The 55,897-nt window shown below is 66.7% G+C and carries 56 protein-coding genes, 1 pseudogene and 1 riboswitch (2 of these 58 cut by a window edge); of the genes and pseudogenes, 27 read left to right on the top strand and 30 right to left on the bottom strand.

All coding sequences use genetic code 11. The features are described from left to right. Window positions 1-1,023, top strand: partial view of an MDR family MFS transporter gene (locus RU01_RS10740; RefSeq protein WP_042574565.1) — the 3' portion only. The gene continues 417 nt to the left of window position 1, outside the view; 1,023 of the gene's 1,440 nt are visible here — the last part of the coding sequence; its start codon lies beyond the left edge, outside the window; the stop codon is at window positions 1,021-1,023. Here the strand turns inward: RU01_RS10740 and RU01_RS10735 are convergent. Further along, window positions 981-1,895 carry a siderophore-interacting protein gene (locus RU01_RS10735; protein WP_042574496.1) on the bottom strand — a complete coding sequence of 305 codons (915 nt, stop codon included), beginning with the start codon at window positions 1,893-1,895 and terminating at the stop codon, window positions 981-983. The two genes, RU01_RS10740 and RU01_RS10735, sit on opposite strands and share 43 nt — an antisense overlap. A gap of 371 nt (window positions 1,896-2,266) precedes the next feature. On the opposite strand from RU01_RS10735, the gene RU01_RS10730 reads away from it, so the two are divergent. Together RU01_RS10730 and RU01_RS22470 are read left to right on the top strand one after the other, a co-directional pair. Beyond that, on the top strand, window positions 2,267-3,331 hold the full coding sequence (locus RU01_RS10730; protein ID WP_197074736.1) for a polysaccharide pyruvyl transferase family protein: 1,065 nt from the start codon (window positions 2,267-2,269) through the stop codon (window positions 3,329-3,331). Between the two features lie 303 nt (window positions 3,332-3,634). Next, the gene (locus RU01_RS22470; protein WP_042574494.1) at window positions 3,635-4,585 is read left to right on the top strand and encodes a glycosyltransferase; all 951 of its coding nucleotides are present in this window, start codon (window positions 3,635-3,637) and stop codon (window positions 4,583-4,585) included. On the opposite strand, the gene RU01_RS10720 is transcribed toward RU01_RS22470, so the two are convergent. The 9 genes from RU01_RS10720 to purD form a co-directional block, all read right to left on the bottom strand. Next, window positions 4,586-6,079, bottom strand: a complete 1,494-nt coding sequence (locus tag RU01_RS10720; RefSeq protein WP_042574493.1) for a lipopolysaccharide biosynthesis protein — start codon at window positions 6,077-6,079, stop codon at window positions 4,586-4,588. Continuing rightward, the gene (locus RU01_RS10715; RefSeq protein ID WP_042574492.1) at window positions 6,076-7,395 is read right to left on the bottom strand and encodes an O-antigen ligase family protein; all 1,320 of its coding nucleotides are present in this window, start codon (window positions 7,393-7,395) and stop codon (window positions 6,076-6,078) included. Before RU01_RS10715 ends, RU01_RS10720 begins: the two co-directional genes overlap by 4 nt. Next, a complete protein-coding gene (locus tag RU01_RS22115; RefSeq protein WP_197074735.1) occupies window positions 7,392-9,245 on the bottom strand; it encodes a glycosyltransferase in 1,854 nt (617 codons plus the stop codon). Before RU01_RS22115 ends, RU01_RS10715 begins: the two co-directional genes overlap by 4 nt. A 380-nt stretch (window positions 9,246-9,625) precedes the next feature. Beyond that, complete coding sequence (locus tag RU01_RS10705) at window positions 9,626-11,362, bottom strand: DUF4012 domain-containing protein (RefSeq protein WP_052493226.1); 1,737 nt, start codon at window positions 11,360-11,362, stop codon at window positions 9,626-9,628. 151 nt (window positions 11,363-11,513) lie between these two features. After that, complete coding sequence (locus tag RU01_RS10700) at window positions 11,514-12,836, bottom strand: UDP-glucose dehydrogenase family protein (protein WP_082043025.1); 1,323 nt, start codon at window positions 12,834-12,836, stop codon at window positions 11,514-11,516. 67 nt (window positions 12,837-12,903) lie between these two features. Beyond that, a complete protein-coding gene (purB, locus tag RU01_RS10695) occupies window positions 12,904-14,325 on the bottom strand; it encodes an adenylosuccinate lyase (protein WP_042574489.1) in 1,422 nt (473 codons plus the stop codon). Window positions 14,326-14,336: 11 nt separating this feature from the next. Continuing rightward, window positions 14,337-14,963, bottom strand: a complete 627-nt coding sequence (locus RU01_RS10690; RefSeq protein WP_042574488.1) for a TetR/AcrR family transcriptional regulator — start codon at window positions 14,961-14,963, stop codon at window positions 14,337-14,339. A 57-nt stretch (window positions 14,964-15,020) separates the two neighbouring features. Further along, complete coding sequence (locus tag RU01_RS10685; RefSeq protein ID WP_042574487.1) at window positions 15,021-16,178, bottom strand: pyridoxal phosphate-dependent aminotransferase; 1,158 nt, start codon at window positions 16,176-16,178, stop codon at window positions 15,021-15,023. Window position 16,179: 1 nt separating this feature from the next. Continuing rightward, window positions 16,180-17,439, bottom strand: a complete 1,260-nt coding sequence (gene purD, locus RU01_RS10680) for a phosphoribosylamine--glycine ligase (protein ID WP_042574563.1) — start codon at window positions 17,437-17,439, stop codon at window positions 16,180-16,182. 107 nt (window positions 17,440-17,546) lie between these two features. Here purD and RU01_RS23365 point away from each other — a divergent pair, with 107 nt between their 5' ends. Beyond that, entirely contained in the window at window positions 17,547-18,638 is a 1,092-nt protein-coding gene (locus tag RU01_RS23365) for a serine hydrolase (protein ID WP_042574486.1), read from the top strand. Then, entirely contained in the window at window positions 18,635-19,102 is a 468-nt protein-coding gene (locus RU01_RS23360) for an ArsR/SmtB family transcription factor (RefSeq protein WP_042574485.1), read from the top strand. Before RU01_RS23365 ends, RU01_RS23360 begins: the two co-directional genes overlap by 4 nt. Before the next feature lie 61 nt (window positions 19,103-19,163). Here RU01_RS23360 and RU01_RS10665 read toward each other — a convergent pair whose 3' ends face one another. Together RU01_RS10665 and RU01_RS10660 are read right to left on the bottom strand one after the other, a co-directional pair. Continuing rightward, window positions 19,164-21,170 (bottom strand): glycosyltransferase family 39 protein, encoded by a 2,007-nt coding sequence (locus RU01_RS10665; protein ID WP_042574484.1) that lies wholly within the window; start codon window positions 21,168-21,170, stop codon window positions 19,164-19,166. Beyond that, entirely contained in the window at window positions 21,167-22,426 is a 1,260-nt protein-coding gene (locus RU01_RS10660; RefSeq protein ID WP_042574483.1) for a bifunctional glycosyltransferase family 2/GtrA family protein, read from the bottom strand. The genes RU01_RS10665 and RU01_RS10660 overlap by 4 nt, the downstream gene beginning before the upstream one ends. 109 nt (window positions 22,427-22,535) lie before the next feature. Between RU01_RS10660 and RU01_RS10655 the strand changes: the two genes are divergently transcribed. Next, a complete protein-coding gene (locus tag RU01_RS10655) occupies window positions 22,536-22,964 on the top strand; it encodes an HIT family protein (protein WP_042574482.1) in 429 nt (142 codons plus the stop codon). Here RU01_RS10655 and RU01_RS10650 read toward each other — a convergent pair. After that, window positions 22,924-23,820 (bottom strand): LysR family transcriptional regulator ArgP, encoded by an 897-nt coding sequence (locus tag RU01_RS10650; protein ID WP_042574481.1) that lies wholly within the window; start codon window positions 23,818-23,820, stop codon window positions 22,924-22,926. The two genes, RU01_RS10655 and RU01_RS10650, sit on opposite strands and share 41 nt — an antisense overlap. Before the next feature lie 33 nt (window positions 23,821-23,853). Here RU01_RS10650 and RU01_RS22465 point away from each other — a divergent pair. Continuing rightward, window positions 23,854-24,429: pseudogene (locus RU01_RS22465) on the top strand (LysE/ArgO family amino acid transporter); the annotation flags it as partial. Here RU01_RS22465 and RU01_RS10640 read toward each other — a convergent pair. Then, the gene (locus RU01_RS10640; protein ID WP_269430120.1) at window positions 24,319-25,926 is read right to left on the bottom strand and encodes a sensor histidine kinase; all 1,608 of its coding nucleotides are present in this window, start codon (window positions 25,924-25,926) and stop codon (window positions 24,319-24,321) included. The pseudogene RU01_RS22465 and the gene RU01_RS10640 overlap by 111 nt on opposite strands. Next, window positions 25,923-26,639, bottom strand: coding sequence for a response regulator transcription factor (locus RU01_RS10635; RefSeq protein ID WP_042574561.1), 717 nt, complete (start codon window positions 26,637-26,639; stop codon window positions 25,923-25,925). Before RU01_RS10635 ends, RU01_RS10640 begins: the two co-directional genes overlap by 4 nt. 107 nt (window positions 26,640-26,746) lie before the next feature. Beyond that, window positions 26,747-26,809, top strand: a riboswitch (guanidine-III (ykkC-III) riboswitch). A 15-nt stretch (window positions 26,810-26,824) separates the two neighbouring features. Between RU01_RS10635 and RU01_RS10630 the strand changes: the two genes are divergently transcribed. Both RU01_RS10630 and RU01_RS10625 read left to right on the top strand, forming a co-directional pair. Next, window positions 26,825-27,139: a DMT family transporter gene (locus RU01_RS10630; RefSeq protein WP_042574479.1), complete on the top strand. Its 315-nt coding sequence runs from the start codon at window positions 26,825-26,827 to the stop codon at window positions 27,137-27,139. Window positions 27,140-27,173: 34 nt separating this feature from the next. Further along, window positions 27,174-28,046 carry an ABC transporter gene (locus RU01_RS10625; RefSeq protein WP_231568671.1) on the top strand — a complete coding sequence of 291 codons (873 nt, stop codon included), beginning with the start codon at window positions 27,174-27,176 and terminating at the stop codon, window positions 28,044-28,046. Here RU01_RS10625 and RU01_RS10620 read toward each other — a convergent pair. Continuing rightward, complete coding sequence (locus tag RU01_RS10620; protein ID WP_042574478.1) at window positions 28,043-28,744, bottom strand: dienelactone hydrolase family protein; 702 nt, start codon at window positions 28,742-28,744, stop codon at window positions 28,043-28,045. The genes RU01_RS10625 and RU01_RS10620 overlap by 4 nt on opposite strands. A gap of 11 nt (window positions 28,745-28,755) precedes the next feature. After that, the gene (ald, locus tag RU01_RS10615) at window positions 28,756-29,841 is read right to left on the bottom strand and encodes an alanine dehydrogenase (RefSeq protein WP_042574559.1); all 1,086 of its coding nucleotides are present in this window, start codon (window positions 29,839-29,841) and stop codon (window positions 28,756-28,758) included. Window positions 29,842-29,935: 94 nt separating this feature from the next. Here ald and RU01_RS10610 point away from each other — a divergent pair, with 94 nt between their 5' ends. Continuing rightward, window positions 29,936-30,457 carry an Lrp/AsnC family transcriptional regulator gene (locus RU01_RS10610; protein WP_042574477.1) on the top strand — a complete coding sequence of 174 codons (522 nt, stop codon included), beginning with the start codon at window positions 29,936-29,938 and terminating at the stop codon, window positions 30,455-30,457. Between the two features lie 183 nt (window positions 30,458-30,640). Further along, on the top strand, window positions 30,641-31,339 hold the full coding sequence (locus tag RU01_RS10605; RefSeq protein WP_042574558.1) for an anti-sigma factor: 699 nt from the start codon (window positions 30,641-30,643) through the stop codon (window positions 31,337-31,339). Window positions 31,340-31,683: 344 nt separating this feature from the next. Here the strand turns inward: RU01_RS10605 and RU01_RS10600 are convergent, their stop codons facing one another. Both RU01_RS10600 and pruA read right to left on the bottom strand, forming a co-directional pair. Beyond that, window positions 31,684-32,631: a proline dehydrogenase family protein gene (locus RU01_RS10600; RefSeq protein ID WP_042574476.1), complete on the bottom strand. Its 948-nt coding sequence runs from the start codon at window positions 32,629-32,631 to the stop codon at window positions 31,684-31,686. A gap of 2 nt (window positions 32,632-32,633) precedes the next feature. Further along, a complete protein-coding gene (gene pruA, locus RU01_RS10595) occupies window positions 32,634-34,271 on the bottom strand; it encodes an L-glutamate gamma-semialdehyde dehydrogenase (RefSeq protein WP_042574475.1) in 1,638 nt (545 codons plus the stop codon). A 137-nt stretch (window positions 34,272-34,408) separates the two neighbouring features. Between pruA and RU01_RS10590 the strand changes: the two genes are divergently transcribed. After that, window positions 34,409-36,055 carry a PucR family transcriptional regulator gene (locus RU01_RS10590; protein WP_082043022.1) on the top strand — a complete coding sequence of 549 codons (1,647 nt, stop codon included), beginning with the start codon at window positions 34,409-34,411 and terminating at the stop codon, window positions 36,053-36,055. Here RU01_RS10590 and RU01_RS10585 read toward each other — a convergent pair. Both RU01_RS10585 and RU01_RS10580 read right to left on the bottom strand, forming a co-directional pair. After that, a complete protein-coding gene (locus RU01_RS10585) occupies window positions 36,040-36,672 on the bottom strand; it encodes a DUF2461 domain-containing protein (RefSeq protein WP_042574474.1) in 633 nt (210 codons plus the stop codon). The genes RU01_RS10590 and RU01_RS10585 overlap by 16 nt on opposite strands. A gap of 9 nt (window positions 36,673-36,681) precedes the next feature. Next, window positions 36,682-37,821 carry an acyl-CoA dehydrogenase family protein gene (locus RU01_RS10580; protein ID WP_042574473.1) on the bottom strand — a complete coding sequence of 380 codons (1,140 nt, stop codon included), beginning with the start codon at window positions 37,819-37,821 and terminating at the stop codon, window positions 36,682-36,684. Between the two features lie 105 nt (window positions 37,822-37,926). Here RU01_RS10580 and RU01_RS10575 point away from each other — a divergent pair, with 105 nt between their 5' ends. The 8 genes from RU01_RS10575 to RU01_RS10540 all read left to right on the top strand — a co-directional run bounded on the left by RU01_RS10575 (window position 37,927) and on the right by RU01_RS10540 (window position 43,446). Next, window positions 37,927-38,499 carry a TetR/AcrR family transcriptional regulator gene (locus RU01_RS10575; RefSeq protein ID WP_042574472.1) on the top strand — a complete coding sequence of 191 codons (573 nt, stop codon included), beginning with the start codon at window positions 37,927-37,929 and terminating at the stop codon, window positions 38,497-38,499. 62 nt (window positions 38,500-38,561) lie between these two features. Continuing rightward, window positions 38,562-39,038, top strand: coding sequence for a VOC family protein (locus RU01_RS10570; RefSeq protein ID WP_042574471.1), 477 nt, complete (start codon window positions 38,562-38,564; stop codon window positions 39,036-39,038). Window positions 39,039-39,084: 46 nt separating this feature from the next. After that, window positions 39,085-39,771: a hypothetical protein gene (locus RU01_RS10565; protein WP_052493224.1), complete on the top strand. Its 687-nt coding sequence runs from the start codon at window positions 39,085-39,087 to the stop codon at window positions 39,769-39,771. A 101-nt stretch (window positions 39,772-39,872) separates the two neighbouring features. After that, window positions 39,873-40,496, top strand: coding sequence for an FAS1-like dehydratase domain-containing protein (locus RU01_RS10560; RefSeq protein ID WP_231568670.1), 624 nt, complete (start codon window positions 39,873-39,875; stop codon window positions 40,494-40,496). Window positions 40,497-40,506: 10 nt separating this feature from the next. Beyond that, window positions 40,507-41,118 carry a pentapeptide repeat-containing protein gene (locus RU01_RS10555; protein ID WP_042574470.1) on the top strand — a complete coding sequence of 204 codons (612 nt, stop codon included), beginning with the start codon at window positions 40,507-40,509 and terminating at the stop codon, window positions 41,116-41,118. Window positions 41,119-41,415: 297 nt separating this feature from the next. Continuing rightward, window positions 41,416-41,625, top strand: coding sequence for a dodecin (locus RU01_RS10550; RefSeq protein ID WP_042574554.1), 210 nt, complete (start codon window positions 41,416-41,418; stop codon window positions 41,623-41,625). Window positions 41,626-41,725: 100 nt separating this feature from the next. Continuing rightward, window positions 41,726-42,874: a zinc-dependent alcohol dehydrogenase gene (locus RU01_RS10545; protein ID WP_042574469.1), complete on the top strand. Its 1,149-nt coding sequence runs from the start codon at window positions 41,726-41,728 to the stop codon at window positions 42,872-42,874. An 11-nt stretch (window positions 42,875-42,885) separates the two neighbouring features. Next, the gene (locus RU01_RS10540; RefSeq protein WP_042574468.1) at window positions 42,886-43,446 is read left to right on the top strand and encodes a hypothetical protein; all 561 of its coding nucleotides are present in this window, start codon (window positions 42,886-42,888) and stop codon (window positions 43,444-43,446) included. Window positions 43,447-43,548: 102 nt separating this feature from the next. On the opposite strand, the gene RU01_RS10535 is transcribed toward RU01_RS10540, so the two are convergent. Beyond that, window positions 43,549-43,992, bottom strand: a complete 444-nt coding sequence (locus RU01_RS10535; RefSeq protein WP_042574467.1) for a 6,7-dimethyl-8-ribityllumazine synthase — start codon at window positions 43,990-43,992, stop codon at window positions 43,549-43,551. Window positions 43,993-44,067: 75 nt separating this feature from the next. Here RU01_RS10535 and RU01_RS10530 point away from each other — a divergent pair, with 75 nt between their 5' ends. From RU01_RS10530 to RU01_RS10520, 3 genes are all read left to right on the top strand, one after another. Then, a complete protein-coding gene (locus RU01_RS10530) occupies window positions 44,068-44,421 on the top strand; it encodes a TetR family transcriptional regulator (protein WP_042574466.1) in 354 nt (117 codons plus the stop codon). Then, window positions 44,418-44,771 carry a hypothetical protein gene (locus RU01_RS10525; RefSeq protein ID WP_042574465.1) on the top strand — a complete coding sequence of 118 codons (354 nt, stop codon included), beginning with the start codon at window positions 44,418-44,420 and terminating at the stop codon, window positions 44,769-44,771. Before RU01_RS10530 ends, RU01_RS10525 begins: the two co-directional genes overlap by 4 nt. 73 nt (window positions 44,772-44,844) lie before the next feature. Continuing rightward, window positions 44,845-45,399, top strand: coding sequence for a hypothetical protein (locus tag RU01_RS10520; RefSeq protein ID WP_042574464.1), 555 nt, complete (start codon window positions 44,845-44,847; stop codon window positions 45,397-45,399). A 13-nt stretch (window positions 45,400-45,412) separates the two neighbouring features. Here the strand turns inward: RU01_RS10520 and RU01_RS10515 are convergent, their stop codons facing one another. The 3 genes from RU01_RS10515 to RU01_RS10505 all read right to left on the bottom strand — a co-directional run bounded on the left by RU01_RS10515 (window position 45,413) and on the right by RU01_RS10505 (window position 47,458). Beyond that, window positions 45,413-46,627: an alanine racemase gene (locus tag RU01_RS10515; RefSeq protein WP_231568669.1), complete on the bottom strand. Its 1,215-nt coding sequence runs from the start codon at window positions 46,625-46,627 to the stop codon at window positions 45,413-45,415. Between the two features lie 59 nt (window positions 46,628-46,686). Then, the gene (locus RU01_RS10510; RefSeq protein ID WP_042574463.1) at window positions 46,687-46,995 is read right to left on the bottom strand and encodes a chorismate mutase; all 309 of its coding nucleotides are present in this window, start codon (window positions 46,993-46,995) and stop codon (window positions 46,687-46,689) included. A 154-nt stretch (window positions 46,996-47,149) separates the two neighbouring features. Further along, the gene (locus tag RU01_RS10505; RefSeq protein ID WP_042574462.1) at window positions 47,150-47,458 is read right to left on the bottom strand and encodes a chorismate mutase; all 309 of its coding nucleotides are present in this window, start codon (window positions 47,456-47,458) and stop codon (window positions 47,150-47,152) included. Between the two features lie 313 nt (window positions 47,459-47,771). On the opposite strand from RU01_RS10505, the gene RU01_RS10500 reads away from it, so the two are divergent. Continuing rightward, the gene (locus RU01_RS10500) at window positions 47,772-48,320 is read left to right on the top strand and encodes a hypothetical protein (protein ID WP_042574461.1); all 549 of its coding nucleotides are present in this window, start codon (window positions 47,772-47,774) and stop codon (window positions 48,318-48,320) included. 48 nt (window positions 48,321-48,368) lie between these two features. Here RU01_RS10500 and RU01_RS22110 read toward each other — a convergent pair whose 3' ends face one another. Further along, complete coding sequence (locus RU01_RS22110; RefSeq protein WP_052493223.1) at window positions 48,369-48,815, bottom strand: Rieske (2Fe-2S) protein; 447 nt, start codon at window positions 48,813-48,815, stop codon at window positions 48,369-48,371. A gap of 106 nt (window positions 48,816-48,921) precedes the next feature. Here RU01_RS22110 and RU01_RS10490 point away from each other — a divergent pair, with 106 nt between their 5' ends. The 3 genes from RU01_RS10490 (at window position 48,922) to RU01_RS10480 (ending at window position 52,290) form a co-directional block, all read left to right on the top strand. Beyond that, window positions 48,922-50,142 (top strand): low temperature requirement protein A, encoded by a 1,221-nt coding sequence (locus tag RU01_RS10490; protein WP_042574460.1) that lies wholly within the window; start codon window positions 48,922-48,924, stop codon window positions 50,140-50,142. Window positions 50,143-50,236: 94 nt separating this feature from the next. After that, window positions 50,237-51,022 (top strand): GAF and ANTAR domain-containing protein, encoded by a 786-nt coding sequence (locus tag RU01_RS10485; RefSeq protein ID WP_052493222.1) that lies wholly within the window; start codon window positions 50,237-50,239, stop codon window positions 51,020-51,022. Window positions 51,023-51,069: 47 nt separating this feature from the next. After that, window positions 51,070-52,290, top strand: a complete 1,221-nt coding sequence (locus RU01_RS10480) for an AGE family epimerase/isomerase (RefSeq protein ID WP_042574550.1) — start codon at window positions 51,070-51,072, stop codon at window positions 52,288-52,290. A gap of 31 nt (window positions 52,291-52,321) precedes the next feature. Here RU01_RS10480 and RU01_RS10475 read toward each other — a convergent pair whose 3' ends face one another. The 4 genes in view from RU01_RS10475 to RU01_RS10460 are tightly spaced (each overlapping or abutting the next) and all read right to left on the bottom strand, a layout consistent with a single transcriptional unit that may run on beyond the window. Continuing rightward, complete coding sequence (locus RU01_RS10475; RefSeq protein ID WP_042574459.1) at window positions 52,322-53,182, bottom strand: ABC transporter ATP-binding protein; 861 nt, start codon at window positions 53,180-53,182, stop codon at window positions 52,322-52,324. Further along, window positions 53,179-54,210: a FecCD family ABC transporter permease gene (locus RU01_RS10470; RefSeq protein ID WP_042574458.1), complete on the bottom strand. Its 1,032-nt coding sequence runs from the start codon at window positions 54,208-54,210 to the stop codon at window positions 53,179-53,181. Before RU01_RS10470 ends, RU01_RS10475 begins: the two co-directional genes overlap by 4 nt. Next, window positions 54,207-55,232 carry a FecCD family ABC transporter permease gene (locus RU01_RS23355; protein ID WP_042574457.1) on the bottom strand — a complete coding sequence of 342 codons (1,026 nt, stop codon included), beginning with the start codon at window positions 55,230-55,232 and terminating at the stop codon, window positions 54,207-54,209. The genes RU01_RS10470 and RU01_RS23355 overlap by 4 nt, the downstream gene beginning before the upstream one ends. Beyond that, window positions 55,229-55,897: the 3' portion of an iron-siderophore ABC transporter substrate-binding protein gene (locus tag RU01_RS10460; RefSeq protein WP_042574456.1), read on the bottom strand. 360 nt of this gene lie beyond the right edge of the window; only the last 669 of its 1,029 coding nucleotides appear in the window; its start codon lies off the right edge, out of view; its stop codon occupies window positions 55,229-55,231. The genes RU01_RS23355 and RU01_RS10460 overlap by 4 nt, the downstream gene beginning before the upstream one ends.

The raw sequence follows: 55,897 nt of genomic DNA, 5'->3' as shown, positions 1-55,897 counted from the left end.
AAGGCCCAGGGCTATCTCGCCAGCGTGTGGGCGATGTCGTCCATCGTCGGCCCGACGCTCGGCGGACTGTTCTCCGAGTACCTGTCGTGGCGGTGGATCTTCTTCGTCAACATCCCGCTGTGCGCCGTCGCGGCCGTGATGTTGATGCGCAAGTTCGACGAGAAGCCCGCGGAGGCGCGCACACGAGGAGGCATCGACTACACGGGTGCGGCTCTACTGACGGTCGGCGCCGGCGCCGTGATCCTGGGGTTGCTCGAGGGCGGCCAGTCGTGGGCGTGGAACTCCCCGACGTCCGTGGCGGTGTTCGCCCTCGGTGCCGCCTGCCTCGGGGTATTCGTCCTGGTGGAACGCCGCGTCGAGACACCGATCCTGCCCCTGTGGGTCCTGACGCGCCGCGTCCTGGTCGCCACCAGCGCGGTCGGTGCGGTGATCGGTTCCATCGTCCTGACCCTGACCACGTACGTTCCGACGTTCGTCCAGGGCGTCCTGGGCTTCGGAGCGTTGGCCGGTGGTTTCACGCTGGCGCCGCTGCTGTTGTCCTGGCCGTTGATGTCGTCGCAGTCCGGCCGGCTCTACCTGCGGATCGGTTTCCGTCGCACCGCCGTGATCGGTGCGTGCATCGTCGTTGTGGGAGCGTTCCTGACACTGGGCTGGACCGAGACGTCGCCCATCTGGCAGATCTGCCTCGGCGCATTGGTGATCGGAGCCGGGATGGGCCTGGTGGCCAGCCCCGCGCTGATCGCGGCGCAGTCGAGCGTCGACTGGTCCGACAGGGGCGTCGTCACCTCGACCAACACGTTCGCGCGGTCGATCGGGAGCGCTGTCGGAATCGCGGTGTGCGGCGCCATCGTGAATGCCAACGTGGGTGCAGATCCGTCACCGGCCGATCTTGCCGACGCGATCCACCTGGTCTTCTACACCGTCGTCGCGGGCGCCGTCCTGATGCTGGTGGCCGCGTTCGCGATGCCGCCGATGTCCGGTCAGAGTCCGACGCGCTCGAGCAGTGCTTCGAATTCTTCCTGAGCCTGCGCCTCGGTCTTGCCCTCGCGGAGCGCTCGGCGGTACCCGGCTAGAGCCATCGCCTCGTAGCGGCGGTAGGAGGCCAACCATTCCTCGGCCTTCTCCCGCCAGTAACCGATGACCGAACACTGACGAGTGGTGAAGCCCCACTGTTTGCGAACGTGAGAGCGCACCAAGCGGGACGAACGTGCCTCGCCCGCGAACCACAGGTATCCGACGCCGTCGGGACGATCGAAGGACGCCACCGCGTCGGGCAGAACGCTGGGGGTCAGCCCGTTGCCGGTACCGATCCGCCACTCGACCGTGACGTCGCTGTCGACGGCGAGTTCCTGGACGTCGGCTCCGTCCAGAACTTCGAGGATCACGTGAGTACGCAGCCCCGGCCGACGGGTCTCGAGCGCACGCGCGACGGCGGGCAGCCCTGTCTGGTCGGCGACGAGCACCTGCCAGTCGGTGTTCTCGGGGCAGCAATACCAGCTCCGCGGACGCGAGAGCACCACGCTGTGACCCGGCTGCACCGACCGTGCCCAGGACGAGGCCACGCCGGTCTCGTGCAACACGAAGTCCACGGTCACAGTGGAGTCGTCGCGGGTACGCACCGTGTAGTTGCGGCACTCGGGACGCGTCGCCACGTCGTGGTAGCCCCAGGTCCCGCCGACCAGGGTCATCGGAGGCAGTGTCGCCTCGACCGAGGAGGGGAAGTGGATGGTCACGCATTCGTCCGGTGCGTCCAGGCCGGCGTAGTAGCGCAGAGAAGACCCGCCGAACACCACGCGCACGAGGTTCGGTGACAACCTGCTCACCGACTGGACCGTCGCGGCGTAGAAGCCCGGCTCGACGATGGAGTCCGCGTCGATCTCGAACGCCGTGGACATCGCAACCCCCTCGCCTGGACTCCGATCCCTGCGGAATCGATCTGTAAGGCGAGCCTAACCATGGCTGGGGCGGAGCGCAATGGTCTCGTCGGATCGATCCTTGTAGGTGAGTTGTCCCAGAAGGCGGTGCGCGGGCGGTCAGCGGTATCGGCCAGACTTGATCTATGCAGACGATGGAGCTGAGACAACTGCCTCTCGCTGGGCTTGCACGCGCCCGACGAATGCTTCGCACTCTGGATGTCACCACCGGGATCGACAGTCGAATCACCCGCCGGAATTTCGGTCGCGACGGGGTCAGCTCGGCGTCGAGCTCCCGACGCAACCATGTGCTCGTTGCGCCGCCCGGCCAGGGCAACGTGGGAGATCAAAGCATGGTCGAAGCATTCTGCGAGAATTCCGTCCACCCAGTCGTCCTGGTCACTCGGTACGCCGACGATCTGTCCGTGCCCGCCGATCTGGCGAATCGCGTCAGCATCGTTCCCATCGACGGACTCCTCAACGGGCGTGGACGGCTACACGCCAAGGCAGTTCGGCGATTCACCGCGCTGCTCGGGGACGCGCGGACAGTTTCCGTGATCGGCGCTGACATCATGGACGGGGCGTACAACCCCAGAACCTCTGTGCGCCGTTCGGACATAGCCACGTGCGCTCGAAGGGCCGGGTTCGACACACGAGTGATCGGATTCAGCTGGAGCAGTCATCCAACGCGGTCGGCTCTACGTTCGCTGCGCACTGCAGGGGACGCGGGCGTCCGACTGTGCCTTCGCGATCCGCTGTCGGCCGAACGCGCTCGCGTCGACGGGGTGAGCGGCGTGGTGGAGACTGCCGACATAGTCTTCGCCGCGACATCCGTGTCACCCATTGCACGTTCCTCCCTGGTCCCGTTCGCCGGCGCTTACGCAGTGGTCAACGCCAGCGGCCTTCTCGCGTCGCACGTCCGGGCCGATGATCTCGCGCGGGTTGTGGTTCATCTGGTCGAGCGCGGACTCCCGGTCCTTCTACTGCCTCATGTGATCCGCCCACTCACGGGCGACCGTGAGGCGTGCAGAGCCGTCCTACGTGCCGTCGACCCCGCCCACTCGGACTCCGTCGCTCTATGGGAGGGCGACGTCGTGTCACCCGCCGAGATCCGTGGCATCGCGGAGGGAGCGACCGTGGTCGTTACCGGACGAATGCACCTGGCAATAAATGCGCTCTTCAGCGGAGTCCCAGCGCTGATACTCGCCTCGCAAGGAAAGGTGGAGGGCTTAGCGCGACTGTTCGATCGCGACGAACTCTGCCTCGACGCCGGACCCGGTGCGGCAGAACGCATAACAGCTGCTCTCGACGCAATACTCGCCGACCGCGAGTCGGTCTCGAATGACCTGCGCGCCCGGCTGCCCCGCGTTCGGCGGTCTGCGCTCGACAATCTGCACGGGCTCGACAGCGCCCACTGAGGCAGTAACAAAATTGTAATTTGTTCGCGCGGCCCGATTGTGGCACGGATGCCGATCGACGACGTCGAGCGAGGCGTAACTAGGGTAAAACGAACACGAACCAATCAGTCCGTTTAATTCTCCTGACCAAAACAATCCATTGCACGGTTCGAGCCGCAGCCGTTACTCGATCGGCGATCCGTCGCGGTTGTCCTCCGTAGTGCCATCCCTTTACTGTGAGCAAAGGCATCGTTGAAATGTGCCGTCGGGGCGCGGGAATTCGATCACTCGACGGACTCACGTCCGCAGTACGAAGGATGTTCGATGAAAGACGACATACTGTCGACGGTAGTTCCGCCGGGATCAAAGGTTCTGTGGGTTGCGTCTTCCGGAGGCCACTTCGCACAATTGTCTCGCTTCGCGGATGCGTCGGCCGCACACGCCGATTCCCGCTGGGTAACCTTCGATACACCTCAGACGCAGGGTGCTGCAACACGATTCGAGAAGACGTACTTCCCCTATGTTGCCCCGCGCGACTGGCGGGGTGTCGGGCGTGCGGCCGCGCTCACCAAATCCCTCCTCGCTCGTGAGCACTTCGACATGTGCATCAGCACGGGGGCCGCTCTGGCCCTCGGGGTATTGCCGGTCGCGGCAGCACGCGGAATCTCTACGCATTACATCGAATCGGTCTCCCGAGTGGCCGGGCCCTCCGTGACCGGCCGACTTCTGCATCGCGTGCCTCGCATCAATACATACACACAGCACCGGTCATGGGCTGGAAAAAATTGGGAATGGATCGGATCGGTGCTCGACACCTGGACATCGCATCCTCGTCACGACGTGGTGACTCCGCGGAAGATCTTTGTGACACTGGGGACGATCAAGCCGTATCGCTTCGACAGAGCGATCGACGCAGTGCTGGGCGTGACGCGACCGGACGACGACGTGGTCTGGCAACTCGGTTGCACGACGCGGCACGACCTACCGGGCACAGTCCACAACGAGATCTCACCGGCAGCATTCCATCACTACGCCGCCACATCCGACATCACGGTCACGCATGCCGGAGTCGGGAGCATCATGCAGTTGCTCGACATGGGCATCACCCCGTCGATAGTCGTGCGCGAGCGAGAAGCCTCGGAACATGTCGACGATCACCAGCGTCAGATCGCAGACGAGATGACCAGACGAGGGTTGGCTTTCGAGCTCGACCTGTCGGCCCCCGATCGCGTCACCTTGGACAGATCAGCTCGGCGAATCGCTCTGGCCGCCTGATTATCCGACCGTCCCGGCGCGCTTCGCACGCACGAGATGGACGGTGGAGATCACCGAACGGATGTCGGATCGCACCCGCGCAGACAACCCGCACACGACGGCGAGACAGACGGCGAAGACGCCGGCCCGACAGACAGCCACAAGGGCTCCGGCATCGATCAGGTCCTCGAGGGGCATGAGGTACGCGGTGGCCGCACAGATCGAATAGGTCACGACGGCACGGAATCCGGACCAGAACATGGCACCGGTCGGCGCCGATGTCACACGCGATATCCACCACAGTCCCAAAGGCCAACTGACAATCGAACCGAGTGCGAAACCCCACGCCACCGCGATAGGTGACACCAGCGATCCCGCCACGATGAACGCAACGGTGAATGCTCGACTGACGAGAGTGAACCGGAGATTCGATCCCGGCAGCCCCTTGGAAAGAAACACCCAATACGTCGCGTAGGACGCGACCTGCGCCGCGCCCGCGATCAGCAAAACCTGAAGGTACGGAACGGCCGGCACCCACTGCGCACCGAAGACCGTGTTCATCAACCACGTCGCATTGGCCCATGCGAGAGCGAATGCAGCGAGAAGAACGTGCATCAGGATGGCCTGGCCACGGAGAAGGAACGCCGAATACCGGTCGTCGTCCTCGTCCAAGCGTCGAAGAATCGGGAGCGCGACACTCGTCGCCGGAGCCTGGATCTGGTTCAGAGGGGACGTGAAGATCTGGAATGCCCGGTCGTACAGCCCGAGGCTGACCGAACCGAATCGGGCTCCGATCAAGACCGAGTCGACATTACGACTGACGTATGCGACCAGTTGCGTGGCCACCACGTTCCCGCCGAAACGGAGCAGGTGCCCCATGTCGTGGCCACGCCGCGGGAGACCGGGCCACCACCGAGACACCACCGGTCCAGCAACAGCCACGGTTGCCGACTGCACTATGACCTGGGCGATCAGCGCGTGATACTCCCAGCCCGCCAGCGCGCCCACAACCGCGACACCGATGCCCATCAGTTGTGCGGCGACGTCGATCAACGCGAGCGAACCGAATCTCAGGTTCCTGTTCAGACGGACGCGAAACTGTGTCGAGAATCCGCTCATCAGGAAAGTCACCGACAAACTGAGCGCTATCACCCGCAGTTCAGGCCGGTCGTAGAACGCCGAAATCACGCCGGAACAGGCAGCAACCACCGCTCCCAGGGCAAGACCGATCCCGGTGTTGATCCAGAACAGGTTGGACTGCTGCCGATGGGTGAGCACCTTCGCTTGCAGAGCTGCCGAGGAGAGGCCGAAGTCTCGAAGCAGCTCGCCCACTCCGATGATGGCGGTGACCATGGCGATGAGCCCGTATTGCTCGGGTCCGAGCAACCGGGACAACACGATCAGACCGAGAAGCTGGACCACGATCTTCGATACCTGTCCACCGAACGACAACGCGGCACCGCGAGCCGCCGTACGTCCCAACGATGTTTCCGAAATATTCGTGGGTTCTGTCATGTACCCGTGTACTCGTTCGTCCGCACGCTCCGTTCACGCTGTGCATGCCGCACCGGTGACAGCGCGACGACCACGCCCAGCAGGATCCAGAAGGGCACCGGCAACCCCCGATTGGTGAAGACCGGAACGATGAAGGCAGACGCGACACTGCACGCGAACAGGGTCATTACCGGTGCAGACATACGCGACGCCGAGCGGTACAGGACCGACGCGATCGCTGCGATGACGAGGACGAACACCACCATGGCCGGGACCCCGAATGACAACGCGACACCCAGCCACTGCGACTCCGCCGAGCCCCAGGCGAGAACCGGAGGCCTCGCCGACGACCCGAAGACGTCAGCCCCCCAACCTGTGACCGGTCGGTCCGCGATCGCGGGTAACGTTTGCTCGGTCCAGACCCGGTAGCGGTACGCGAGAGTACTAGGGATCCACGAACTTCCCGGATCGGCGACGGGCCCTGTGGGCGGTCCGCTACTCGTCCGGGCCGGAGTCGTCTGCTGATCGACTCGGGCCTGCAAGACCGGCCTGGTGAGAACGAACGATAGCGCGCCGGCCACGATGCCCGAGGTACTCAGGAAAACGAGTGGGCGCCACCCGCCGGCCACGGCCGTGACGAGACACAGGGCGGCCGCGGTTGCGATCACCGAGATGGTGGCTGACGCCAGCGCACCCGCGATCGCTGCTACGGCGGCCGTCCACACCATTACCAGAGCACTCCGGCGGCGCGGCCGCATGAGCAGAACGCAACCCACGGCCGCGAGAATCGCGCAGAAATACATTCCGGCACCGGTCCAGTGGCCGATGAAGGCGGTCGAACGCAAGGTGCGACCGTCGTCGATCCGATCCGACAATCCGCCCGCAGGCGCAACGGTCAGCACCAGTCGTGCGAGATCCCTCGATGCGAGCTGAGCCAGTGCGGCTACCGCGCTCGGAACGACCGGAATGGTGAAGGCCACCAGCAGAGCCATCGCGTCGGTGCGGTGGCGTACGACGAGCCGCACCGCTGCGTATCCGACGAGGAAGTAGAGCGGATAGATCGCGTTGGTGATGCTCGCCTGGATGTCGGATGTCGCTACGTTCCACAACTCGACAGCGACGGACAGCCCCACGAACGCGAGAAGAGCGACGTCCGACAAGAGCGGGCGGATGCGGGGCGTGGTGCGTCGACTGTGCGCCGTCCAGGCCAGGACGAGAGCCGCGAAGACGAGTATGTGCCACGGGCGCAACGGAATTCCCGGGACGATCGAACGCACGCCCACGGCCGCAGAGGCGGTTCCCAGGAGAAGCCCGACGACGGCAGGTGCATTTTTCATGCGCGCACCGCCTCTGCAGCATCGACTACCGCGTCGACCCGGCGCTCCCATGTGTGGTCATCTGCCACCGACTGCCGGGATGCCTGAATGTCGCGCGGGGAACGCCCGAAGCCTTCCGGGTGCTCGAGGATAGCGACGAGGTCCTGCTCGGTTCGGTAGAGATGGACGGCGGCTCCGGACGATTGCAACGCGCGCGCATCGGCGGAGGGAGTACACACGATCTCGAGACCGAGTCCTGCGTACTCGTAGAGCTTGAGCGGGCTGTGATACATGGTAGAACTCGACGACGCTCGGTGCCCGGCGATTCCTACATCCCAACCCGCCATGCGCTTGATCGCATCTGCCTGTGGGAGTCGGCCGGCGAACGACACGAACTCGGTCCACCCGGCGGTCTCGACCAGTTCGCGGAGATCGGCCAGCGCCGGGCCGTCGCCGATGATCTCGACGGCTACCGGTCGGCCGTCGACGAGTACCTTCTTCTCGCACAAGTGTTTGCAGATCGACGCCACCACCGTGTTCAGATCGTGCCATGCCACCACGGACCCGACGAAGCCGAAGGTGAAGTGCGTCGCCGTGGTCCGGGGCACCGTCAGGAGCGACGAATCCAGCCCGTTCGGCACCACGAGAATCCTGGAACGATCGAGTCGCGCGAAGTCGACCAGCTCCGAAGCGAGCGAATCGCTGACAGCGACAACAACATCAGCGCGCCGTAGAACGTGACGCTCGATAGCTCGGGTCAGCCACTCCGCCTTCGATATGTTTCGATCACGTGAGGTCTCCCGCGAGAGAATGCCGTTGGCTTCGACGACTCGAACGGCACTGCGTTTGTAGCGGTGGAACGATGTCAAAGATTGGAATACGGACAACCTCTCATAGAGGACGGCCGGACACTCCCGACCACAACTGAGCGCAAACGTCACCAGACCGGACCAGACCATGATTACGCATCTGACGACATCCACCGTCACAGTGCGCGCAGTACCGATGTTCTGATACTGGGTCTGCTCGACACGGGAAAAGCGCCCGAGCAATGGGAATTCGGACGCGAGGAACAACCGCGTTCCGATGTTCCGTTCCCCCGCGGCGCGCAGGAAGTTCAGAATGTGAGTTCTCGGCCCCGGCGTGTTGGAGGGGCTGCCGAGCGAGATCCGCACGCCGCCGACAAGATAGTGAAGCATCGTCCGATCCTCGCTGTCGTGACCTCCCAGAACGCGTCGATACGCGGCCGAATGTCCGGCACCCACGTCGGCCAGATCCCGCCCGACGAAACGAGGGCGAGCTCCCGCAGCACGTGCGGCAGAGGCGTCGAGGGCGTCGGACAGGTCCCCGGGTGTCACGCTCGGCCCTTCGTAGAGATGAAGCCACTCCGCGCCGACTTCGTCGCGTATCAGCTCGGTGCTCGGCGTGCGAGGCGCGACGACCGTGCGTGCCATGCTCAGCGCCAGCAGCAGGGCGCCAGAGTTGTGCATCGCCCGATACGGCAGGACCACCACGGACGACTGTCGCACTTCCGCTGCGAGGTCTTCGTCGGAGAGATACCCGAACTTCGTCGTCACGTTCGACCTCGATTCGGCGAAGGCGCTCACCCGAGCGACCACGTCGACGCTCTTCGGCTTACCTACTATCCGAAGTGAAGCATCGCGTCGGGTCAATTCGTCGAACGCGGACGTGAGATCGTCGAGGCCCTTGTAGTCCCTGATGAGGCCGAAGTAGAGCAGAACCCCGTTGCCCTGACCACCCACGGGCGAGAAGTTCGGGAAGTCGCGATAGTGGTTGTGCGGAATGACGAAGGTCGGCAGTGAGCCGTCGACGGGCGTCGCCGAGTTCAGAACGATATTCGCACGTGTCAACGATGCCAACATAGCGACGAGGAACCGCTCGAGTGTCCTGACGCCTTCATGCGGTGCGATGTTGTGCACGGTTCGGAACACAGGAGTGCGTGTCAGCGCGATACGGGAAGCCAGTGCTGCCGTACCTACTCGCTTGAGAGCCGTTCGAGTCGGGGTACTTCCCCGCATCAAGAATTCCGGCCAGTGCACGTGCAGTACGTCGTAGTGGCCGAAAAGCGCGGTCCGCCACGAGAAAGGCAACACGACGATGTCATCCCGGCTCGAGGCCATCATCAGATCGATGAACCCGGTGGTCCCGTCGGGCGCGGACAAGGCATGCAGAGCCACGAGTGGCCCCGCTCGGGTGCCGCGGCGCGACCGTCGTGCGAGGACAGGAACCCTCACGATGCGGAGCAGTCCGGCACGTCGACCGTCGCTGTTCCGTCCAACGTCTGCGGCTGGATCGGCACACGCGCGGCGCCGGGCGCCGTCGGCTCGACCAGGTCGAGGACGATCGTCTTGGTCTGCCCCGGCTCGACGACCAGTGGAGTGTAGAAGAGCGGGTGGTTGCGTTCCTGACCGGTCAAGAGCAACGCCTGCTGCCCGTCGACGGTTGCCTTCTTCAGCGTCGACCCGGTGGTGGTGAAGATGCCGACGACGGAGCGGTTGGTTCCAGGTGGGCCTTCGTACGCCGTGGTCTCGTTCTGCCGACCGGCGATGTACCGCGGATAGTCCTGCGCCGGTGCGGTATTGGTGACGGTGGCAGTGATCTGCGACGTACGCGTGTCCCCCGTGCAGGACGACGCGGTGTAGGTGATGTCCCGCTTCAAGTAGTAGTCCAGCTTGCCGCCGGCGCCGTTGTTGACCACCATCGAGGCGTACGGCGCAGGATCGTCGGGGACCTCGTGAGCGATCTTGGTTCCCGACAGCACACTCTGGATGGCGGGATCGGCGGACCATACCGCGGTATGTCCCTCGCTGACCCCTCGGCCGATGGCGTCGAGCAACTTGGTCGGGTTGCTGATCTTGCCCTCGACCTTCGAGAACACTCGTGCAGCGATCTGCTGGAGGTAGTCCTTACGCGCGGTGTTGTCGTCGGCGAAACGGAAGTACGCCTCCGACTGCGTCAGATCCACCACGTTGTCCGCCGTGACCTGCTCACCGTCTGCGAGTGTCACAGGCCCGACGACACCCAGGATGTAGCCGAGGGCCACGGGATCCGTCGCCAGCACACCGTCGACGCGCTGGCCGGACTCCTGCTCCCAGATCGAGCGGAGGATCTCCCCCGTGTACGGGAAGTGCGGACTGACGTTGGCGTTCTGCCAGTTCGCCGTGGCGTTGTATTGATTGCCGTAGTTCTTGGCGAAGTCGGAGCCCAGATCTATCGGATCGTAATTTCGGCGTAGTTCGCTGTTCTTCGCCAGTTCGTCCAGGCCGACTTTGCCGCGATCGGCGTCGATGATGGCGAATCCGCCCATCAGACCGCCTGTTCCGCGCGATTCTGCATTCGTCTGGAATGCGAGGAAGTAACTCTTGGGCGAATACTCCCCCAACATGTCCGGCAAGATTTTCGCTGCCAAGCTGGTGTTGGTCAGCAGATTCGACAGATCGTCCAACTGAACCTTCAACGAGTCGCCCGCGTCCGTGACCTGCGAGACGTAGGTATCGGTGTCGACGGCCTCTGCGCGAGCATTCAACGCATCCGCGGATACGGACACCTGCTCGAGTGTGGGCGCCGCCTGACGGAGCGCGGCAAGGTCGATGGTGCCGTCGTCCGCACGGAGCTCGCTCGGGTTCAGCACTGCCCCGACGTCGACAGCGGGCCGTAGGACGTCGACCGTCAGGTCGTGGACCAACCCGGTCAACGGACCGACGACCTTCAGAGGCGAGCCCACTCCAGGAATCGCCGCGACGGCCTTCCAGATGGGCGACTCGGTGGCATCCAACGCATCTGCGGACGACGCGGTCGCATCGTCGACATGAGAGCGACCGGCCTCGGCGTCGCCGGCAAGGATGGAGGACCGCGCTGCAAGGGCGTCGTCACGTGCCGAGCTCAGCCCCTGGTACGCGGAGTAGGCGGTCCACACGAACCAGGCCACCAGACCCAGCACGACGAGAAGAACGACCCAGACCCACATCGGTATGCGTCCGCCCCGGCGTGTGGAGCGGTGTTTCCTCGTTGTGGTACCACCGAGCTCAGCAGACACATAATTCCTTTGCTCGTCAATCGTTCACAAACCCGGAAAAGTGTACCAATCGGTCGGGCCGACCCTGAATTCTCGAATTCGATCAGGGACGACCGAGTCCGCGATAGACCCATCCTGCCGATCGCCACATCTGGAGATCGAGGCAGTTACGTCCGTCGATGATGCGCCGTTCCCGCACGACGCCGTCCAGATCCGCGGGAACGAGATCACGGAATTCCCGCCACTCGGTCAGTACCAGCACCACATCGGCCTTGTCGCACGCCTCGAGCGCCGACGACGCATAGCCGAGCGTGGGGAACAGGGCCCGCGAATTGTCGTTGGCCTTCGGGTCGTACACGGTGACACCGGCACCTTGAAGTTGCAGCTGCCCAGCCACATTCAAGGCAGGAGAGTCCCGCACGTCGTCGGAGTCGGGCTTGAATGCGGCACCGAGTACGGCCACCTGGGTGCCGAGGAGCGTTCCGACCGTGTCGCGGACAACGTCCACCATTCCGGTGCGTCGGCGCATGTTGATGTTGTCCACCTCGCGCAGGAATGTGAGCGCCTGATCGGCGCCCAATTCACCGGCGCGAGCCATGAAGGCTCGAATGTCTTTCGGCAGGCAACCCCCACCGAAACCAATCCCTGCGTTCAGGAATTTCCGCCCGATCCGGTCGTCGTGCCCGATTGCGTCGGCAAGAACGGTGATATCGGCGCCGGCTGCGTCGCACACTTCGGATATGGCATTGATGAAGGAGATCTTGGTCGCGAGGAACGCGTTGGCCGATGTCTTCACCAGTTCGGCGGTGGCAAGGTCGGTCGCGATGAACGGGATGCCCTCGGCGAGAAGCGGGGCGTAGACCTCGCGAGCTACCGCTTCGGCGCGACCCGGATGGTTCCGGTCGACGCCGAGCACGAGCCTGTCGGGATGCAGCGTGTCCTCGACTGCATGGCCCTCACGGAGAAATTCCGGGTTCCACGCCACCTCGAGTCCATCACCGGCAGGCGACAACTCCTGCGCCATGGCGCCCAGTCGCTCGGCCGTACCCACCGGAACAGTCGACTTTCCGAAGATGACGGCCGGGCCGGTGATCAACGGCGCCAAGCTCTGGACGACCGAGTTCACGTAGGTGACGTCCGCGGCGTACTCCCCCTTCTTCTGGGGCGTGCCGACGGCGAGGAAGAAGATGTCACCGAACGCCGCTGCGTCCTCGTACGACGCCGTGAACCTGAGCCGACCCGCGGCGATGTTGCGCTGAAGCACCTCGCCGAGGCCGGGCTCCCAGAAGGGAACCTCTCCTGCTTCGAGCTTGGCAAGCTTGCTCGGGTCGACGTCGACACCCAACACCTCGTGGCCGATCTCGGCCATGCATGCTGCGTGCGTAGCACCCAGGTAACCCGTTCCGATCACGATAACTTTGCTCACGCCTGAAACCGTAAGGTCTAACTGCTGCCAGTTCTACCGGGGGGCGTTTCCGCGATCATGGTTCACATCACAGAATTGGTGCCGGACTGTAGGCGGCAGCGCCCGGCCGGGTGTCGACTAGTGCCTGCACCGCGGCGACGACAGCGGCCACCTGAGCGTGCGCTGCCCCGATGAACGCCGACCGGTCCGCCAGCGCCACATCGAGCGCCGCGCGGTCGAGCGGCAACCGCTCGTCCGCAGCGAGTCGGTCGAGGAGGTCGGGCTCCTTGCCCTGTTCCCGCATGGCCAGCGCCACCGCGACGGCGTGCTCCTTGATCGCCTCGTGGGCGGTCTCCCGACCGACGCCCGCGCGGACCGCGGCCATGAGCACCTTGGTCGTCGCCAGGAACGGAAGGTAGCGGTCGAGTTCGCGGGCGATCACGGCCGGGTACGCACCGAATTCCGCGAGCACGGTCAGGAAGGTCTCCATCATCCCGTCGATGGCGAAGAAGGCGTCCGGCAGTGCGACGCGGCGTACCACCGAGCAGAACACGTCACCCTCGTTCCACTGCGCCCCCGCCAACTCGGCGGCCATGGACCCGTATCCGCGCAGGATCACCTGCAGGCCGTTGACGCGTTCGCAGGACCGGGTGTTCATCTTGTGCGGCATCGCGGAGGATCCGACCTGGCCGGGCTGGAAGCCCTCGGTGACCAGCTCGTGGCCAGCCATCAACCGCACCGTGTGCGCGAACGAGGACTGCGCGGCGCCGACCTGCACCAGAGCCGAGACGACATCGTGGTCGAGCGAGCGCGGGTAGACCTGGCCGACGCTGGTGAACACGGTGGCGAAACCGAGATGCCGGGCCACGGCGTTCTCGAGCGTGGCGAGCTTCTCCTCGTCGCCCCCGAGGAGGTCGAGCATGTCCTGGGCCGTGCCCATCGGGCCCTTGATCCCGCGCAACGGGTACCGCGCGATCAGCTCACGCAGACGCGTGAGACCGACCAGAAGTTCGTCGGCCGCCGATGCGAACCGCTTGCCGAGTGTCGTGGCCTGCGCCGCGACGTTGTGGCTGCGGCCGGCCATGACGATCTCGGTGTACTCGGCCGCGCGCTCTGCCAGCCGCGCCGCCACCGCGATACCGTGGTCGTAGACGTATTCCAACGACCGCAGGATCTGCAGCTGCTCGACGTTCTCCGTCAGATCGCGGCTGGTCAGACCCTTGTGGACATGCTCGTGGCCGGCGAGGGCGTTGAACTCCTCGATGCGCGCCTTGACGTCGTGTCGGGTAACGCGCTCGCGGTCGGCGATGGACCCGAGGTCGACCTGGTGGAGAACTCGCTCGTAGTCGGCGATGGCCTCGGCCGGAACGTCGACACCCAACTCCGCCTGCGCGCGCAACACGGCGATCCACAGCTGGCGTTCGAGCACGATCTTGTGTTCGGGCGACCACAGCTGTGCCATGTCGGGGCTGGCGTAACGGTTGGCAAGGACATTCGGGATACGGCTCACGAGCGGCCAGTTTACGGCCCGGCAGTCAGGGGTGCGTGACGGTCCACCGCGTCGAGCAGCACCTCCCGCGCACGCGCCCGAGGATCGGCTCCGCCCTCACCCAACGCGGCCATCACCACGCCGTCGACCAGCGCCAACAACGGTCGCACGTGGTCCCGGTCGGTGGATCGCCCGGCGCAGGACAGTGCGTCGACGAGCATGTCCTCGAGGTCCGCACGCAACCGGCAGTGCAGTTCCTGCAGTTGGGGATGACGCGCCGCGGCCAGCACTCGCTCGTACCGCGCGACCAGTAGATCGTGGCGGTCGGCGTCGCTGTCGACGGGTCCGATCAGCAGGTCGACCATCAAGTTTACGGTCCCGGCAGTGTCCAGTGCCGTCGGTGAGAAGCCGTCCATCTGCTGACGGATCAACTCGTGCTCCCGGGCGCCGTTCAGTTCGGACGCGTGGGTCACGAGGTCGTCGAGGGAGTCGAAGTAGTAGGTCGTCGACGCCAGCGGAAGCCGAGCTTTCGCGGCGACGCTGCGGTGCCGGACGGCGTCGTACCCCCCTGCGAGCAGCAGGTCGGCTGCTGCGGAGATGAGGGCTTCCCGCCGACGCCGACCCTTGGGCGTCGAGCGCGAAGCGGAGCCGGTCGACATGGCTACACATGCTGCCACCGACCCGACGGCCGTCGAGGGGAAACGGCGGGATGCCGGTCAGCCTCGGAGGCGGGGCGCCAGCCGACGCAGTGCCTCCGACATGTCCTCCGTCGACCCCGCGAAGGAGAACCGCACCGTGTGATGACCGTCGACGGTGTCGAAGTCCGCGCCGGGCACCACCGCGACTCCTGTCTCCCCGAGCACCTGCGCGCACCACTGCATCGAGTCGTCGGTCAGATGCGCGATGTCGGCGTAGGCGTAGAAGGCGCCGTCCGCCGGAGCCAGCCGCGTGATGCCGGCCGCGCGGAGCCCGCCGAGCAGCACGTCCCGGTTGTCGGCGTAGCGGCGTACGTGACCGTCGAGCTCTGCGATCGATTCGTCCGAGAACGCCGCGACGGCCGCCAGCTGCGACACCGTCGGTGGGCACACGGTCATGTTCGACGCCAGTCGCTCCACCGCACGAGTGAGACTGCGCGGCAACACCATCCAGCCGAGTCGCCATCCCGTCATGGAGAAGTACTTGGACACCGACCCGATGGAGACCGCCTGATCGGAGAACTCCCGCGCACTCCGTGTGTCGAGGTCTCCGTAGGAAATGCCGTGGTAGATCTCGTCGGAGATCAGCAGCGTCCCGTGCGCGTCGCACCAGCGCGCGAGCGCCTCCAGTTCGGCGGGGTCGATGATGGTGCCCGTCGGATTGGCCGGGCTCGCGACGATCAGTCCCGCCGGAGGCTCGTCCAGGGCATCGAGCATCGCGACGGTCGGCTGGAAGCGCACGTCCTCGCCGCAGTCCAGCTCGATCACGTGTGCGCCCAACGCCGACAACGTGTTCCGATAGGCGGGGTAGCCGGGCCGGGCCATCACCACCGTGTCTCCGGGATCGAAGGCCGCGAGGAACAGCAGCGTGAACGCACCCGAGGATCCGGTGGTGACCACGATGTCCTCGGTCTCGATCGCCACGCCGGAACGACCGGTCAGGTACTCGGCGATGGTTCGACGCAACACTGCCGTGCCGAGCGACTCCGAGTACCCGATCACGTCCTCGTCCAGCGCTCGCCGCATCGCGTCGAGTACCGGGCGCGGCGCTCGTGTCGACGGCTGACCGGCCGCCAGGGACACCACGTCGCCGTGCGTCTCCTGCCGGCGAGCGGCGGCGGCGAACACGTCCATGACGTGGAACGGCTCGATACGGGAGCGCCGGCTGTCCGACCTCATGTCAGGACGGGATCGCGATGTCGCCCCGCTCGGCAGCCAGCCCGATGTCGGTGCGGAAATGGCTGCCGGTCAACGACACGTGGGACAACACGTCGTAGGCGTCGGCGCGGGCCTCGGCCAGATCGGCACCCGTTCCGACCACGCTGAGCACCCGGCCGCCGGCCGAGACCAACGCCCCGTCCTTGCCCAGTGCGGTGCCAGCGTGCAGCACTCCGGAACGGTCGGCGCCCGTGATGACATCCCCCGTCCGCGGGCGGCCCGGGTAGTTCTCGGCGGCCACGACGACCGTGACGGCCGACCCCGGCTTCCACTGCAGCGCAGGGAGGTCCGCCAACGTTCCCGTCGCGGTCGCCTTCAGAGCAGCCCCGATCGGCGTGTCGAGGAGGGCGAGCACCGCCTGTGTCTCGGGATCGCCGAAGCGACAGTTGAATTCGATGACAGCGGGACCCTCGGCGTCGACGGCCAGGCCCGCGTACAGCAGTCCGGTGAACGGGCATCCGCGCGCCACCATCTCGGCAGCGACGGGCACGACGACCTCGTCGACGATGCGCGTCACCATCTCCTGCGGCAGCCACGGCAGCGGCGTGTACGCGCCCATACCGCCGGTGTTGGGGCCGACGTCACCGTCGCCGACCCGCTTGTGATCCTGTGCGGGCAGCAACGGAACCACCGTCTCTCCGTCGACGAAGCAGAAGAGCGAGACCTCGGGACCCGACAGGAACGACTCGAGCAGCACGGGATGGCCCAGCTCGAGCAGCTCCGCAGCGTGGGCGCGAGCCTTCATCCGATCGTCGGTGACGACGACGCCCTTGCCGGCGGCCAACCCGTCGTCCTTGACCACCCAGGTGGGGCCGAAGCGGTTGAGCGCCGCGTCGAGAAGCGCGGGGGTGTCCACTATCTCGCTGTGCGCGGTGCGGACTCCCGCCGACGCCATGACGTCCTTGGCGAAGGCCTTCGATCCCTCGATGCGTGCTGCTGCGGCGGACGGGCCGAAGCACGCGATGCCGGCCTCGCGGACCGCGTCGGCAACCCCCAGGACGAGCGGAACCTCGGGACCGATGACGACCAGGTCGGCGGCACGCTCGCGGGCGAGCGCGACGACAGCCTCCGAGGACGCCACGTCCACCGCGAAGGTCGGCGCGATCGTCGCGATCCCCGCATTGCCGGGGGCGCACATCACCGCGCTGACGTCGGGATCGGCCGCGAGGGCGATGAGCAGGGCATGTTCACGGGCTCCGGAACCGATGACGAGTACTCGCACGAGAGCAGCGTACTGGCACGCGCACTGCGACCTCGACTCCGCGACCGGCATGCTGTTATTGTCGTTATTCCGGAATATCGGAATAGTCGAACACATGGAGGACGTCGATGATCAGGACCGTCACAGTGCTCACCGCCCTGTCCGCCGTTCTTGCGGGATGCACCGCCGCGACCCCCGACTCCGACAGCGCATCGGACACCACGGTGTGTTCGGCAGCCCCTGCCGCCGACGTCACGACGCTGGACGGGTGGATCGGCCTGGCCGCCGAGAATCCCGACACGGTGTCATTTTCCGTCGACGACGGCCGCGGCACCACCGCCGTGCACGCGGCGGACCGCGATCAACCGTTGGCGTCGGCGGTGAAGGTGGTGCACCTCGGCGCGTACGCCCGTGCCGTCGCCTCCGGGGTACTCGATCCGGACGAGCAGGTGCCGGTGTCCGAATGGCAGCGCTGGTACGCCCCGGGAACGGACGGCGGAGCACATATCGCCGCGCTGGATCGCCTGGGCATCGCCCACGACTCGACGGTTGCGCTGGACCCCGCTGCGACCGTTCGCCTGGACGACATGGTCTCCGCGATGGTCCGCGAGAGCGACAACACCGTCCCCGACTATCTCCGTTACCGCCTCGGAGACGACGCCCTGCGGGATGCCGCCGCAGCGGGTGGGTGGACCGACTTCGAGCCACCGACCCTCGTGGGCACGACGATCGGCGTCTTCGATCGCGATGTCCCTGCCGACCAGCTGTGGCCGCTCGCCCAGCGATTCGCCTTCGACACGGACTTCCGAGCGACGTACGGCCAGGACTCGGCGCCCACGACCGAGTCCGACCTGGTCGACTACTTCGACCGCGTCGGGCCACGGGGCTCGGCCGCCGACCTGGCCCGCTTCTACGGCGCCATTGCCGACGGCTCGTTCGGGCCTGGCGTGGACGACGTGCGGCGTCAGCTCGAGTATCAGGAGCCGCCGGACGGGTTCACGGCCATGGGATTCAAGGGCGGCAGCCTCCCCGGAGTGCTGACGCAGGCATTCGAGTTCCGCAGGTCCGACGGTTCCGACGCCGTTGCCGTGTGGCTCACCAGCAGGATGGACACCGCCGAGTACACCGCCGCCGTGTCGAATCTCGCGGCCCAGCAGGGACTGCTGCTGCAGGCGGTCTCGGATCCCGCGACGCTGGAACGGATAGCCTGCGTGTCGTGAACGACGAACCGGATCTCGCCGAGAGGGTGGCGGCCCTGGAGGCCCGTGTCGCCGCGCTGGAGGGATCCGGTGGTGAGGCATCACCCGGCACCGGCGGCTCGATCTCCTACGCGGGGGACGTTCACCTGTTCGGCGACGTCTCCTGGTCCATCGGCTACTCCCCCGACGGCGTGCTGAACCTGCCGCCGGATCGGTCGGTCGAGGTCCTGGCCGCGCTGGGGCACCCTGTGCGTTTCGCCGTCGTCCGCGCGCTGCTGCACGGCCCTGCCACCGCAACCGACCTGCAGTCCGCGGTCGGGTTGTCCTCGGTGGGCCAGCTCTACCACCACCTGAAGACACTGACGTCCGCCCGCGTCGTCGAGCAGCACGGCCGCGGGGACTACCGCCTGGCACCGAAGACCGTCGTTCCGGCGCTGGTGTTGATGCTGGCGTCCGCGGACGTCGCCGGCGAGCTGACACGATGAGAATCCGGTGCGGAAATGTTCGTCACGCGAACGTTTCCGCACCGGATTGCCGGCCAGGTCCTCAGGCGGTCAGGTCGTACAGCGTCACGTTGTCCACCGTCTGTGCGGTGAAGTTCGCTGTCACCCACTCGCTGATCTCCGCGGAGGTTCCGGAGTCGCGGCCACCCATGCCGCCGCCGGCGATGAACCAGTGGATCTCGCCCTGCTGCACGTAGGCCTGGAACTGCGCCAGCGTCGGTGACGGATCGCTGCCGTTGAACCCACCGATCGGCATGACCGGGTCCTGCGTCGCCAACTGGTACCCGGACGCCGAGTTCGACCCGATCGCCGCAGCAACCCAGGTGTAGCTGTCCGCGTCCTCCGCGAGCAGCTCGGTCAGTTCCGCGCTCGGCGTGCTGCCGCTGAGCAGTCCGCCCATACCGCCGCCGTCCGCGCCGCCGGGCATCGCACCGGTCGGAGCTTGGGCTCCCGGAACCTGACCTGCAGGAGCCTGACCACCCGGAGCCTGACCACCCGGAGCCTGACCACCCGGAGCCTGACCGGCACGCATTCCGCGGCCGTCGTCCCTACCGCCTCCGCGGCCGAAGCCCATGCCGCCGCTGTTCGGGCCCGCGGTGACGATGGAACCTTGGTGAGCGGTCGCGATGGTGTCCACCGCGTAGGCCGTGGGTCCGGCAAGTCCGGCGAACAGAGCGGCCAGCACAGCCACCGTCGCGAGGCGACCACGGGTGAGGCGGGGAATCAGCAGGGCCACGATCGCGAATACCCCGACCACGGCGACGACGACCTTCAGCCACGGCACGAATGTCGCACTGCGCGAGAGCAACACCCACTCGATGACGACGGTTGCCCCCATTGCCGCAGCAAGAACGAGACGGGTCCAGTACTGCTCACGTGCCCGCCACAACGCGACGCTGCCCATGCCCACGACGGCGGCGACAGCAGGTGCCAGCGCCACGGTGTAGTACGAGTGGAAGATGCCGGCCATGAAGCTGAACGTCAGTCCGGTCACCAACAGCCACAGTCCCCACACCACCAGCGCGGCACGGCGGGCATCGGCACGAGGAGCCCTGCCCCGCAGGACGATCGAGGCGACACCGAGTATCAACGCGGCCGGGATGAGCCAGGCGATCTGGCCGCCCTGGGACGAGTCGAACATCCTGGTGATGCCGGTGTCACCCCACATGCTCCCGCCGCCGGTGCCGCCACCCGGTGTGACCGATCCGGTCTCTTCACCGTTGAGGCGACCGAGGCCGTTGTAGCCGAGCGTGAGTTCGAGGATCGAGTTGTTCTGCGAGCCACCGATCCAGGGGCGTGACGACGCGGGCCACAGTTCGACGATCGCGATCCACCAGCCTGCGGCGACGATCGCCGCGCCGAGCGAGACGAACAATTGCCCGATCCGAGCGCGTACCGATACCGGCCCCACGAACAGGTAGGTCGCGGCGATCGGTGGCACGACGAGCATGACCTGGAGTTGCTTGGTCAGGAAGCCGAAGCCGACGAACACTCCGACGAGAACCAACCATCGGGTGCGACCGTCCTCCACCGCGCGCAGCATCGCCCACACCGCGGCGATCATCAGGAAGACGAGAAGGGCATCCGGATTGTTGAACCGGAACATCAGAGCCGCAACGGGAGTCACCGCCAGAACCAGTCCGGCGAGCAGACCGGCCGCCGGACCGAACTGGCGGCGGACCGTGCGCCACATCAGCGCCACGGACGCCGCACCGAGCAGGACCTGCGGCACCAGGATCGCCCACGAGTTCAGGCCGAAGACCCGGACCGACAGTTCCATCAGCCACAGCGACATCGGGGGCTTGTCGACGGTGATGGAATTGGCCGCGTCGGACGAGCCGAAGAAGAAGGCCTCCCAGGATTGCGAACCTGCCTGTACCGCAGCGGAGTAGAACGAGTTGGCCCACCCGTTGCTGCTCAGGTTCAGCAGGTAGGCGACGGCCGTACCGACGATCAGGACGGTTGCGGCGAGGGGCTCCCACCGGCGATGGCGGGACGGCGGCGTGTAGCCGCGCGCATGATCTTCGGGAGCGGTGACGAGAGTGGTCATCGGTTCGTGTCCATAACTGTCGTAGAAGTATCGGTCGTCGAAGTACGGAAGACCCATCGCAGGGCGATGAAGCGGGTGACGGTGGCAACCAGGTTGGCGAGGACGAGTACCGCCAGCTCGAGGTGCTTCGACGCATCCGGGAGCCAGTCGTGCAGCGCGAACAGGGAGCCGGCGGTGATGAGCCAGCCGACGACGAATACCGCGAGTCCCTGGAGGTGATGGGTCGCTGCGCCGCCGGAACCGCGGACGCCGAAGGTGAAGGCGCGGTTGGCCGCCGTGTTCAGCACGGCCGTCACCAGCAGTGCCACGAAATTGGCGCCCTGGGCGCCGAGCACGGTATGCAACATCAGATACAGGACCGCGTAGGCGACGGTGCTGGCGACGCCGACGAGACCGAACCTGACCAGTTGTCCGACCATGCCCACGGGAACTCCTGTCACCGGACCGATCGGCTCGCGTCCCAGGCTGCGACGCAGGTCTGCCACCGGGAGTACGCCCGTCGCGAGTGCTCGACCGACGCGCCAGCACCCTTTGAGATCGGCGACGGCCGTGTCGACGATGTCGACGCTCGAGCGGGGATCGTCGATCCAGTCCACGGGCACCTCGTGGATCCGCAGCCCGACGCGTTCGGCGATCACCAGCAACTCCGTGTCGAAGAACCATCCGGCGTCCTCGACGAGCGGCAGGATCTTCCGGGCGACGTCGGTGCGGATCGCCTTGAATCCGCACTGGGCGTCGGAGAACTTCGCGCGCAACGACGTGCGGAGGATCACGTTGTAGCTGCGAGAGATGAACTCTCGCTTGGCTCCTCGGACGACCCGCGACGACGTCGCCAGGCGGGACCCGATGGCCAGGTCCGAGTGGCCGGATGCAAGCGGTGCCAGGAGCGGCATGAGCGCTCGTAGATCGGTGGACAGGTCCACGTCCATGTAGGCCACGATGTCGGCGTCCGACTCGAGCCACACCGCCTTGAGTGCTCGGCCGCGCCCCTTCTCGTCGAGATGACGGACTGCGACCCCGTCGAGTTCCGCGGCGAGCCGCTCGGCGATGGCGCGCGTCTCGTCGGTACTCGCGTTGTCGGCGACGGTGATGCGCGTGGAATAGGGGACATCGACGGCGAGGTAGGCGTGCAGCCGGCGCACACACGCCTCGATGCCGTCCTGCTCGTTGTAGACGGGAACGACGACCTCGACGGTGGCCACACCCCCGCGCCGCCGCGCCCGGAACTCCGGCCGTTCGATGGAATCAGTTGTCATGACCTGAACACTCGCTCCGCGCCCCGGGACCGCCCCGGGCTCGACCCGGGAGTTACCCGGGAGCGTCAGGCCACCGCGCAGGACCGCGCCCGACCATTACAGTCGCATCATGGCATCCGTGTTCAGCGCAATCATCGCCGGCGACATCCCCGGTCGCTTCGTCTGGGAGGACGACGACGTGGTCGGGTTCCTCACCATCGCCCCGGTCACGCAGGGCCACACGTTGATCGTTCCCCGAGCGGAGATCGATCAGTGGCAGGACATCGATCCCGCCACGTTCGGCGCTCTCACGTCCGTCGCGCAGACGGTGGGCAAGGCGGTGCGCACAGCATTCGGGGCGCCGCGTGCCGGGTTGTTGATCGCCGGTCTCGAGGTGCCGCACCTGCACCTGCACGTCTTCCCGGCGTTCGACATGGCTGACTTCGACATCACGAAGGCCGACACCTCACCGTCGCCCGAGTCGTTGGACGAGGCACAGGAGAAGATCACGGCTGCCCTCACCTCGTTCGGTCACGGTCAGCACGTTCCGACGCGCTGACCCGGGCCAGCATCGTCCGCGCCGCTCCGATGACGGCGTGGGCGACGGCGTCGAGGGCCGGTGATGCGAGCGACCACTGTTGCCAGAACAGCGCCACGTCGATGACGGTGTCGTCCAGTTCGACGACGTCCAGATCGTCTCGCTGTTGATCCGGCACCATCCCCCATCCGAAGCCCAGGCCCACCGCCCGCGCGTACTCGGTCGATGACGGCACCAGATGTCGCGGCGGGGTGTACGCGCCGACACCGTGGAGCGACAGGTAGCGATCCTGCAGCGAATCCTTCTCGTCGAACGCGATCACGTGGGCGTGCGACAGCGCCGCGGGCGTGATGCCGTCGGCAAAGAACCGATCAACGAAACCCTTTGTCGCGCAGGGTCGGTAGAGCATCGAGCCCAGCGCGGTGGACGAGCATCCCCGCACGGCGGAATCCACCGAGGTCACCGCGGCGGTGACGGTCCCTCCTCGGAGAAGGTCCGCGGTGTAGTCCTGGTCGTCGCGGTGGATGTCCAGGATCACCGAACCCGCGAGCGGCGCCAACGCCGGCAGTACCCACGTGGCCAGCGAATCGGAGTTGACGGCCAGGGACACGCGCGCGACGCCGTCGGTCGCACGCAACTCGTGCACGGCGCCGTCGGTCAACGTCTGGATCTGACGGGCGAGACGCAACAACACGGCCCCGGACTCGGTGGGCGCCACCGGCTTCGTTCGCGTGACCAGGACGGCGCCGACACTCACCTCCAGCGCCTTGATGCGTTGACTCACGGCCGAGGGCGTGATGTGAAGCGAGCGAGCGGCAGCCTCGAACGTGCCGTCGTCGACCACGGCGCGCAGGGCTTCGAGCTGGTCGGACTGCATGATATGAAGCTACGCTCATGACTGCTGAAAAACATGAGCTGGACTGCATCACGACCACGCCCTAGCGTTCGTCGCATGTCATCCCTGCTGGTCGGCTTCGGCGTCGGCCTCTCACTCATCGTCGCCATCGGCGCACAGAACGCATTCGTGCTGCGTCAAGGAATCGCCCGGCAGCACGTCCTCGCGGTGGTGCTGGTGTGCGCGCTGTCCGACGCGATCCTGATTCTTGCCGGTGTGTCCGGCATCGGCGTCGTGGTCGAGACCTACCCGACGGCCGTCACCGTCGTGACCGTCGCCGGCGTCGTCTTCCTGACCGTGTACGGCCTCACCGCTTTCCGACGCGCCCTGCACCCGTCCGCGCTGACGGTCGAGAAGACTGCGACCGGCGCGTCCCTGCGATCGGTGATTCTGACGAGTGTGGCTCTGACCTGGCTCAACCCGCACGTGTATCTGGACACCGTGGTATTTCTGGGATCGGTGGCCAATCGTGAAACCGGCTCAGCGCGTTGGTGGTTCGCTGCCGGCGCTGTCCTGGGCAGCGTGGTGTGGTTCACGGCTCTCGGTTTCGGCGCCCGCTTCGCGACGCCCATCTTCGCCAAGCCCGTCGCCTGGCGTGTCCTCGACGTCGTGATCGGTGTCGTCATGCTCCTCATCGCCGTCGTCCTGGTCGAGGGACTGGTATCCGGCTGAGTCGGCGAGTGGTGAGAGTCGGGGCAGCTCGACGCGGAACGTCGCCCCCTCCCCCGGCACGCTGTGCACGGACACGTGGCCGCCGTGCGCCGCGACCAGAGCCGACACGATCGAGAGCCCCAGTCCACTGCCGCCGCTCTCGCGCGTGCGTGACCTGTCGGTGCGGTAGAAGCGTTCGAACACCCGGTGCGCATCGTCCTCGCTCAGGCCCGGCCCGGTGTCGCGTACTTCGAGAACCGCTTTCTCACCCACGGTTCCGACGGCGACGGTGACCGACGCGGTGACCGGGGTGTGCCGCAACGCGTTGCTCACCAGGTTGCTCAGGACCTGGCGTAGCCGCGCGTCGTCGCCGAGCACCTCGGGTACGTCGCTGGCCTCGATCACCTCGAGGCGCACGGCCCGCTCGGGCGCGGTCGCCGACGCGTCGTGCACGGCGTCGGCCGCGATCCTGAGCAGGTCGACGGGCTTCTGCTCGACCGGGCGCTGCGCGTCGAGGCGCGCGAGCATCAGCAGATCCTCGACCAGCAGCCCCATCCGAGCCGCCTCACCGCCTATGCGGGTCATCAACATCTCGGTGTCGGTCATCGCGCCTTGACGGTAGAGCTCCGCGAATCCGCGGATGGTCGTCAGCGGTGTCCGCAGTTCGTGGGACGCGTCGGCGACGAAGCGACGCATCCGGTCCTCCGATTCACGGGCCGCGTTCTCCGACGCCTCGGTGGCCGCGAACGCCTGCTGGATCTGGGCGAGCATCCCGTTCAGTGCGGCCGACAGTCGTCCCACCTCGGTCCGCTGATTCCATTCCGGGACGCGACGGTGCAGATCTCCGGCGGCGATGGCGGCAGCCGTGGTCTCCACTTCACGCAGCGGCCGCAGACTGCGCCGGACCACGAAGTACGCGAGGACACCCAGGATCAGCATGACCCCGAGCCCGATGAAGATCTGCAGCCTCACCAAGCTCGAGACGATGGCCTGATTTCCCGTCAGCGGAATGGCGACCGTGGTCTCGCCGTCGGAGTTGGTCACGGTCACCGTCCGCCACTGCTGATCGACTCCGTCCAGAGACCCGACCGTTCGGGGCGTCGCGGACACCGCGCCACTGAGATCCGGTTGGACGTCGCCGAGGTCGCTCACCGGCTCGCGGACGGACCCGTCCGCCCCGACGGCGCGCACGTAGAACGCTGCCGGCGGTCGCAGCGGATTCGCCTCGGACGGAGGCGGACCGAGGAAGCGGTCACCACGCGGCTTGGCCCATCCCGATGCAGCATCCATCAACTGCTCGTCGACACGCTGGGTCAGCGTGTTCTGCAGAGCACTCGTGACGGCCACGCCGGAGCCCGCGAGGCCGAACGCCACGAGCAGCAGCAGCACCGCCACCAGCGTGACGCGGAGCGGGACGGCCCCGAGACGGCGCCTCACCGTCGCGGTTCCCGCAGGACGTACCCGACCCCGCGCAGCGTATGGATCAACCGTGGTTCCGTCGTGTCCACCTTCCGGCGCAGGTAGGAGACGTAGGACTCCACGACGCCCACCTCGCCGCCGAAGTCGTAGTGCCAGACGTGGTCGAGGATGCGCGGCTTGGACAGCACCGTTCCGGCGTTGACCATCAGGTAGCGCAACAGCGTGAACTCGGTCGGCGACAGCGCCACCGGTTCGCCGGCCTTCCACACCTCGTGGGTGTCGTCGTCGAGTTCGATGTCCGCGAACACGATCCGGGACGGCTGCGTCAGCGGCCCGGGTGCCGACCGGCGCAGGATCACGCGGAGCCGTGCGACGACTTCCTCGAGACTGAACGGCTTGGTGACGTAGTCGTCGGCGCCCATCGTCAACCCGGTCACTTTGTCCTCCACCGAATCTCGTGCGGTGAGGAACAGGGCCGGTGCGTCGATACCATCGGCGCGCAGTCGTCGCAGCAACCCGAAGCCGTCCATGTCCGGCATCATGACGTCGAGAATGAGGGCGTCCGGCTTGAAGGTTCGCGCGACGTCGAGCGCCGCCGGGCCGCCCGACGCGGTGCGGACCTCGAAGCCCTGGAATTTCAGACTCACCGACAGCAGTTCGACGATGGTCGGCTCGTCGTCGACGACGAGCACCTTGGCCTCGGCAGTGGTGGAGGGGCGCGACGTCGTCATGGTGGAATTCTCGCTCACGACTGCCATCGTGTCCGTCGGTGCTGACATCTACCCGGGGCGTCGCTGTGAGCTTGCTGTGAGCCGCGGCGACTTTGCTACGGTCGAGGACAGACTGCTGACACAGACCCGGACGAGCGCACCGTACCCGGCCAGCGACAAGACGGTGCCAGGAGAGTCGACGACACATGGCTTGGATCGTTCTCGTACTGTCCGGCGTCCTCGAGGCCGTCTGGGCGACCGCACTGGGGAAGTCCGAGGGCTTCACTCGACCTGTCCCCACCATCGTCTTCGGCACGGCGCTGGTGATGAGCATGGGCGGGCTGGCCTACGCGATGCGCACGATTCCCACCGGCACGGCCTATGCCGTGTGGGTCGGGATCGGCGCGTCCCTCACCGTCGTCTACGCGATGGTGTCGGGCACCGAGTCCGCCACCCCGATCAAGATCGCGCTCATCGCGGGCCTGGTCGGCTGCGTGATCGGATTGAAGCTCGCGCACTGATCCGCCACGTCGGATGCAGGGTTACAGTGACCCCATGAACTGGGTGTCCGCAGTCACATTGCCGGTGCGCGTCGGGCTGGCGGTCGCCGAGTCTGCAGTCGGCGTCGCCGAATCCGCCGTCGCGACGACGAGGATGGCTCTGGCCGCCGGAGCGTCCGGCTCGATCGACGCCTTCGCGCTGGCCAATCCGCGCGGCGGACCGCTGGCCCTTCTGGGTCAACTCGCCGAACTCACCTCGGACGACCGGGCGTTCGGCCACGCTCTGCGACCCGGTGGACCGCTGGATCGCCTCCTCGAGCCGGGTGGCGCCGTCGACCGACTCACCAGCAAGGGCGGCACCCTCGACAGGTTGCTCGAACCCGGCGGTCCGCTCGAACGCATCCTGGCCGACGACGGTCCCCTCACCCGAGTCCTCGCCGAGGACGGTGCCTTGGATCGACTGCTGGCCGAGGGAGGACTGCTCGACCGGCTCACCGCTGTCGACGGTCCCATCGAGCGGTTGACGGCGAAGGACGGTCCGATCGAGCTGCTGACCAAGGAGGGCGGCGTCATCGAGGCGCTGACCAAGAAGAACGGCGTGATCGACACGGCCATCGCCGAGGGCGGCCTGGTGGAGACGCTGCTCGGAGACGACGGCGCCATCAAACGACTGACGGCGAAGAACGGCCCGCTGGATCAGTTGGTCACCGTCGCCGAGTCGCTCAGCTCGCTGGCGCCCAACCTCGAACGCATGAGCGCCAGCGTGGAGATCCTGCAGGACACCGTCGACGTTCTCGCCGCGGCGGTGAACCCGCTGGGCGAGCTGGTGGGCAAGCTGCCCAGCCGATGGGTCAAGAGTCGCGGCGCCATCGAGCCCAAGACCGGCGAGGTGCGCGGCGCGCTGCAGGGGCCGGGAGTCGGGCGCTAGTTCTTCACGTGGCGCCCGAAGAAGTCGAAGACGCGGGCGAACGCATCCTCCGATTGCTCGTGCTTGTAGCCGAACCCGGTGATGCGGAGCAGTAGTGCGGCGGGACCTCGTGCCGAATCGTTCGCGAAGCTGTGGCCGGCACCCGGGTACGTCTTCACGTCGTGTTCGATCCCCTTGTCCTGCAACACCTTCTCGACCTTCTTGCCGGCTCCCTGCAGAACCGGGTCGTGCTTACCGAAGCTGGCGACGATGGGGCACGCGCCCTCGAGTGCCTCCTCGACATTCTTGGGGAGCACACCGTAGAAGGGCGCGCTGGCGTCGAATCCACGAGGCGCCAGGGCCAAGGCGAACCCGCCGCCCATGCAGAACCCCACGATGGCCACGGAGTCCGTCGTGTCGTCCCGCGCAACCAGCGCGTCGCGACACGCCATCAGATCGTCGACGGCCTGACCCTGGCGGGCGAACAGCGACCGGAACACCCCCACGACGCACTTGGCCCGGCCGCCTCGTGCGTACAGGTCGGGCACCAGTGCCAGGTACCCCTTGTCCGCGAACCGCTGCGCGATGTTGCGGACGTCGTCCGACATGCCGAACACGTCGTGCACGATCACGACCGCCGGCCACGGCCCCTCTCCCGACGGTGTCGCGAGTGTCGCGTCGATGCGATCGGTACCGGTGTCGACCTGGATGACAGTCATACCGGCCGACTCTAGCGACCCAGCGCCGTTCTCACGGTGTCCGAGAGCAGGTCGCCGTCGTGGACACTGAGACCGTCGGCGAGACCGGACATCGTGCGGCACGCCTGCTCCCATCCCTGGTCCGCCAGCGTGAGCACATAGGGCAGGGTCGCGTTGATCAGCGCTTGCGTCGACGTGCGCGGAACCGACCCCGGCATGTTGGCGACGCAGTAGAACAGCGAGTCGTGCACCGCGAACGTCGGATCGTCGTGGGTGGTGGGGTGTGAGCTCTCGAAGCAGCCACCTTGATCGATGGCGATGTCGACGAGGACGGATCCCGGCTTCATCCGCGCCACCAATGCGTCCGACACGAGCGTGGGGGCCTTCGCCCCGGGCACCAGGACCGCACCGATGACGAGGTCGGCGTTCACCACTGCCTGCTCGAGTTCCCACGTGGTGGACACCAGAGTCTTGACCTGGCCGCGGTATCTCGCGTCGATCACTCGCAACTTGTCGACGTCCAGATCGAAGACGGTCACGTCCGCTCCGAGACCGTGCGCCATCGAGACGGCGTGCGAGCCGGACACCCCGGCGCCGATGACGACCACCGACGCCGGACTCACTCCGGGCACACCCCCCATCAGCACTCCGCGGCCACCGGCCTGCTTCATCAGGTGGTAGGCGCCGGCCTGCGTCGCCAAGCGGCCGGCGACCTCGCTCATCGGCGCGAGCAACGGGAGTCCGCCGCCGCGCCCGGTCACCGTTTCGTAGGCGATGGCCGTCGTTCCCGACGCGAGGAGGGCGTCGGTGCAGTCGGCCGACGCGGCCAGGTGCAGATAGGTGAAGAGAGTCTGACCGGCCCGGAGCCGCGTGTACTCGGCCGCGATCGGTTCCTTGACCTTGAGCAGCAGGTCGGCCTCGTCCCAGACCTCGTCCGCGGAGCGCCCGACGTCCGCACCGGCCGCCTTGAAGTCGGCGTCCGAGAACGAGGAGCCCTCGCCCGCGCCGGTCTCGATCAGGACCCGGTGCCCGCGGCCCACCATCTCGTGGACACCGGCCGGCGCCGCCGCCACCCGGTATTCGTGGTTCTTCAGCTCACGGGGGATGCCGATCTTCATGACGGGTCCTTTCCAGTCGGAATACGTCCCCATATCGTGAACTTTGTTCGCGATCTCCGCGATTCGAGTGAAGATAATTCTCTATGATGCCGTTATGGACATCGAATCGTCGGACCTCGGCCTGTCGGACCCGGTCACGTCGAACAATCTTCGGCCCTCGACGCTGGACCGTGTCGACCGCGTCATCCTGCGGGAACTGGCCGTCGATGCCCGCATCCCCAACAACACACTGGCCGGCAGAGCGGGCATCGCCCCGTCCACGTGCCTCGGCCGCGTGCGGTCACTGGTCGACCGCGGCGTCATCCGCGGATTCCACGCCGACATCGACCCGGCCGCCCTGGGGCAGGGTCTCCAAGCCATGATCGCCGTCCGCCTGCTCGCCGGAGCGCGGCGCCACCTCGGCGAGTTCGCGGAATCGTTCACCGCGCACTCGGAGGTACTCGACGTCTACTTCATCGCCGGAGCGGACGACTATCTGATCCACGTGGCGATGCAGGATTCCGCACATCTCCGCGACTTCGTCGTCCAGAACCTCAGTGCTCATCCCTCCGTGGCCTCGACCGAGACGATCCTCATCTTCGAACACCTACGGCCGCGCTTGGTGGACGGCGGGTGACCGCCTGCGGAGGGGGTGCCCATCCGGCCGGTCGAGCGCACCGAATACCCGGTGTACTTGCCAGGAGAGACGGCCGTGGATGTAACGGGGGTTCTGTGTCGCCCACTCTCTGCCTGAGCCCTATTCGACACATGGAGGCACTTCGAGATGAGCGACCACGGTTCGCCCGATCAGCCTCTCAGGATGCCTGACAGAGATCTCCTCGAGCTCGCGTACGTATGCGCTCTGGATGCGATGGCAGCGTCCGAGCAGTTCGAGACCATGACTCGACTCGACAACTCCGACACATCGACGCGGCGCCGCTTCGACGCCATCGTGCGCGACGTCCGCGAGACCATGGCCGTCACGTCCGAGTCGACACGAGTGCCCGCACCGGCCGAACTGCGCGATCGCATTCTCGGTGCCGTCGAGGACACGCACCAGGTGCCGGTCGCCGGAGCCACCGTCGTTCCGCTCCGCCCGTCTCGCCGTCGCGGTCGACGCACCGCGGCCCTGGTCGCTGCTGCGGCCGCCGTGGTCGCCGTCGGAGGCGCAGTCACGTTCCAGCAGAACACGACTGCGGACGCGCCCGTCGTGGCGGTGGCCGCTCCGCTGGAATCACCCGTCGTCGGCGGCGGAACGATGACCGTCGACTACGTACCCGGCCAGGATCGCGCGATCGTGCACATGACGGGAGTGGAGGCGCCTCCCGCCGGCTCGGTCTACCAGGTCTGGCTCATCGAAGGCACACCCGTGTCCGTCGGCACCATGGACGCCGATGCCCTGGCGGTGCCGGCCTCCGTTCCTGTCGACGACGCCACCGCTTTGTCGGTCACCGTCGAACCTGCGGGCGGTTCGCCGTTCCCCACCTCGGGTGCCGTCGCGCGCGTCGATCTCGCCTGACGCATCGCTGTCGAACACATGTTCGATGTGCTGTAGGGTGATGTCACTGCACCGCCCGACGTCAGACCTTCCCTCGTGACGTGTGATTCCCGAGGAGACGTCCGTGATGAACCGCCGTCGGCAGCTGCATCTCATGAACGGGGTGTGGCACGAGGAAGCGCCCGCTACCTGCACCAACGGCCATGCGCTGCAGGCCCGTTCGGTTCTGGTCGGCGCGCGGGCATGCTCGTGCGGCATCGGCCACCACCGCACGCACTATTGCCGCACGTGCGGTGACACCATCTTCACTCCCGCCCTCGGCGAGTCGTGTCGGGACGGGAGTTTCGACGGGCGCGCGAACCGACTCAGGAGCGGGAGAGAAGGGAGCGGAGGAAGAACGTCATGTTCGCCGGACGCTCCGCCAACCGACGCATGAAGTAGCCGTACCACTGGGTGCCGAACGGTACGTAGACGCGGACGCGGTGACCTTCGGACGCCAGCCGGACCTGTTCGCCGTCGCGGATTCCGTACAGCATCTGGAACTCCATGTCGCCGGGACCGCGGCCGAGCTCGGCGGCGTCGCGGAGTGCAGCGTCGATCATCCGTGGGTCGTGGGAGGCGACCATGGGGTAGCCGTCGCCCTCCATGAGCACCCGGAGGCACCGTTCGTAGGAGGCGTCGACGTCCTCCTTCTTCTGGAATGCGACCGCCTCCGGCTCGCGATACGCGCCCTTGCACAGGCGAATTCGCGATCCGGGGCCGGACAGGTCGCGGCAGTCCTGCTCCGTGCGGTGAAGGTACGCCTGCAGGACGGTGCCCAACGACGGGAAGTCCTTGCGCAGCTCCCGCACGATGGACAGCGTCGAGTCGGTGGTGGTGTGGTCTTCCGCGTCGACGGTGACCCAGACGCCCGCGGCGTCCGCGGCGGCGCAGACCTTGTGTGCGTTGGCCAGCGCGACGTCGTGGCCGTCCCCCGGCAGCGATTGCCCCAGGGCCGACAACTTGAGAGACACCTCGAGCGCGTGCTCACCGGGCGCTCGCAGTGCGGCGTAGGAGTGCAGTAGCGACAGGTAGGCGTCGACGGTGGCCGTGGCCTGCGCGGCGTCGGTGGTGTCCTCGCCGAGGTAGTCGACGCTGATGGCGCGACCGGAGGCGAGCAGGCCGCGGACCGATGCCAGGACCTCCGGCTCGGTGCTTCCGGCGATGAACCTCTGGACCAGCGAACGGGTCAGCGCCGACTTCGCGACGACGCGTTCGAGTCGGTGCGAGCGCCCGGCGGCGAGCAGGACGGGACGGAGCGGATTGGTCGGCATCGTCAGACTCCCTGGTGGGGGTAGGTGTGATCGGTTGCGGGAACGAACGTTTCCTTGATGGTGCGTGCCGACGCCCACCGCAGCAGGTTCTGCGGTGACCCGGCTTTGTCGTTGGTCCCCGAGGCTCGGGCTCCACCGAACGGTTGTTGTCCGACGACGGCTCCGGAGGGCTTGTCGTTGACGTAGAAGTTCCCGGCGGCGAAGCGGAGGGCGTCGGTCGCCTGCGTCACGGCGACGCGGTCGGTCGCGATGATCGATCCGGTGAGCGCATACCTGGAGGCCTTGTCGACCATGGCGAGGGTGTCGGCGAATGCCCCGGGTATCGAATCGTCGTACACGTGGACGGCGAGGATCGGCCCGAAGTACTCGGTGTGGAACGCGTCGTCGCTCGGGTCGTCGCCGAGCAGCACCGTCGGGTCGACGAACCAGCCCTCGGAGTCGTCGCAGGCACCACCGGCGGCGATCGTCAGGCCGGGGGCGGACTTCGCCCGGTCGAGAGCTGCGGCGTTGCGGTCGAACGCCTTCCGGTCGATCACTGCTCCCCCGAAGTTCGACAGGTCGGTGACGTCGCCGTAGGTCAGGGACGACGCGGTGTCGACAAGGGTGTCCCCCATCTTCGCCCAGACAGACTTCGGCACGAACGCCCGTGACGCGGCCGAGCACTTCTGGCCCTGGTAGTCGAAGGCGCCTCGGATCAGGGCCGTGGTGAGGACGTCGGGGTCGGCGGAGCTGTGGGCGACGACGAAGTCCTTGCCGCCCGTTTCGCCGACGAGTCGCGGGTAGCTGTCGTAGTTCGCGATGTTCTCGCCGACCTCACGCCACAGTCGCTGGAAGGTCGGCGTCGATCCGGTGAAGTGGATTCCCGCCAATCGACGGTCGGCCAGTGCGACCTCCGACACCAGCGGACCGTCACCGAGGACCAGGTTGATCACACCGGCGGGCAGCCCGGCGGCTTCGAGCAGCTGCAGAGTCAGGTACGCGGCCACGGCCTGCGTCGGCGACGGCTTCCACAGCACCGTGTTGCCCATGAGGGCGGGAGCGGTGGGCAGATTGCCGGCGATGGCGGTGAAGTTGAAGGGTGTGATGGCATAGACGAATCCTTCGAGGGGTCGGTACTCGACGCGGTTCCACACACCGGGCGACGACATCGGCTGTTCGCTCAGGATCTGGCGGGCGAAGGAGACGTTGAAACGCCAGAAGTCGATCAGTTCGCACGGGGAGTCGATCTCGGCCTGGTAGGCACTCTTGGACTGTCCGAGCATGGTGGCCGCAGCGATCGTTTCGCGCCACGGGCCGGACAGCAGATCGGCGGCGCGGAGGAACACCGCGGCACGCTCGTCGAACGGGAGCGATCGCCAGGCGGGTGCCGCCGCGGCCGCGGCATCGATCGCGTCGCGCACGTCCTGGTGCGTGGCGCCGGTGAACGATCCGATGACCGACGAGTGACGATGGGGCTGGACGACGTTCTCGCGCGGGCCGCTCGCATCACGGTGCACCCCGCCGATCACCTGCTTGATCTCGGTGGGTGTGCCGGCCAGTCGATCGAGCTCGGTGGTCAGCCTGGTTCGTTCGGCGCTTCCCGGTGCGTAGGTGTGCACGGGTTCGTTCGTCGGGGTGGGTACGGCGGTGACGGCGTCCATCTCGGGTCCTCCGGGTGTTCTCGTCGATCGGGGTGTGATCACTCAAGCCCATGGACACCCGTCGAATATTCAGCCGATCCGACGAGAGTTCGTCCGATGCTCTGTCCGATCGGACAAAGGATTGTTACCGTCGAGGCATGGTGTCCCGTCGGAACGCGCCGACCCTCGACGCGGTGGTGCGCGCGCTACATGCCGCCTTCGTCGAGGTCCTGGTCGCCCCGGCGGGTCTCGAGGTTCCGATCTCGTCCGTCACGCTGGTGGATCCGGACGACCTGTCAGCCGAGGCGTACACGACGGCGGCGGCCGCCGATCTCTATCTTCTGGCGGGTGTCCGCGAGGCGGACGCGGTGACGTGGCTCGAGGAAGTGGGGACGCGCAGCGCGGACCTACGACCGGTCGCTGTCATGAGCAAGGCCGCCGCGTCGTCGACGTTGATGCAGCACGCTGCCCGCGTGGCGGGGGTTGCGCTGATCGCGGTGCATTCGCAGACGCGCTGGGACCGGTTGCTGTCCATGGTGCGCGGGGTGCTGGACCAGTCGAACCAGTACATCGTCCCGACCGGACCCTCCGACCTCGGCGGCGTACTCGGTGCCGACACCGACCTCTTCGGCCTCGCGCACACGGTCGCCGTTCTCACCCGGGGCATGGTGAGTATCGAGGACGAGCGGTCGCATGTGCTGGCCTACTCCGCCTCGAACGATCAGGCCGACGAGTTGCGCACGTTGTCGATCCTCGGCAGGGAGGGCCCGTCCGAGTACCTTCGGCGTCTCGAACAGTGGGGTGTCTACGACAGTGTCCGGCGGTCCGACGACGTCGTCGAGGTTCCGGCGCACCCCGATCTCGGCATCCGACGACGGCTGGTCGCGGGCATCAGGACGACCTCGTCCGAGCCGAAGTTGCTGGGCACCTTGTGGATCCAGGAGGGACAGCGACCTCTGGCCGACGACGCCGGCAGCGTGCTGCGCGGAGCCGCCGCGGTGGCCGCACGGCTGATCACCCGCATCATCGAAGCCCCGACGAACGAGGCACTGCAGATCCAGCGTCTGCTCGGTGCCCGCGGCGGCGGTGTCGACGTCCCGTCACTCGCCGCCGCACTGTCCATTCCCACCGACGGGCCTGCCGCGGTGATCGGGTTGGCAGCCACCGGCACCACGTCCGCCACCGCGACGTCCGATCTGTCGACGGCGATCCGTCTGCACGCCAGCTCCTTCCACCGCCTGTCGTTGGTGACCACCATCGGCGACCGGATCTACGTGTTGATACCGCGAACACGCGCCGAGACGTCGGTCGAGTCATGGACGCGCCAACTCCTGGACCGCATCGACGCGCGCACGACCGTCCGCCTCCGCGCAGCGGTCGCATCGCCCGTCGCCGCCCTCGGCGAGGTGGCGGCTGCACGGACCGAGGTGGACCGTGTATTGGACGGAACGTCGGATTCCACCGGTGACCGCGTGACGACGCTGGCCGATTCGCGCACGTCGGTACTGCTCGGAGAGATCGTGGACATGGTGGCGGCCCACCCCACTCTGCAGGATCCGCGGATGAGCGCACTCGTCGAGTACGACGCCAGAACGTCGTCGTCGATGTGCGAGAGCACCCGGATGTACTTGACGCACTACGGAGATGTCCGGCGGGCCGCTGCCGAACTGCACGTCCACCCGAACACGTTGCGCTACCGGGTGCGCCGGGTGGAGGAGATCACGCGGACCGATCTGTCCGACCCCGCCGCGCGTCTGCTGATGGAGATCCAGCTGGCGGTATGGGCCCGTCAGGCCAGAACCTGACGGCACCATTCCATCAACGGCGTGAAGTCCCGCCACGCCGCTCGGACATGATCGGCGCACGCCTCGGTGTCCAGCCAGGGCGGGCACCCGAAACTGCGGCCGAGGGTCAGGGACTTGTGACGCAGCAGGTCGATCCGCGGGTGATCGGCGTCGTATCCACGAGGGGACGTCTTCAGGCGGTCACCGCCGCGGTCGTACCCTCGTCCTTCCAGGTCGGCGACGATCTTCTCCAGCTCGGCGCCCCTCACATCGTCGTCGACGACGGCGCGGAACTGCGCGATCGTGTCGGACGTCGATGCGTAGAAGCCGCCGGCGACCATCAGTCCGGCCGCGTCGACCTGGACGTAGTACCCGGTGGACGGCGCCACCTGGACATAGGCGCCCTGGTGAGTCTTGTACGGCACCTTGTCCTTCGAGAAGCGGACGTCGCGGTGCGGGCGGAACAGCTTGGCGCTGCCGAACTCGTCGGCCAGCACCTCGGTCAGCGCGGTCATCGGCGCACGGACCGACTCGTCGTAGGTGTGCTTGTGTTCGGCCCACCACGTCTTGCTGTTGTCGGCCTCGAGGTCCTCGTAGAAGTCGAGGGCGGCTTCCGGGATGCCGGTGAACGAGGTCATGTCTGCAGGCTATCGCCCCAGTGACCGACTGATCACCAGTCGTTGGATCTGGTTCGTCCCCTCGAAGATCTGCGTGATCTTGGCGTCGCGCATGTAGCGCTCGACCCGGAAGTCGCGGGTGTAGCCGTAGCCGCCGAAGACCTGCACGCCGTCCGTCGTCACCTTCATCGCGGCATCGGTCGCGACGAGCTTGGCCACCGAGGCCTGGCGGGAGAACGGCAATCCGGCGTCCTTGCGTCGCGCAGCATCGATGTAGGTCGCCCGGGCGGAATCCACCGCCGCGGCCATGTCGGCCAGTACGAAGCCGAGACCCTGGTGGTCGATGATCTTGCTGCCGAACGTCGTTCGCTCCTGCGCGTAGGCCACGGCGTCGTCCAGAGCCGCCTGCGCGATCCCGACCGCGACGGCGGCGATACCCAACCGGCCGGCGTCCAGTGCGCTGAACGCGATACCCAGGCCCTGTCCCTCGGCGCCGACGAGCCGATCCTTCTCCAGCAGCGCCCCGTCGTAGTGTGCCGCCGTGGTGGGGACCGCGTGCAGCCCCATCTTCTCCTCGGGCGCACCGAACGAGAGTCCGTCGAGATCGGCCGGGACGAGGAAGCAGGAGATTCCCTTGGACCCCTCTCCCGTGCGGGCGAACAGGGTGTAGAAGTCGGCCTTGCCGCCGTGGGTGATCCACGCCTTCGATCCGGTGACCGTGTACCCGTCGGGTCCGGGAACTGCCTTGCAGGCCAGGGCGGCCGCGTCGCTTCCCGCCTGGGGTTCGGATAGGCTGTAGGCGCCGATGGTGCTGCCGCTCAACATGTCCGGGAGCCAGCGCTGCTTCTGCTCCTCGGTTCCGAACGCCATCAGCGGGTGGCACGAGAGCCCGTGCACGCTGACCGCCACCGCCACGGCGGCCCACCGCGATGCCAGTTCCTCGAGCACCTGGAGGTACACCTCGTACGGTTGACCGCCGCCGCCCCACTCCTCCGGGTACGGAAGGCTGAGCAGTCCCGCCTCGCCCAGCGTCGCGAAGACGCCCTCGGGGTAGGTCTCTTCTTTCTCGTGCCGGTCGACGATCGGGTCGAGGACCTTGTCCGCGATGTCGCGGGTCAGCTGCAGCAGATCGCGCGCGTCGTCGTTCGGTAGCAGGCGGTCGACAGCCATGTCCGGTCCTCGTTCCGTCGGTGGTCGTGAGCGCACCGGTACTGCGGCGGCTCTCTCAGTACTATCGACAGTACTGTATCGGCGGCTCCAGTACTATCGGCGCTCATGACAGCAGCTCACGCGACGGCTCGGCGCGCACAGCTTTTCGACGCCGTCGTCACGCTGTTCCTCTCCGAAGGCTTCGCGCACCTCACGCTCGAGGACATCGCCGCTCGACTCCGGTGCTCCAAATCGACCCTGTACACCCTCGCGCCCAGCAAGGACGAGCTCGTCCGCACCGCCACGGTGCACTTCTTCACCTCGGCGGCCCACTCGGTCGATGCGGCGGCAGCCCGAGCGCACGGGACCCGCGCGCGCATCGCCGCCTACCTCGGCGCGGTGGGCGAGGCATTGGCTCCCGCATCGGAACAGTTCATGACGGACCTCGCGGAGTTCGAGCCGTCACGGTCGGTCTACGAGCGCAACACGGCGATCGCCGCCGAACGCGTACGCCGGATCATCGACGACGGAGTCCGCGCCGGGGACGTACGTGACGTGCACGCGGCATTCGTAGCCGACGTCGCCGCCTCGGTCATGGTCTCGATCCAGAGTCGCGCACTCGTGCGGCGCACCGGACTCGACGACGCCGACGCCTATCGCGAACTGGCCACCTTGCTGACCGAGGGCATCGCGCGATGAGTTTCCTCGTAACGCGCAGTCAGAGTCGGTACACCGTCCACCTGTGACATCAGGAGCTTCCCATGCAGAAGATCACCCCCACGCTCTGGTACGACGACAAGGCCGAGGAAGCCGCCGAGTTCTACATCTCCACCTTCGGCGACGGCGCGATCCTGAATGTCAGCCGCTACGGCGACGACGGCCCGGGCACCCCCGGCAGCGCGATGATCGTGGATTTCGAGTTGTTCGGTCAGCGGTTCAACGGCCTCAACGGCGGCCCCATGTTCACCTTCACCGAGGCCATCTCCATGTCGGTCAGTTGTGACGGACAGGAGGAAGTGGACCGGTACTGGGATGCGTTGGTGTCCGACGGCGGCGCGGAGTCGCAGTGCGGGTGGTGCAAGGACAGGTTCGGAGTGTCGTGGCAGATCGTGCCCGTCCAGCTGATGCACCTGATGAGCAACCCCGATCCGCAGGTGTCCCAGCGGGTCATGCAGTCGATGCTGTCCATGCGCAAGATCGTCATCGCCGATCTGCAGCGAGCTCACGACGCGGCCTGACGCACTCCCCCGGTTTCGCGGGCCGTATCGCGGGAACACCGCGTCCGTGTCCGACTCCTTGCTCGTCCGCGCCCTGGCGGCCCCGTTCGGCCTGGGGTCGGCAGTGCGGCACGCGAAGCTGTTCCATCCGAAAGGCATCGTTCTCCGCGGCACCCTCGAGCGGATCGCTGCCGACGGCGCCGGGTTGCCGGTGGGATCGGCCGACGACGTGCTGGTCCGTCTGTCGTCCGCGCTGGGTCTGCCCCGCTCGGTTCCGGACGTGGCCGGGTTGGCGATGCGTCTGCCACCCACGGACCTCGCCGACTCGGCGTGGGACATCCTGCTCGCGAGCGCCGGCCGCGACGTCGTCACGCGGTGCATCCCCCTGCCGGTCGGCTCGTTCGACTCCGCGTCGTACTCGTCGCTGATGCCGTTACGCCACGACGGTCGCAACTGGTGGCTGCGCGCCGGCGTCGTCAGCGCTCCGACACTGCCCACGCTGGAGTCGATATCCGACGCCGTCCTTTTCCGACCCCTCGTGATCGAGCTCGAGCAGTCCCCCGGCACCGACGACTACCAGCCGCTGGCGAGACTGTCGCTGACCTCGGTCGACAACTCCGGTGGGCAGGTCTCGTTCGATCCGGTCCGGCGCACCCCGAGCAGCGTCCGCCCGGGCCCCGAGTGGTTGCGATCCCTCCGGGCGCGCGCCTACCTGGACAGTCGGCGCGGCCGGGAGACCTCGAGGTCCGGTTGAGGGTTCCCGGTTGTGGTTACTCACACCCTCAGTAGGCTGTGATCACAGACAACGTCGCTCGTACGACATAGGGGAAGGTTCCACGTGAACAGGATTTCGGCGTGACCGGTGACATCGGGTCGATGGCACCTGACGCAGTGCAGGAGACGCGCCCCCTCGTTCCCCACGAGGTGGACCACCGCTTCGAACGCACCACCACGCTCGTCGGGCACAAATACGTCATCCCTGACTACTACGAGGTCGGTCGCGAGAAGATTCGCGAGCTCGCGCGGGCCATCCAGAACAATCACCCGGCTCACCACAACGAAGCAGCTGCCGCGGAGCTGGGATACGACGGTCTGATCGCTCCGGCCACGTTCGTCAGCGTCGTCGGCTCGATCGCCATCGACTACCTGTTCTCGCACATCCTGGTCGAGTACGAGATCACGGCAGTGCTGCAGACGGACCAGAGCTTCACCCTGCACCGCCCACTGCTGCAGGGTGACCGCCTGGTGTCGGAACTCCAGGTGATCTCGGTGCGCCAGTTCGCGGGCAACGACATCATCGTCGTCCAGAATCACATCACCTCGCGCGGCGAGGATGCGTGCACCAGCACCACTACGTTCATCGCCCAGACCGACGCCGATGTCGATCCGCGAGCAGCCGCTCTGGTGAGCGCCGTTCTGCCCGCGAGCACACCGCGTGTCGGACCCACCGCACGACCGGAGGACACGGACAGCGTCTAAGGTCGCTGCGGTGGTTGACGAAAACGCGGACCAGTCGTTCGAGAGCGAGAACTTCAACGAGATCGACGCTCACGGTGAGCTGTGGACCGGCAGGACCTACACGTCGTGCTCGTTCATCGACGCTGATCTGAGCGGGCTCTCGACCCACGGCGTCGTCTTCACGGGGTGCGATTTCTCGGGCGTCGACCTGACCGACTCCTCGCATACCGGCACGGCGTTCCGCAATTGCGAGTTCCGACGTAGCCGCTTGTGGCACAGCACGTTCCGCAGTACATCGTTTCTCGGATCGTCCATCTCCGACACTCGGATCAAGCCGTCGACCTTCGACGAGGTCGACTTCATGCTCGCCTCGCTCGGCGGCCTCGACCTGCGCAACCTTGACTTGACGGGTGCCCGATTCCGGGAGTCCAACCTGGTCGGCGCCGACCTACGGTCGTCCGTGCTCCGCAACGCCGACTTCGGCGGAGCGCGCACCTCGGGATTACGCCTGAACGACGCGGACCTGCGCGGAAGTACGGCCGATGCGACGTTCTGGACGTCGGCGACGCTGGACGGCGCTCGTATCGATGCGGTCCAGGCGTTGGCCTACGTCCACGCGCACGGCCTCGTCGTCCAGGACTGAACCCGGTCTTTCGATCTCGTCCGGTAGGCCGTCCGCGTCGAATAGACCGTGGAAACTGCCTCCCCGCGCGATACGTCCGGGCGGGAAGGCAGTTCCGTCGGGAAGCTGTGGTCTCAACCTCCCGGGCGGCGACGCGGACGTCGCCGCCGCCAGTCAACTACCCGGCTCCCGCCGTCCCGAAACGACGGGGCCCTCGAAGCCGTTGCGACCGAGTTGATCCGAATCCTGGACGTAGCGCCGTACCGAGCGCACGATGACGGCGCAGGTACATCCGAGAAGAGGGTCGAGGACACCACAATGAGCGACAACGTCTACCGCGTCACCGAAATCGTCGGCACGTCCACCGAGGGCACCGACGACGCCGTGCGCAACGCCATCTCCCGCGCGAGCAGCAGTCTCCGAGAACTGGACTGGTTCGAAGTTGTCGAGACTCGGGGCCACATCGAGAACGGTGCGGTCGCGCACTTCCAGGTGACCGTCAAGGTCGGGTTCAAGCTGGAAGCCTGATCCGACCCGCGGCGCCCCGTCAGCCGTCCGCCGTCGAATTCGGACGAACGTTTCGGGGCAGTTCTGTTTGAGGGCAATATCACAGGGTAGTTCGCACGGCATGAAAGCAATGACGTACCGCGGCCCGTACAAGGTCCGCGTCCAGGACAAGGACATGCCCACCGTGGAACACCCGAACGACGCGATCGTGCGCGTGGAGATGGCGGCGATCTGCGGATCCGACCTCCACCTCTATCACGGCATGATGCCGGACACGCGTGTCGGGATGACGTTCGGCCACGAGTTCATCGGCGTCGTCGAAGAAGTCGGTCCGTCCGTGCAGAACCTGCAGCGCGGCGATCGAGTCATGGTGCCGTTCAACGTCTACTGCGGTTCGTGCTTCTTCTGCACACGCGGTCTGTACTCGAACTGCCACAACGTTCACCCGAACGCGACTGCCGTCGGCGGCATCTACGGCTACTCGCATACCTGCGGTGGGTACGACGGCGGTCAGGCACAGTTCGTCCGTGTGCCGTTCGCGGACGTGGGACCCTCGATCATTCCCGACTGGATGAGCGACGAGGACGCGCTGCTCTGTACCGACGCTCTGGCCACCGGATATTTCGGTGCCCAACTCGCGGACATCGTCGAGGGTGACACCGTCGCAGTGTTCGGCGCCGGACCCGTCGGCCTCTACGCGGCGAAGTCCGCGTGGCTCATGGGAGCCGGTCGAGTGATCGTCATCGATCATCTGGAGAATCGACTTGCCAAGGCGCGGACGTTCGCGCATGCCGAGACGATCAACTTCGCCGAGCAGGACGACGTCGTGGTCACGATGAAGAGGACGACGGATCACCTCGGCGCCGATCGAGTCATCGACGCGGTGGGGGCGGAGGCCGACGGAAACTCTCTCCAGCACGTCACCGCCGCGAAGTTCAAGCTGCAGGGCGGCTCACCCATCGCCTTGAACTGGGCGATCGACAGCGTCCGCAAAGGTGGGACCGTCTCGGTCATGGGCGCGTACGGTCCCATGTTCAGTGCGGTCAAGTTCGGCGACGCGATGAACAAGGGACTGACACTGCGCATGAACCAGTGCCCGGTCAAGCGCCAGTGGCCACGCTTGTTCTCGCACATCCAGAACGGCTACCTGAAGCCGAGCGAGATTGTCACGCATCGCATTCCGCTCGAACACATTGCCGACGCGTATCACATCTTCTCGTCGAAACTGGACGACTGCATCAAGCCGATCATCCTTCCGCACGCGAGCTGAGAGGGCCCCTCATGGTCTACACCGCCGATCACCCGTCGACCCCCGATATAGAGGATCTCCGCGCTCGCATCCCCGGCTGGGGCGTCGACCGCGATCCAGCCGACCGGCCCTCCGTCCCCCGTGAGCGCATCGACCCGGCCGGCACCGGTGCGCACTGGGACTTCCCCGAACGGCAACCGGAGCTCCGCCCGCGTGAGCGGTCCGTCGAGCACAAGATGTTGACGCCCGTCTTCGGAACCACCGCACCCCTTCGCGGCGCGTCCGGAACCATGCGACGATTCGCCTATCGATACAGCGAGGGCAGGGCCGCGCACTGGCTGATGCTCCTCGCAGCCGATCGCGTCGACGCGATCGAATCGCACGCCCAGTCGTTCCTCGGCCTGCATCCCGACAACCCGATCACTCAGACCGGAGTACGAACGGAGTTCACACACAACGGACTTCGAGCCCGGCGCGGCACGACGCGTGTGGATACCAACCACGCGTGGATGGACCCGTTCATCGTCGCCGGACCCTGGGTTGTGACTGCCGCGGTGATCACCCGCGCCGTTCGCTTGCTGCGTCGCGGGTGATTCACGTTCCCGCGGGCGTTCCGTGTTCCCGCGGTGACTGCACCACCCGCCGGAACATACAACGCCCGCGGGAGCCGAGAAACGTCGTGGCCGACTGACGGATCAGGCCTCGGCCTTCACGATCGCGTCGCAGGCCTCCGCCGCTTGGGCACCCTTGGTGACGAAGTGGTCGCGGAAATAGGTCAGATGTTCCTCGTGCTCGTGGAAATGGTGCGGGGTCAACACCACCGAGAACACCGGCACATCGGTGTCGAGCTGCACGCGCATCAGCCCGTCGATCACGGCCGTCGCCACGAACTCGTGTCGGTAGATTCCTCCGTCCACCACCAGACCTGCCGCGACGACGGCGTCGTAACGTCCGGTGCGCGCCAGTCGCTGGGCTTTGAGCGGAATCTCGAAGGCGCCGGGGACCTCGTAGAACTCGAGGCTGTCGCGCTGGTGTCCGAGAGCGAGCATCCGGTCCGTGAAACCCTCTCGGGCCTTGTCCACGATGGCGCGATGCCATGTTGCTTGGATGAATGCGATCTGTCCCGGTGCGTCGGCCATGCAGTGAAACTAGCCCAGCACCTGTCCGGACGGTCACGAGTAGCCGTTCTTGACTGTTCAGTCTAAAATAGGCGCATGGCTCGACCTCGCGCGTTCGACACCGATGAGGTGGTGGCCGCTGCCGTGGCGGTATTCACCGAGCACGGCTATCGGGGCGCGTCGGTCGATCAGATCCTGGCCGCGACGGACATCCGGCGAGCCAGTCTGTACAACGCGTTCGGGAGCAAGCGCGGACTGTTCCTGACGGCGCTTCGTTCCGACAGAGCAACGATGGACCTTCTCCTCGTCGCACTCATGGAACTCGCGCCCACCGACGCGGCACTACGCCGTGAGCTCGCCGCCACCCTCGCCGAGAGGGGCATCGACGAGCGCGCACTCGGCACCGCACTGCTCTCCCGCGCCGACATCCGACGAGAGGAAGCACTGTGAACACCGTGACGATCGAGGGTGGACGGCTGGTCGTCAGCCCTCGTGGCCTGGACAAGCTGTGGAGCTTCACTCGCCGACTCGACGTGCCGTTGTCGCAGGTGAAAGGTGCGACCGCCGATTCCGGTGTCCAACGGGAACCCAAGGGGATCCGCGCCCCCGGCCTCTCGATTCCCGGCAAGTACGCCGGAACGTTCCACCGTGACGGGGAGAAGACGTTCTGGAACGTCAGCGACCCCGTGCGGAACGTCGTCATCGAGTTGGACGGCACCGGAAAATACGACCGACTCGTCCTCACGGTGGACGACCCCGGCGGCATCGAGAACACGATCAACGCTGCGATGACGTCCTGAAAGCCGTCTTCGCGGAGGTATCGACAGCCGGAGCTGGTCGTCCGAGGGCCGCCAGTGCTTCATACTGACCCACATGGCGTCCAACTCGAAACGAGCAGTACTGAGCAATGAGGCCGATTCGGTCACCGTCTTCCACGACGGCCGGATCAAGGTCACCTCGAGGGATCACCGCTGGGAGATCGTCGAGGTCGGCAGGCACAGTGCCCTCGGCCAGTTCGTCACGCTCGGCGTCGGACGCCCCCTGTCTGCGAGCGAGACCACCACCGCTGCGGCGCCTGCTGCCGACTACTCCGTGGCGTTGACGCCCGACCGGGAGACCGAGGTCGCCGGCACCGTCGCCGCGACCAACGGCACCTTCATCCAGTTCCTGCACAACGGCTCCATCACCGTCGGCAGCGACGGACGGGACATCGCCGAAACGTTCAACACGGGCCCGGAAGCCAACTCGGAGATCGTGTCGGTACGTGGTGGCTCGGTGACCGTGACCTTCCGCGGCTCCTACCGCCCGTCGTCCCTGCGTGAGCACGACTTCCTCGTCGACATCCCGTCGCCCGAGAAGCCTGCTCTGAACCGCCTGCACCCCGGCGAGCACGAGTCGCGTGCCGGAAAAGTGGGCCCGTTCCGCTGATCGAGGAATGCCCTCAGAGAAACGCGAAGCCTTCCCCGCGGTAGGTCGGTAGCTCGCCGACCAGTCGGTCGCCCGAGACCAGATGCAGGACATCGACTCGCTCGCAGAGCTCCCCTGCCTTGGCGTGACGGAACCACACTCGGTCTCCTACCCGAAGCGACGCGGCCGACGGTCCGACAAGGGGCGTCTGCGCTTCGCCGGCCGCCTCACGACTGGTCAGCTCCAGTCCGTGAGGCCACGCCACCGTCGGCAATCGATCCGTGCCGACCGGCCCCGACGCCACCCATCCGCCACCCAGGACAGTGGCGGTGGACGCGGACGGCTTGCGCACGACGGAGTTGACGAAGAATGCGGCGGGTTCGGGCCGGAAGCGTCGATAGTGATCGAAGAGCGCGGGCCCGTAGAGACCCGACCCGGCGCCGACCTCGGTGATCGCAGCTTCCGACGCGGTCTGCTCGATCGATCCGGTACCGCCTCCGTTGACGAACTGCAGCGGTGCGATCGCTCGTACCGCGGCGACGGCCTCGGCTCGGCGCGTGCGCAGTTCACGGGCGGATGTCCCCTGGACGGCTCGCAGTGCTGCGCGAGCAAGAGAATTCCCGGGCTGATCGTCTCCGATTCCGGCGATCTGTCCCTCGTACGACATCACGCCGACCAGATCGAAGCCGCGTCGCTTGTCGAGATGTCGCGCCAGTTCGGTGGCAGCAGCAACCGAGTGCACGGGAGATCGCAGAGGACCGAGATGTACCCAACCACCCAGCAATTCGAGGGAGGCGTCCATATCGATGCAGACGCGAATCGATGACCGCACAGAAGGCACGACCTCGTCGATGTAGTCGAGCTGGTCGGTCGAGTCGATCATGATCGTCACCCGAGAGGCCAGACGGTCGTCACTGCACAACGATGTCAACGCAGCGCGATCCGCAGTCGGATATCCGACGAGGATGTCCTCGTGCTGGTCGGCGAGCCAGATCGCTTCCGGCAGCGTGAGCGCGAGAATTCCGCGGTAGCCGTCCAGGGACAGCGCGCGGTCGATGAGGCCGCGACAGCGGACTGATTTACTGGCCAACCGAATGGTGGCCGAACCGCCGGTGCGAGCGACCAGACGGGCGGCATTGGAGTCGAACGCGTCGAGGTCGACTACCGCGAAGGGCGGCTCGAGATCAGAAGTAGCCGACTCGAGCGCATCCATGCGGGCGGAGCGGCCGTGTGCGGCGGGGCGTCGCATGAGCCAGAAGTCTGGCCGGACGCACCGACCGCGTCAAGGTCGGTGAAACTACTACGAACCTACTGGCCGATGCGGCCGCGGCCCATGCGCAGGAGGAGCATCCCGAGGGTGCGACCTTCCTGGCCCAGGTCACCGAAACGCTGGAGTGCGGACATCTCGCGAACGTTGGACGCCGACCGGCCCTGCGCGGCCTGGGCGAGCCCGACCGTGCGGGCAACTTCGTTGCGACGCTCGACTGCCGCGAGGATCGTGGCGTCGAGGCGCTCGATCTCGTCATGCATCGCGTCGATCTCCTGCTCGGCAACCGTGACGTCGACGTCATCGGTGCGAGTGAAGGATGCGGCGGCGAAGTCGATTGATGCGCTCATGATCAGTACATCGCCCGGCGCCCGACTTTCATTACCGAGTCTCGCGATACGACGGTGTGACGTAGGCAACACCCGCTGTGACCTGCACAGACGACAGCACCCCACACGTCCGAGGACGTATGGGGTGCTGTCGTGAGAGCGGGTGGGTGGGAGGTCAGTGAGCCATGCGGCCGCGGCCCATACGCAGGAGCAGCATCCCGAGGGTGCGACCTTCCTGGCCGAGGTCCCCGAAGCGCTGGAGTGCGGACATCTCGCGAACGTTGGACGCCGACCGGCCCTGCGCGGCCTGGGCGAGCCCGACCGTGCGGGCAACTTCGTTGCGACGCTCGACTGCCGCGAGGATCGTGGCGTCGAGGCGCTCGATCTCGTCATGCATCGCGTCGATCTCGTGCTCGGCGGCGGTGACGTCCACGTCATCGGTGCGAGTGAAGGATGCGGCGGCGAAGTCGATTGATGCGCTCATGACTACTACGTCGCACGGGGCTCCGATTCCGTTACGCACACTCTCGAGTATTTTTTTCGAGCGCTGAAACCGCTGGTCAGCGCATCGAAGAGTCTGCAGAACCGGATCCATGGCTACCCGCGTTCTGGGAACCGCGCACCCGCTCCCCTTCCAGCAAGGCTCACCGGTTACAACCAGAGCAAATTGCTGGAACTGGAGGGAGTACGTCGATCCGCACCACCACACCGCTATCTGCAACGCCCAAGCCCCACCCCCACGTTTCGAGGCACCGGCCGCGGGTAGAGCGAGGTACGTCACAACAGAGGAGATTCTCATGGCACGTGCCACCCTTGCCCACCTGCTTCACGACGTCGGGATCGCTGCATGGTTCGGCGGAACGCTCGCGAATGCTGTCGCCCTCAACAAGGCTGCGTCGAGCGCGGACACCGCCGGTTCGACGGGTGCCGTCGCCAACGAAGGGTGGGATCGCTGGACGCCGGTCAACGCTGCGGCGATCGGGGTTCACCTCGCCGGCGCGGCCGCGCTGCTGAAGAACGACTACGGCCGGATGAAGACGCAGGACGGTGTCGCCACGATGGCCGTCGCCAAGACAACCCTCACGGCTGCCGCGCTGGCAGTCACCGGGTACAGCCGTCTTCTGGGTCAGACCATCTCGAGGGAAGGGTCGGTTCCGGCAGCCGACGGCACCACGCCCACGGCGTCGACGCCGCCCCACGTGGCTGCAGCGCAGAAGAAATTGCAGGCTCTGCAGTGGGTCGTTCCGGCGCTGACCGGTGGAATCGTTGCCGTCTCCGCGTACGCGAGCGAGCAGTTCCGGCCGGAGGAAGTGACGAAGGGCGTGCTGTCCCGCGTCATCGGCTGAGCCGCCGCACGTCGACGACCCCGGCACCCGAGTTCTGTGTCGGGGTCGTCAGCCGGTCAGCCAGATGAACCCGTCCCGCACCTCGACGGCGTAGGTGGACAGCGTCGCGATCCGTCCGACGGCGGTCACTGCGGCCGAGTAGGGCGGGAAGCCGAACACGACGCCCTTGGGCCCGCTGCGCATGGATCCGTCCGTCACGTCGAACTCCGCTCGATGCCACGGGCACTGCAGGCACCCGTCGTCGGTGACGATTCCCCGCCCGAGTTTCCCGAACTGGTGTCGGCACACGTTGCTCACTGCGAACGGGGTGTCGTCGGGAAGCATGCCGACGGCGATGACTCCGTGCTCGTCGGTACGAACTTCCGTCACCCGCCGCTCACCGAGGTCGTCGATGCCGACCAATCGTCGACCGACCGCCTGCACGGTGTCGTTGTGGAAGACCGGAGGAATCAAGCCGCGACGCTGGGAACCACCGCGTCCGTGCGCTTCGCTCATGACCCGGACATACCCTGACCCTCCGGTCCTAAGCGTGCGAGGTTTGCCCGTTCCACGTTCGGGCACTACCGCGGAGCCCTGTCGGAGCTCTCGGAGTGGAGATCACGTGGCACGACAACCGGACGACGGTGCCGACAGCGACGCCGGTGCCGATCAGTCCACTCCCCTGCTCGAACCGCCGAAGCTGCGTCTCGAGGACGACCGGGTCGCGACCAGGTTGGAGCTCTTCTTCGACCTCGCGTACGTCCTGGTAGTTCACCAGCTCGCGCTCGCACTGAAGGACGATCTGCGATGGCAAGGCGTCGCGGAGTTCGCCGGGCTCTTCGCCGTCACGTGGTGGTCGTGGGTGACCACGACGCTGTACGCGAACCGGTTCGACACCAACGACGTCCTCTACCGGTTGCTCAAGCTTGCTGCCACCTTCGCCGTGGCGGTGATGGCCGCCAGCGCGGCGACGGCGGTGGGCAGCGACGGAACGGTCGCTTTCGGTGTCGGGTACATCGCCACGCGGGTGATCCTCGCCCTCCTGTACCTGCGCACGCGGCGTCACATTCCCGATGTGCGCGTCACGGTCGATCTGTACCTCGCCGCCACTGTCGTCAGCGCGGTGATCTGGGCTCTGTCGTTGCTCACCCCGTCACCGATCACGTACATCCTCTGGGCGGTGGGGATCGCCATCGAAGCCGCGGCGCCGTTCGCGGCGACCCGGTGGGGCCCGGACGTGCCGCTGCACCTCGAACACCTGCCGGAACGCTTCGGCCTGTTCGTCATTCTGGTCCTCGGCGAGTCCATCTCCGCGGTGGTACTCGGGATGCACGACACGCACTGGGCGTTCTCCTCGGTGGCGGTGGCTGCCCTCGGCTTCACCATCGCGTCGGCTGTGTGGTGGATGTACTTCGACATCGGCGGTGCCGAGGCGAAGACGGAGATCCAGGACGACGACCGCGCCGTCGGCAGTGGTCGCGCCGACGGATACGTCTACGGACACCTCCCCCTCACCCTGGGCGTGGCCCTTCTCGGCGTCGGAATCCAGCAGTACGTCCTGCACCCGGTGGGCGAGCTGACCGACACCGGACGCTGGGTACTGTGCGGCGGAGTCGCACTGTTCGTCACCGGGGTCTGCGCCATTCTCGGATGGAGTTCCGGCCATTGGCGGACGGTCTTCCCGTGGCCGGCTCTGGCCATTCCCGTCGTCATCGTGGTCGGGTTCGTCGACACCAGACTTCCCTTCGCCTCCGCAATTGTCCTGGCTGTGGGGGCGATCGCGGCGGTCGTCACCGGCGTCGTGCATCGGCGCCGCAGTCCGGTCGACACCACCGAAACCTGACGCAACACCCTTTTCGAGCCATTCTTCGACGTGCTTCGGAGGCGCTTCGACGTTGCGGTTCGGTAGGTCGGTTCGATCGGTCATAATCAGTGACATGCATGCAGATGATGCACGCGCTGCGGTCGCCGACTCGCAGCTCGAGGCACCCGTCCCGGTCGTGCGCTGGGGTCGTCCCGAACAGGGCGCCGACCTTCGCGACGCCCTGGGCGGACAGATCGACAGCGACGAGCAGCTCGCGCGGGCGCTCCGCACCCTCGTGGGCCTCGCCCACAAGACCATCGACGGTGCCGCAAGTTGCGGGATCTCGGTCTCGGTGTCGGGTCGCTCGTTCACCGCGGCGCACAGTGACGCCCGCACCCTGATCGTGGACACCGAACAGTACGAAGCCGGTGACGGTCCGTGCCTGCACTCGGCCCGCACCGGAACCGTCGTGCGCGTCGATGCCATCGACGCCGAGAAGCGGTGGCCGGTATTCGCCGCGTCCGCGCGCAGCGAGAACATCCGGTCGTTCCTCGCAGCACCGCTGCATACGCCGGAGACGCGCTTCGGATCTCTCAACCTGTACGGCGAGGCACCCTCGGCATTCACCGACGCCGACGTCGACACCGCGCTGGCACTGACCGACGCCCTCTCGCACGCCGTCGGGCACTACCAGCGATTCGATCGACTCCTGGACCAGTACAACGGGTTACGTCTCGCGCTGGAACATCGAGCTCCCATCGAGCAGGCGAAGGGAATGCTGATGGCCATCCACCGCATCGATGCCGACGCGGCCTTCGACATGCTCGCGACTCGTTCACAGCACGAGAATAGGAAGCTCCGTGACATAGCCGCCGACGTCATCACCGACATCGTCGGACGGCCCACCGCCGGGGAGTGACCGATCGACCCTTGCCTCGGACACCGATCGACGGGTCGAATGGCACCATGGATTCCTGGCTGGAAAGTTCTACCCACTCGACGTGGCTCGATTCGCAGACCCGCGCTCTGCTGAACTTCGGTCGCCGGGTCGCCGACCCTCGTGGAGGGGCCGGCTGGCTCACCGACGACGGATCGATCGATCCTGCCCAGCCGATCCATACCTACGTCACGGCTCGGATGACCCACGTCTACGCACTGGGAAGCCTGCTCGGGATTCCGGGATCGCGTCCGATCGCCGAGCAGTGCATGGACGGGCTGCGCACGCTGCTCCACGACGACGATGCGGGCGGATGGTTCTCCTCGGCAGACGGTTCCGGTGAGCACGCCGACGGGAAGTCCTGTTACGAGCATGCCTTCGTGCTTCTCGCCGCGTCGTCGGCGGTTCGGGCGGGGATCGCGGGAGCCGACGCTTTCTTCGCCGAGGCGCAGCAGGTGTTCCTGGACAGGTTCTGGAGTGAATCGGACGGCCTGTGTATCGACATGTGGGACACCGCGTTCACCGCGCCCGACGACTACCGAGGGCTGAACGCCAACATGCACGCGGTCGAGGCGATGCTGGCGGCGGCATCCGCGTCGGGTGACGCCGACTGGATCTCGCGGAGTGAACGCGTGTGCCGCTTCGTCGTGGAGTCCTCGGAGGACCGTGCGTGGCGCATCCCCGAGCACTACGACGCGACATGGCAGCCGGATCTCGATCTGAACCGCGACCAGCCGAGCCACCCGTTCAAGCCGTTCGGCGCCACCGTCGGTCACGGATTCGAGTGGGCCAGATTGATGCTGCACACGGAGGCTGCGTGCGAGACCACCAGCGACTGGTTGCTCGATGCTGCCCGGAACCTGTTCCATCGGGCTGCTGCCGACGGGTGGTCCGTCGACGGCGCACCAGGATTCGTCTACACGACGGACTGGGACGGCGGACCCGTCGTCCGCGACAGGATGCACTGGGTCGCCGCGGAAGCCATCGCGGCGGCCGCAGCGCTGTACCGCAGAACGGGCGATCGGATGTACGCCGATCACTACCGCCGGTGGTGGGACTATGTCGCCACCGTGATGATCGATCCGGTGGACGGTTCGTGGAGGCATCAACTCGACGAGCGGAACGAGCCGACCGACACAGTGTGGTCGGGTAGGCCCGATCTCTATCACGCGATCCAGGCGACATTGATTCCTCGCCTTCCGCTCTACCCGATGATCGCAACTGCGGTGGCCGACGGACGTGTGCGCTGAGCGGCCGACCGCGGAACTTCCACCGTCGTCATCACGTCGACCGCGACGACACCGCTGCCTCCTCGTGTCCGGGCGTCTGCTCGTCGGCAGCGCGGACCAGATGGTGGCGGCCCCTCGGAAGCATCAAGGGCGTGCCGGACACGGGATCGGTGATGATGCGGCAATCGAGGCCGAAGACAGCCTGGACGCACGACTCGGTCAGGACGTCCACAGGCGCCCCCGCAGCGTGAATGGTGCCCTCCGACAGCGCGATCAGATGGTCGGAGTAGCGCGCCGCCAGATTCAGGTCGTGCAACACCATGACGATGGTCGTTCCCCGCGCAGCGTTCAGATCTGTCAACAGATCGAGCACCTCGACCTGGTGGCTGACGTCCAGGAATGTCGTGGGCTCGTCGAGCAGGAGAAGATCCGTGTGCTGCGCCAGCGCCATGGCGATCCAGACACGTTGACGCTGACCGCCGGACAATTCGTCCACGGTCCGATCGGCGAGGTCGGCGGTGTGTGTCATGTCCAGCGCATCGGCGACCGCGATGTCGTCGGCGGTGTTCCAGCGAGAGAAGGCCGACTTGTGCGGATGCCGCCCCCGACCGACCAGGTCGGCGACGGTGATCCCCTCGGGCGCGAGGGGCGATTGCGGAAGCAACCCCAGTGTGCGAGCAAGGTGCTTGGCCGGGGTGCGGTGGACGTCGCGTCCGTCCAACAACACCCGACCGCCACTGGGCTTCAGAAGTCTCGACATCGATCGCAGCAGGGTCGACTTCCCACATGCGTTGGCACCCACGATCGAGGTCACGCGGCCCGGCAGGATGTCGAGGTCCAAGCCGTCGATGACGGTGCGATCTCCGTACCCGAGAACGAGATCGTGCATCGTGAGGGTGTGGTCGGTGGTCATATGGATCCTCCCGCGCGATTGCTGCGGACGATGAGATAGATGAGGTACGGAGCGCCCAGGATCCCGGTCACGATGCCCACGGGATACCGGGTCCCGAAGGCGTATTGGCCACAGAAGTCCGCCGCCAGGACCAGCAGGGCGCCGACGAGAGCGGACGGGACCAGCAAGGATCCGGCCGGGCCCACGATGCGTGCGGCGATCGGTCCGGACAAGAACGCGACGAAGGCCACGGGTCCTGCTGCCGCAGTGGCGAACGCGATGAGGCCGACTGCGCTGACGATGACGACCAGTCGAGTGCGGTTCACCCGCACGCCCAGCGCCGGCGCCATGTCCTCGCCCAGTCGGGTGACGGCCAGGTCGCGGCTCCTGCTCATCAGGACGGGCGCGAGAAGGACGAACGGCACGATGACGGTGACGACGTTCGACCATGTCGCACCGTTGATGCTGCCGGTGAGCCACCGGGAGGCTTCCTGCAGATCCCACTGAGCCGCACGCGAGAGCACGTACGCGGTGACACTGTCGAGCATGGCCGCGATACCGATGCCGACGAGGATCAGTCGCGTCCCGACGACTCCGTCCTTGAACGACAGCACGTACACCGCGACGGCGACGACGAGTCCGCCGACGACAGCGAACACCGAGACCTGTGTGGCACCCAGGGACAGCGTGATGATGGCGAATGCCGCTGCGGCGCTTGCCCCGGCGCTGATGCCGATGATGTCGGGACTGGCGAGCGGATTGCGCAGCATGGTCTGGAACGCCACTCCCGCCATCCCGAAACACAGTCCCGCGACCGCTGCCAGAACCGTGCGAGGCAGTCGCAACCTGCCGACCGTGTACGACGCACCGGGCACGTCCTGGCCGAGGATCACGCGGACGACGTCGTCCAGCGGGTAGTAGGTGCGTCCCACCGTGAGGCTGACGACTGCGATGGCGACGACGAGTACAGCGAGAACGGCGAGAGATGTTCGGCGACGCGTCGACCGACTACGGCGGCCTGCCACGACACGCTCGAGTGTCGTCGTCACAGCGCACTCACCCTCCGTCGACGGACGATCGCGATGAAGAACGGGGCACCGAGGAGCGCGGTGATGATGCCGACGTCTATCTCGGCGGGCCTGGCGACGATGCGACCTGCCACGTCCGCGACGGTCAGCAGCACCGCGCCTCCCACCGCGCAGTACGGGAGCAACCATCGGTGGTCGACTCCGACGAGCAGCCGGAACACATGTGGCACAACAAGTCCGACGAATCCGATAGGTCCCGCCACGGCCGTCACGGCGCCGCACAGGACGACTGCCCCGAGAGCGGAGGTCGCGCGCACCAGAGCCACGCGCTCCCCAAGTCCCGCGGCGAGATCGTCGCCCAGAGCCAGCGAGTTGAGCGACCGTGCCGATGCCAGACACAGCGCTCCGCCGACGATCAGGAACGGCAGGATCATCGACGTCCGCTCGAAGGTGGCTCCGCCGACTCCCCCCACGAGCCACGACCTGATGCCACCGGCGAGGTCGCTACGCGGTAGCGCAACGGCGCTGACGAACGACACCAAGGCCGCCGACGTCGCCGCGCCGGCGAGCGCCAGCTTCAATGGCGACGCCCCACCGCGGCCGAGAGAGCCGACGGCATAAACGAATACGGCGGTCACACCGGCTCCGGAGATCGCGACCCAGAGATAGCTGGTCGCGGACGACAGAGAGAAGAACACCAGTCCCGTGACCACGGCGAGCGACGCACCCATGTTGACTCCGAGAATTCCGGGGTCCGCCAACGGGTTCCGGGTGACGCCCTGCATGACGGCGCCCGACACTGCCAGGGCTGCGCCGGCGAGCACCGCCAGCAGCGTCCGCGGAAGACGCGTCGCCACCGCAGCTCGGTCGAATCCTTCCGTCGATCCACCGAGTGCGGCGACGACGTCGTCGATACCCACATCGCGGGAGCCGATGGTCACCGACAGGAACACCGCGACGGCCAGCGCACCGACGGCGGCGAGCAGCCCGGCGCCGCGCGCCCATGTCGCGGACGACGGTGCCGGCCCGACGACCGATGTCACTGTGTCGGTCGTGCTGCTCGTTCGAGGAGTCCGAGGTAGTCGTCGAGCACCCAGGAGAGAGACAAGGGGGTGGGATTCGACGCGGTACCCAGCGTGCCGTCGCTGGGAAGGGCGACGATGGCGTCGTTCTTCACCGCGGGCATCTGTGACAGCAGGGGGTCGGCCTCGAGCGATCGGACCAGCTCGTCGCCGCCGTAGGTGACGATGATGTCGACGTCGTTGAACGCGTCGGCCTGCTCGGCGCTCTGCTTCAGGCTGAACTTGTCCGTCGTCGCCGAGGCGGTCGCGACGCTCGGCGGCGTGACCATGCCGAGGTCCTCGAAGAACATGGTCCGGGTGTCGTGCGTGGTGTAGAAGCTGACTTCGCTAAGATTCGTCGTGTCCACGTGGGTGAGGAACATCGTCGACTTCCCGGCGATGGCCGGATGAGCGGCAACGGCCTCGTCGATCTGTGCGTCGAGATCGGCGATGAGCCGCGTGCCTTCGTCCTCGAGGCCGAGCGCACGGCTGCTGACGGAGATCATGTCCCGCCACGGCGTCCCCCACGCGGTCTCCGGGTAGGCGACGACCGGTGCGATTTCGCTGAGCTGGTCGTATGTCTCCTGGTCGAGACCCGAATAGGCGGCAAGGATGACGTCGGGGTCGGTGTCGGCGACAGCCTCGAA

Origin of the sequence: Rhodococcus sp. MEB064 (assembly GCF_000834565.1) — a bacterium.
Taxonomy (GTDB): Bacteria; Actinomycetota; Actinomycetes; order Mycobacteriales; family Mycobacteriaceae; genus Rhodococcoides.
Note: the sequence above shows the minus strand (reverse complement) of the source record. Positions and strands in the feature narration are given on the sequence as shown.

Bases quoted from the DNA above. Each gene is read 5' to 3' on its own strand.
- RU01_RS10735 (WP_042574496.1), bottom strand. From the start codon at position 1,895: ATGTCCACGGCGTTCGAGATCGACGCGGACTCCATCGTCGAGCCGGGC.
- RU01_RS10730 (WP_197074736.1), top strand. From the start codon at position 2,267: ATGGTCGAAGCATTCTGCGAGAATTCCGTCCACCCAGTCGTCCTGGTC.
- RU01_RS22470 (WP_042574494.1), top strand. From the start codon at position 3,635: ATGAAAGACGACATACTGTCGACGGTAGTTCCGCCGGGATCAAAGGTT.
- RU01_RS10720 (WP_042574493.1), bottom strand. From the start codon at position 6,079: ATGACAGAACCCACGAATATTTCGGAAACATCGTTGGGACGTACGGCG.
- RU01_RS10715 (WP_042574492.1), bottom strand. From the start codon at position 7,395: ATGAAAAATGCACCTGCCGTCGTCGGGCTTCTCCTGGGAACCGCCTCT.
- RU01_RS10705 (WP_052493226.1), bottom strand. From the start codon at position 11,362: ATGTGGGTCTGGGTCGTTCTTCTCGTCGTGCTGGGTCTGGTGGCCTGG.
- RU01_RS10690 (WP_042574488.1), bottom strand. From the start codon at position 14,963: ATGTCGACCGGCTCCGCTTCGCGCTCGACGCCCAAGGGTCGGCGTCGG.
- RU01_RS10685 (WP_042574487.1), bottom strand. From the start codon at position 16,178: ATGAGGTCGGACAGCCGGCGCTCCCGTATCGAGCCGTTCCACGTCATG.
- RU01_RS23365 (WP_042574486.1), top strand. From the start codon at position 17,547: ATGATCAGGACCGTCACAGTGCTCACCGCCCTGTCCGCCGTTCTTGCG.
- RU01_RS10665 (WP_042574484.1), bottom strand. From the start codon at position 21,170: ATGACCACTCTCGTCACCGCTCCCGAAGATCATGCGCGCGGCTACACG.
- RU01_RS10660 (WP_042574483.1), bottom strand. From the start codon at position 22,426: ATGACAACTGATTCCATCGAACGGCCGGAGTTCCGGGCGCGGCGGCGC.
- RU01_RS10655 (WP_042574482.1), top strand. From the start codon at position 22,536: ATGGCATCCGTGTTCAGCGCAATCATCGCCGGCGACATCCCCGGTCGC.
- RU01_RS10650 (WP_042574481.1), bottom strand. From the start codon at position 23,820: ATGCAGTCCGACCAGCTCGAAGCCCTGCGCGCCGTGGTCGACGACGGC.
- RU01_RS10635 (WP_042574561.1), bottom strand. From the start codon at position 26,639: ATGACGACGTCGCGCCCCTCCACCACTGCCGAGGCCAAGGTGCTCGTC.
- RU01_RS10630 (WP_042574479.1), top strand. From the start codon at position 26,825: ATGGCTTGGATCGTTCTCGTACTGTCCGGCGTCCTCGAGGCCGTCTGG.
- RU01_RS10625 (WP_231568671.1), top strand. From the start codon at position 27,174: ATGAACTGGGTGTCCGCAGTCACATTGCCGGTGCGCGTCGGGCTGGCG.
- RU01_RS10620 (WP_042574478.1), bottom strand. From the start codon at position 28,744: ATGACTGTCATCCAGGTCGACACCGGTACCGATCGCATCGACGCGACA.
- ald (WP_042574559.1), bottom strand. From the start codon at position 29,841: ATGAAGATCGGCATCCCCCGTGAGCTGAAGAACCACGAATACCGGGTG.
- RU01_RS10610 (WP_042574477.1), top strand. From the start codon at position 29,936: ATGGACATCGAATCGTCGGACCTCGGCCTGTCGGACCCGGTCACGTCG.
- RU01_RS10605 (WP_042574558.1), top strand. From the start codon at position 30,641: ATGCCTGACAGAGATCTCCTCGAGCTCGCGTACGTATGCGCTCTGGAT.
- RU01_RS10600 (WP_042574476.1), bottom strand. From the start codon at position 32,631: ATGCCGACCAATCCGCTCCGTCCCGTCCTGCTCGCCGCCGGGCGCTCG.
- pruA (WP_042574475.1), bottom strand. From the start codon at position 34,271: ATGGACGCCGTCACCGCCGTACCCACCCCGACGAACGAACCCGTGCAC.
- RU01_RS10590 (WP_082043022.1), top strand. From the start codon at position 34,409: ATGGTGTCCCGTCGGAACGCGCCGACCCTCGACGCGGTGGTGCGCGCG.
- RU01_RS10585 (WP_042574474.1), bottom strand. From the start codon at position 36,672: ATGACCTCGTTCACCGGCATCCCGGAAGCCGCCCTCGACTTCTACGAG.
- RU01_RS10580 (WP_042574473.1), bottom strand. From the start codon at position 37,821: ATGGCTGTCGACCGCCTGCTACCGAACGACGACGCGCGCGATCTGCTG.
- RU01_RS10575 (WP_042574472.1), top strand. From the start codon at position 37,927: ATGACAGCAGCTCACGCGACGGCTCGGCGCGCACAGCTTTTCGACGCC.
- RU01_RS10570 (WP_042574471.1), top strand. From the start codon at position 38,562: ATGCAGAAGATCACCCCCACGCTCTGGTACGACGACAAGGCCGAGGAA.
- RU01_RS10550 (WP_042574554.1), top strand. From the start codon at position 41,416: ATGAGCGACAACGTCTACCGCGTCACCGAAATCGTCGGCACGTCCACC.
- RU01_RS10545 (WP_042574469.1), top strand. From the start codon at position 41,726: ATGAAAGCAATGACGTACCGCGGCCCGTACAAGGTCCGCGTCCAGGAC.
- RU01_RS10540 (WP_042574468.1), top strand. From the start codon at position 42,886: ATGGTCTACACCGCCGATCACCCGTCGACCCCCGATATAGAGGATCTC.
- RU01_RS10535 (WP_042574467.1), bottom strand. From the start codon at position 43,992: ATGGCCGACGCACCGGGACAGATCGCATTCATCCAAGCAACATGGCAT.
- RU01_RS10530 (WP_042574466.1), top strand. From the start codon at position 44,068: ATGGCTCGACCTCGCGCGTTCGACACCGATGAGGTGGTGGCCGCTGCC.
- RU01_RS10520 (WP_042574464.1), top strand. From the start codon at position 44,845: ATGGCGTCCAACTCGAAACGAGCAGTACTGAGCAATGAGGCCGATTCG.
- RU01_RS10515 (WP_231568669.1), bottom strand. From the start codon at position 46,627: ATGCGACGCCCCGCCGCACACGGCCGCTCCGCCCGCATGGATGCGCTC.
- RU01_RS10510 (WP_042574463.1), bottom strand. From the start codon at position 46,995: ATGAGCGCATCAATCGACTTCGCCGCCGCATCCTTCACTCGCACCGAT.
- RU01_RS10505 (WP_042574462.1), bottom strand. From the start codon at position 47,458: ATGAGCGCATCAATCGACTTCGCCGCCGCATCCTTCACTCGCACCGAT.
- RU01_RS10500 (WP_042574461.1), top strand. From the start codon at position 47,772: ATGGCACGTGCCACCCTTGCCCACCTGCTTCACGACGTCGGGATCGCT.
- RU01_RS22110 (WP_052493223.1), bottom strand. From the start codon at position 48,815: ATGAGCGAAGCGCACGGACGCGGTGGTTCCCAGCGTCGCGGCTTGATT.
- RU01_RS10485 (WP_052493222.1), top strand. From the start codon at position 50,237: ATGCATGCAGATGATGCACGCGCTGCGGTCGCCGACTCGCAGCTCGAG.
- RU01_RS10480 (WP_042574550.1), top strand. From the start codon at position 51,070: ATGGATTCCTGGCTGGAAAGTTCTACCCACTCGACGTGGCTCGATTCG.
- RU01_RS10475 (WP_042574459.1), bottom strand. From the start codon at position 53,182: ATGACCACCGACCACACCCTCACGATGCACGATCTCGTTCTCGGGTAC.